Genomic DNA, 56,163 nt, shown 5'->3' on the forward strand with positions numbered 1-56,163 from the left:
GCCGCGTCGTGCCACTCGCCTAGAGGCGACCTGCACACCGACACCAGCGCCGCCCCCGGCCCACCGGCCGGGGGCGGCGCTGTCTGTGCTCATCCGTCAGAGCGTCGCGGCACAATGACCGGGTGACTGACGCACAGCCGTGGTCCGAGCAGTCGGGCGTACTCGTACTCCCCAGTGGGGCGACGGTGCGCGGACGCCGCGTCGCTGCCGCGACCTCGCCCGCCGACTTCGCCGTGCTGCTGGCACCTGGTCCGGAACCGGCCTGGCCGCACCGACGAATCCGGTGGCCCGATTTCTGGGTGCCGCTCGACCGCGCCGAAGCTCTCGACGTCCTACGGGAGGCGCTGCGACGAGCCCACGACGGTGAACGCGTCGAGGTGGCCTGTCGGGGCGGGGTGGGTCGCACCGGAACGGCCCTGGCCGCGCTGGCGATCCTCGACGGTCTGCCGGTCGAGCGGGCGGTGCCGTGGGTGCGGGCCGGCTACCACCCGAAGGCGGTGGAGACCCCCTGGCAGCGGCGCTGGCTGCGCCGCGTCACCTGACACCGCCGCCGGACCGTGGCCGCCAGCCGGAGCGCCGCCGGACCGGAGAATCGACGGCGTTCACCTGACACCGCTGCGGACCGCCGCCGCCAGCCCGAGCGCCGCCGGACCGGACCATCGACGGCGTCACCTGCCACCGCCGCGGACCGCGGCCGCCAGCCGGAGCGCCACCGGACCACCGACGGCGTCACCTGACACCGCCGCCCGGAGCGCGGCCGCCGGACCGCCGCCCCGGAGCGGCGTCGGCCGGGCCGCCGTCGCTCGTGCCAGGCGCCCGTGACGCCGCGTCAGCGGCCGCCGCCGCTGGCACCGCCGGACCCCAGCCGCTCGTGCCGAGCACCCGCCGCCGTTGTCCTCCGGCCGGTGGCGGGGCAGCGGGGGTCAGCCGTGGTCGATCACCGCCGGGTCGTTGACGTACTCGCGGAGGTGCTTGGCGGTGAGGGTGTCGCCGGTGGCGACCAGTTCGGCCGGTGTGCCGGTGAAGACGACGTGGCCACCGTCGTGACCGGCGCCGGGGCCGAGGTCGATGAGCCAGTCGGCGTGTGCCATGACCGCCTGGTGGTGCTCGATGACGATCACCGTGTTTCCGGCGTCGACCATCCGGTCGAGCAGGGCCAACAGTTGGTCCACGTCGGCCAGGTGCAGGCCTGTGGTCGGCTCGTCCAGGACGTACGTGGTGGTCTTCTCGGCCAGGTGGATGGCGAGCTTGAGTCGTTGCCGTTCCCCGCCGGACAGGGTGGTCAGTGGCTGGCCGAGGCTGAGGTAGCCCAGCCCGACGTCGACCAACCGGCCGAGGATGAGGTGCGCCGCCCCGCTGGGGAAGAACGCGTACGCCTCGGTGACCGACATGGTCAGCACCTCGTGAATGTTCTTGCCGCGCAGCGTGTACGTGAGCACCTCGTCGGTGAAGCGCCGCCCCTCGCACCGTTCGCAGACGCTCGCGACGCCGGCCATCATGGCCAGGTCGGTGTAGATGAGGCCGATTCCCTTGCAGGTCGGGCAGGCGCCCTCGGAGTTGGCGCTGAACAGCGCGGCCTTGACCCCGTTGGCCTTGGCGAAGGCGGTGCGGATCGGGTCGAGCAGCCCGCTGTAGGTGGCCGGGTTGCTGCGTCGTGAGCCACGGATCGGGGACTGGTCGACAATGACGACCCCGGACCGGCCGCGCAGCGACCCGTGGATCAGTGAACTCTTGCCGGAGCCGGCCACGCCGGTGACCACGGTGAGGACCCCGAGCGGGATGTCCACGTCCACGTCGCGCAGGTTGTGCAGGTCGGCCTGGCGGATGGCGAGCTGCCCGGTGGGTTGGCGTACCGCCTCGCGCACTCTCACCCGGTGGTCCAGGTGCCGCCCGGTGAGCGTGTCGGAGCGGCGCAGGCCGGGGATGTCGCCGGTGAAGCAGATCCGACCACCGTCGGCGCCGGCGCCCGGTCCGAGGTCGACCACGTGGTCGGCGATGGCGATGGTCTCCGGTTTGTGTTCCACCACCAGCACGGTGTTGCCCTTGTCGCGCAGCCGCAGCAGCAGGTCGTTCATCCGGGCGATGTCGTGCGGGTGCAGGCCGACGGTGGGTTCGTCGAAGACGTACGTGACGTCGGAGAGGCTGGAGCCGAGGTGCCGGACCATCTTCACCCGTTGCGCCTCGCCGCCGGAGAGGGTTGCCGACTCACGGTCCAGGCTGAGGTAGCCCAGACCGATCTCGACCAGGGAGTCCAGCAGGTCGCGAAGGTTGGCGACGAGCGGCGCGGCCCCCGGGTCGTCGACGGTACGGACGAACGCGGCCAGGTCGCTGATCTGCATGGTCGAGCAGTCGGCGATGTTGAGCCCGGCGATCCGTGACGACAGGGCCGCCGCGTTGAGTCGGGTGCCGCCGCAGTCGCCGCAGCTGGTGAAGGTGACCGCCCGGTCGACGAAGGCGCGGATGTGCGGTTGCATCGACTCGCGGTCCTTGCTCAGGAGGAGCCGCTTGACCTTGACGGCCAGACCCTCGTACGTCCAGGTGTTGCTGCCGACCTTGATCTTGGTGGCCGGCTTGTGCAGGAAGTCCTCCCACTGTTGCGGGGTGAAGTCCTGGAGTTTGACGTCCGGGTCGAACAGGCCGGAGCCGACGATGGTCTGCCAGTACCAGGAGTCGACAGCGAAGTTGGGCACGGTGATCGCGCCGTCGTTGAGGGAGCGTTCGACGTCGACCAACTCGTTGATGTCGAGGTCGGAGACCCGGCCCAGCCCTTCGCAGGTGGGGCACATGCCCTCGGGCAGGTTGAAGCTGAAGGCCCCGGCGCCGCCGATGGACGGCTGGCCGAGCCGGCTGAAGAGGATCCGCAGCATGGCGTACGCGTCGGTGGCGGTGCCGACGGTGGAGCGGGAGTTGACTCCCATGCGTTCCTGGTCGACGACGATGGCCGCGCTGAGGTTGCGCAGCGAGTCGACGTCCGGACGGTTGAGGTTCGGCATGAACGACTGGAGGAACGCGCTGTAGGTCTCGTTGATCATGCGCTGGGACTCGGCGGCGATGGTGCCGAAGACCAGCGACGACTTGCCCGACCCGGAGACACCGGTGAAGACGGTCAACCGGCGTTTGGGGATGTCGACCGAGACGTTGGCGAGGTTGTTCTCCCGCGCCCCGCGTACCTCGATCATGTCGTGGCTGTCGGCGGCGGACCATGCTGGCTGCGACATACGAACCCTTCACGGAATCGTGGCGGGACTTTGCCCCGCCGAGCACTGGCGGGTTCCATTGTCTCATTCATCCCCATGTAGAGACTTTCGCCGAGATCCCGGCGCAGGGTTCACCAGCACGTCCCGGAAAGTCTCAAATCACGTCGTAAGCGGTACGGTGGCTCGCGTGGACGTCGCCTCGAAGGATCGGCTGCGCGCCGTGGACCTGGCGGCCACCGTCGGGATCTCGGTGCAGCAGGTGCGCAACTACGTCGAGTTGGGGGTGCTGCCGCCGGTGCGCCGCACCGCCAGCGGCTACCGGATCTTCACCAGCGAGCACGCCCGCGCGCTGACCGTGGCGCGGCGGTTGGCCGAGGGGCACGGCTGGAGCCGTACCCGGGAGATCATGGCGGCGGTGCACCAGGGTGACCTGCCGGCGGCCCTGGCGGCGCTCGACGGCGGCCATGCCGAGCTGGACCGGGAACGCGCCGAGATCCGCCGGGTGCTCGGCGCCTTCGAGACCGTGCTGGCCAGCCCGCCGGCGGCCCGGCCCGCGCCGCGCCACGGCGCCCGCATCGGCGAGGTCGCCGCCCTGGTCGGGGTGCGGACCTCGCAGCTGCGGCTGTGGGAGGAGCGCGAGCTGCTGCGGCCGCGCCGCACCCCGGGCACCAACTACCGGGTGTACGACGAGGCGGAGCTACGCGCGGCGCAGGTCATCGCGTTGCTGCGCCGGGGCGCGTACCCCTTCGAGATCATCGCCGCGGTGCTGGGCGAACTGCGGACCACCGGTAGCGCCCAGCGGGTCCGCGCCGAGCTGGCCCGCCGCGAGCAGGAGTTGCACACCCGCAGCCTGCGCCGGCTGCGGGGCAGCGCCGCGCTGCACGACTACCTGCGCGGTCGCGGCGACGCGGGTTGACCGGCATCCCGTCCCGCAGGGCGACCTTCCTGGCTAGGGTCGGGCACATGAGAGCTGCGCTGCTGGCGGCCACGACGTCCGCCGTCCTGCTCGCTCCCGTGCCGGTCGGTGCGACGGGAGCGTCCGCCGCGCCGACGGTGCGCTGTCCCCGGGTCCCGGTGCCGGCGGCGTCCCGCCCACCCCGGCCGTCGCCCCCACCCGCCGTTCCCGAGCAACGGATGATCGGCGGCGCGGCCCTGGACACGGCCGGCCTGGTCGTGCCGGCCGGCGTCGCCGCGCCGCCGAGGGTCACCGCCACGTCGTGGCTGGTCGCCGACCTGGACAGCGGCCAGGTGCTCGGCGGCTGCGGTCCGCACGAGTACGGCACACCGGCGAGCGTGCAGAAGCTCCTGCTGGCGGCCACGATGCTGCCCAGACTCGACCCGAAGCAGACGGTCACCGTCACCGACGCGGACATGAACATCGAACCCGGCTCCTCGGCCGTGGGCCTGGTCGCGGGCGGCCGGTACACCATCGAGACCATCTGGCTCGGGTTGCTGCTCAACTCCGGCAACGAGGCCGCCAACGCGCTGGCCCGACTCGGCAGCGGGACGGACAGCGCCGCCGGCGTGCGCGCCATGAACGAGCAGGCGCACCACCTCGGCGCGCTCCAGACGCACGCGGTCACCGCGTCCGGGCTGGACGGCAAGGGGCAGTTCACCAGCGCGTACGACCTGGCGTTGATCGCCCGGGCCTGCTTCGCCGAGCCGACCTTCCGCCGGTACGCGCTGACCGAGCAGACGTCGATTCCGGCCCAGCCGGCGCAACGCACCAAGGGCTTCGAGATCCAGAACGAGAACCAGCTCATCTACCGGTACCCGGGGGCGCTCGGCGGCAAGACCGGCTTCACCGACCTGGCCCGGCACACCTACGTGGGGGCGGCGGAACGCGGCGGACGGCGGCTGGTGGTGACCCTGCTGGGTGCCGAATCGGCGCCGGTGCGCGGCTGGGAGCAGGGCGCCGCCCTCCTGGACTGGGGCTTCACGTTGCCCCGGGACGCCGCCGTGGGTCGACTGGTCGAGCCCGGCGAGCTGACCGCCACCCCGTCGGCGGCGCCGTCCGCGTTGGCGGCACCCGGGGCGCCCCGACCGGCGGCGGCCAGCGGGCCCGCGCGTACCGGCTCGGAGTGGCTCTGGTCGGTGACCGCGGTGAGCGGCGCGACAGTGGTGGCGTTGTGGGGCGGCCTGCTGTGGCGGCGTCGCCGCCGGATGCCCTGACGGATCGACATCGGGCGCCGCCATCCATAGACTCCGGTCTTTCTGGCACCACCAGTCCAGGAGGATCCCTGTGTCGAGTGAACTCGAACCGCGCCCCGCAGTGGCGGCACCCCGCCGGCCGGTGCGCGCCCTGACCCGCCTCGCGGGGGTGACAGTGCTCGCCGGGGCGCTGGTCGTCGGCTCGTCCGCCACCGCGCTCGCCGCCCCGGGCCCGTCGGCCGACACGGTGCGCGTCTCCGCCGCGCCGCCCGCCGCTGCCGACGCCGCCACCCGACCACCGCGCACCACCCACGGCCCGTGCGCGTACACCGAGACCCCGGACGAACCAGCGGCCCGGCCGGTGCCGCTGCCCCCCGACCCGCGGCGCACCCCGGCCCGGGGCAGCGTCCGGGTGACCCTGGCGACCAACCACGGGCCGATCGGGCTGACAGTGGACCGGGCCGCCGCGCCGTGCACGGTGCAGAGCTTCCTGCACCTGGTGAGCAAGCGGTTCTACGACCGCACCCCGTGCCACCGGCTCACCGCGTACCCGACGCTGAGCGTGCTGCAGTGCGGTGACCCGTCCGGCACCGGTGAGGGCGGTCCCGGCTACCGGTACCGCGACGAGTTGCCGACCGACCTGCCGCCCGCGCCCACCGACCCGACCGGGGAGCGCCGGGTGTACGCCCGGGGTGTGCTGGCCATGGCCAACGCCGGGCCGGACACCAACGGCAGCCAGTTCTTCCTGGTCTACGCCAACTCCGCGCTGCGACCCAACTACACGATCTTCGGCGAGGTCGACGGGGCCGGCCTGGCCACGCTGGACCGGATCGCCGCCGGGGGAGTGGCACCGACCGCCGAGGACCCGGCACCGGTCGACGGCGCGCCCGCACTGCCGGTGACCATCCGCAAGGCCGTCCGCTGGCACCACCACCATTGACAGAGCGGCGCGGTGGGTGACCGTCGGTCGCTCACCGCGCCCGCCCGGGGCGGCGTACGCCCCCGGCCGTAATTTTCGGGAACGGACCGGAACCGGTCCAACCGGTTTCCGACGCAGTTCCAGCCGTCACGCCGAGGCGGGCGACCCGGTCAGCGGGGCGGCGGTGCTGTCCCGGACGACCAACTCGGTGGCGAGTTCCACCCGGGGCGAGTCGATGCCCTCGCCCTGGGCCAGGCGCAGCACGGTCCGGGCGGCCAACCGTCCCATCTCGACCAACGGTTGGCGCACTGTGGTCAGTGGCGGTGAGGCCCAGCGGGCTTCCGGCAGGTCGTCGAACCCCACCACGCTCACGTCGTCCGGCACGCGGAGCCCCCGGCGCCGGATGGCCTCGTAGACGCCGAAGGCCATCTGGTCGCTGGAAGCGAAGATGCCGGTCGGCGGGTCGGCGAGGTCGAGCAGCGCGGTCCCGCCGGCGAAACCGGAGGCGTGGTAGAAGTCGCCCGGGTAGATCAGCGCGTCGTCCACCGGCACCCCGGCGGCCTCCAGCCCGGCCCGGTAACCGTCGAGCCGGGCCCGGCTGCACAGCAGGTGCGTCGGCCCGGCCACGAAACCGATCCGCCGGTGCCCGATCGCGAGCAGGTGTTCGGTCGCGGCGAGCCCGCCGGCCCAGTTGGTGGCGCCGATCGTGGGCACGTCCATGGCCGGCACCCCGGCCGGGTCCACGACCACCACCGGCACGTTGAGGCGACGCAGTTGCGCGTGCAGCGGCGGGCTCAGGTGCGAGGTCACGAAGATGACGCCGTCGGTGGCCCGGGTACGCAGGTTCTGCAACCACTGCCGGGCCGCCGTGGGCTGCCGGTGGATCGCGGAGACCACGGTGCCGACGCCCGCGCCGTGCCCGACATCCTCCACACCCCGGATGATCTCCACGGCCCAGGGGCTGTCCAGGTCGTTGAAGACCAGGTCGACGAGACCGGCACGACGAACGCTGCGGCTGGTGCGACGCCGGTAGCCGTGGTGGCGCAACAACTCCTCGACCCGCTCGCGGGTGTCCGGGGCCACATCGGAGCGCCCGTTGAGCACCCGTGACACGGTCGGCACCGACACCCCGGCCTCCCGTGCGATCGCGGTGATGGTCACCCTGCGTCCGTCGTCCGCGCCCACCCGCGTCTCCTTCACCGAGCCGGAGGAGCGACCCACATGACGTCGCCCACCGTGTGTCCCGAAACGGCGTGCCCGTTCCACGCGTCATCTTGCCTCACCGACGGGGGTTGACGACATGCCAGGTCGATCGAAGCTTCGCTTGAGTTGCGGAAAAGTTCCGGAGTTTTTCCGGTTACTTTCGGTCGGTCGACCACATGGATCCTGGGATGGTGCCCCCAGCCGGGCTGATAGACAGGAGTCGTGCGCTACCGCCTGGCCGTCGTGCTCGCGCTCGCCACGCTGCTCGGCGGCTGCTCACGGCCGGAGCGCCGCCCCGCGCCGGCCACGTCGCAGCCGACGTCGGCGAGTCCCACACCCGCGCCGGCCCCGTCCACCTCCGGGGCCGCCCCGCTGCCGGGGTTCGTGGTGCTGACCGACCTCGACCCGCGCATCCACGCCGACATCCGGTACGCCACCCCGCACAACTTCGTCGGCCGACCGATCACCGGCTACCGCGAGCCGCTGTGCCTGCTCACCCGGCAGGCGGCCGAGGCGTTGCGCCGCGTACAGGACGCCGCGCTGGCCGGCGGGCACAGCCTCAAGGTGTACGACTGCTACCGCCCGCAGCCGGCGGTGGACGACTTCGTCGCCTGGTCGAAGCGCCCCGGTGAGCAGCAGACCAAGGCCGAGTTCTACCCGGACCTGGCCAAGAACCGGCTCTTCGCCGACGGTTACATCGGCGCGCCCACCGCGCACAGCCGCGGCAGCACCCTGGACCTGACCCTGGTCGACGAGCCCGCCGCCAGCCAACCTCCGTACCGGGTCGGGCAACCGCTGGTCGCCTGCACCGCGCCGCGCGGGCAGCGCTTCGCGGACAACAGCATCGACATGGGTACGGGCTTCGACTGTTTCGACTCGCGGGCGCACACCGCCGACCCCCGCATCACCGGGACGGCGCGGGACAACCGTCGCTTGTTGCAGCGGCTGATGACCGACGCCGGCTTCGTCAACTACGACCGCGAGTGGTGGCACTACAGCCTGCGCGACGAGCCGTACCCGGACACGTTCTTCGCCGCCCCGGTCGCCCGCGCCTCGGTCGGCTGACCCGCCCTGGGCGCGAGGTCAGGTCCAGTAGAGGATTCGGCAGGCTGGCACGCGGGCGGTCAGTTCGGCGGTGAACCAGTCGCGCAGCTCGGCCATCTGCTCGCGGGGGTAGACGTACTTCACCGCGCCGAACCTGCCGTGCCTGCGGGTACGGGACTCCTCGTCCATCTCCAGCCGGGTGCGCGGGTACCAGCCGAGCAGCACCTCCTTGCTGCCCGGCGTGAACCGGTGGGTGATCAGCTCGGCGGTCAGGTCCAGGTCCGGTACCCCGTCGACCGCCGCGCGGACCTGGTCGAGCAGTTCGCCGTAGCGCTCCCGCCAGTCCGGCATCGCGATGATCGGCGCGATGGTCAGCCCGACCGGGTAGCCGTCGAGGGCGAGCCGACGCAGCGCGGCCAGCCGGTCCGCCACCCGGGCGGTGCCGCCTTCGAACCGTTCGCTCACCGGGGCGCAGTTGACGCTGAAGCGGACCCGGGTCCGACCGGCGTGCGGCAGCCCCACGAAGGTGTCCACATCGGCGAACTTGGTGGTCCAGCGCAGTTGCACCGGGGCGTCCCAGTCGGCGAAGTGCTGCACCGCGCGCCGCCAACTGCCGGTCAGGTGCTCCAGGGCGAGCGGGTCGGTGTAGCAGGACGCCTCGAAGGTGGTGCCCTCGTCGGCGCGCCGCGCGCTGCGGCTGGTCACCGTTCCGCGCCCGGCGTACGCCGCCAGCCCGGCCAGGATGTCGTCGAGGTCCGCGTACACCCGGGTCACCGGTGGGCCGGACAGGGAACCGGCGAGGTAGCAGTACTGGCAGTGCGCCGGGCAGCCCTCGGCCAGGTCGACCCGCCAGTCCGCGCTGGGCGCGATGGGTTGCAGGACACGCCGCGAGGGCGGGCTCACCACGATCGCCATCGTCGACTTGGCCCGGGCGTAGGTCTCCCGGTCGGTCTGCCCGCGTACCCCGGTGAGCCGGTTGGCGCGCAGGTGTTCCACCTCGATGCCGAGTGCCCGCACCCGCTCGACGATTCGTCGGCCGTGTGGGTGGTCGAGCGCGGCGGGGGTGGCCACCACCCGGCTCGGGGTCCAGCGGCGTGCCGACCGGGCCGGCGGCGCGAGGCCGGCCAGGTCGCGGGTCGGCACCCGTTCGCCACTGGCGTCGTGCGGCGCGGCGGGTACGTCCACGGCGAGCGGCTGGTCGACGTCGACGGCGTCCGGGCTGGTCATCCGGCCGGGGTACCCGTTGCCGCAGGAATCCCACCCGATCGGCCGCCCCGTGATTGACGCCGCCCAACCGGAGCGCATAACCTCTCATCTATCTGTAAACCTTGTGAACAGATGCACATCGACGCGGCGGCGCGCGTCCCGACCGAAGGGACGATCAGGTGATCGCAGAACTCTCCTCCCGTACCAGACGGATCCTCTCGTTGTTCGTCGCCCTGGTCGTCGCGTCGACCGCCGGTCTCGCGATCAACGCCTCGCGCAGTGCGCAGGCCGCGCCGACGTTCAAGGTCCTGGCCTTCTACAACGGGACCTGGGACGCCGCGCACATCGACTTCGTCAGGGACGCCCGGGCCTGGTTCCCGCAGGCCGCCGCCCAGCACGGTTTCTCCTGGGAGGCCACCAACAACTGGGGTCTGCTGAACACCGCCAACCTGGCCCAGTACAAGGTCGTCATGTTCCTGGACGACGCGCCGCCCACCGCGCAGCGAGCCGCGTTCCAGCAGTACATGCAGAACGGCGGGGCGTGGCTGGGCTTCCACGTCAGCGCGTGGACCGACAACCCGTCGAGCTGGAGCTGGTACTACAACACCTTCCTCGGCACCGGCTCGTTCCAGACGAACACCTGGGGACCCACCCGGGTCACAATGCGCGCCGACAACCGCACCCACGCCGCCACCCGGAACCTCCCAGCGACGTTCCCGTCGTCGATCAGCGAGTGGTACTCCTGGAGCAACGACCTGCGGCAGAACCCCAACATCGACATCCTCGCCTCGGTCGACCCGTCCAGCTTCCCGGTCGGCACGGACCCCAACCAGTCCTGGTACGGCGGCTACTACCCGCTCGTCTGGAGCAACCGGCAGTACAAGATGCTCTACGCCAACTTCGGTCACAACGCGATGAACTACAGCACCGACACCGGGCTGTCCTCCACCTTCGACAGCCCGCAACAGAACCAACTGCTGATCGACGGGCTGCACTGGCTGGCCGGCGTCGGCACCGTCCCACCGACCACGCCCCCGCAGTCCGACGGCATCTCGCCGACCGCCTGGCACACAGTGGTCAACCGGGGCAACGGCAAGTGCGTGGACGCCCGGGCCGCGGCCAGCGCGAACGGCACGGCCATCCAGCAGTACGCGTGCAACAGCAGCACCGCGCAGCAGTACCAGTTCGTGCCGACCAGCGGCGGGTACCTGCGGGTCAACAACCGCAACAACAGCGCCCAGGTGCTCGACGTGACGAACCGGTCGACCGCCGACTCTGCGCCGATCCAGCTCTGGTCCTACAGCGGCGGAAACAACCAGCAGTGGCGGGCCGAGCCCGAGGGCGGCGGCTACTACCGCCTGGTCAACCGCTCCAGCGGAAAGTGCCTCGACGTGCCGGGAGCGTCCACGGCGGACAGCGTCCAGCTCGTCCAGTACACCTGCAACGGCACCGCGGCGCAGTCCTTCCGGCTGGTGCCGCAGTCATAGCTCCACCGCCACGTCCGCGCCGGGGTGAACCGCGACCAGCCCCGGCGCGGGCCCGGCGGCGCGAGCGAACCGGGCGGCGACGTCCCGGATGACGGCGCGCAGCTCCGGTGGGTCGAGGACGTCGAAGTCGACAGCCAGGGTGCCGAGGAAGGCAGCCAGATTGCCCAGCGACTCCCCGCCGGTGTGCAGCAGGCAGGCCCGCTCGTCGATCGCCTCCAGCAGGCCCGCCGTGGTGGGGATCCGCTGCGCCATGGTCTCGGCCGAGGCGTGCAGGCGTACCCGGGCGGGGTGTGGCCAGGCCGCGGAGCCGACGCCGCGCAGCACGTGCGCGACCGCGTCGCCGCCTGGCGGCTCCCGCGGCGCGAAGCGGGGACCGGTCGGCACCCGGGGCTGGATCCGGTCGGCGCGGAACGTCCGCCAGTCGGCCCGGTCGATGTCCCACCCCAGCAGGTACCACCGCCGCCCGGTGTAGACCAGACGGTACGGCTCGACATCGCGCACGCTGACCGTGCCGTCATGGCCGGCGTAGTCGAACCGCAGCCGCTCCCGGCGGTGCGCAGCCGTGGAGACGGCGGTGAGCGTGTCGGCGTCCACTGTCGGGCCACCGCCGGCGGCGGAGACCGTCGCCGAGCGAAGGGCGTCCACCCGGTGCCGCAGCCGTGACGGCAGCGACTGCTCCAGCTTGGCCAGCGCCCGCAGCGAGGTCTCCTCGATGCCGGTCACCGAGCCGCCAGCCGCCGCCCGCAGCCCGACGGCCACCGCCACGGCCTCGTCGTCGTCGAGCAGCAGCGGTGGCAGCGCCGACCCGGCACCGAGCCGGTAGCCGCCGGCGACTCCCGGGTGTGACTCGATCTGGTAGCCCAGCACCCGCAGCCGCTCCACATCGGTTCGTACCGTGCGGGTGGTGACCGCGAGCCGTTCGGCCAGCTCCGCGCCGGACCACTCCCGGCGGACCTGCAAGAGAGTCAGCAGCCGCAGCAGCCGCACCGAGGTCTCCACCATCCCGGCAAGTCTGCCAGCGACCACCGACGGGGTGTGGGAGCGCCGGTTATTCGGTTGCCCGACCCGACGACGGCCTGCTGAACTACCCGAAACCGCCACCAACCTCCAGGGAGCAACAATGCGCGTTGCGTCGATGTCCGACCAGTTGGGATCTGTCGCCTACCTGAAGGACCTGACGCTGCGTGAAAACCCTGAACCTCGGCATCCTGGCTCACGTCGATGCCGGTAAGACCAGCCTGACCGAGCGGCTGTTGCACGACGTTGGTGTGACCGACCAGCTCGGCCGGGTCGACGCGGGCAGCACCCGGACCGACACCCTGGCACTGGAACGGCAACGCGGGATCACCATCCGCTCGGCTGTCGTCTCCTTCGTGCTGGAGGACGTGACCGTCAACCTGATCGACACGCCCGGTCACCCGGACTTCATCGCCGAGGTCGAGCGGGTGCTCGGTGTGCTCGACGGCGCGGTGCTGGTGATCTCCGCGGTGGAGGGGGTGCAGCCGCAGACCCGGGTGCTGATGCGGACTCTGCGCCGGCTGCGCATCCCGACGCTGATCTTCGTCAACAAGGTCGACCGGGCCGGGGCGGACCCCGAGAGGGTCTTCCGGGCGGTCGCGGAGAAGCTCACGCCGACCGTCGTGGCGATGGGCGCGGTGGCGATGCCGGGGACCCGTGGCGCCCACTGCACGACGTACGGCCCCACCGACCTCGCCTTCACCGACCGGCTGCTCGACCTGCTCACCGGCCAGGACGACGTGCTGCTCGCCGACTGGGTGGCGGACACGTCCTCGCTGCCGTACTCACGGCTACGCGCTGCGTTGGCGACGCGGACCGCCCGCGCGCTGGTGCAGCCCGTGTACGCCGGCTCGGCGATCACAGGTGCCGGAGTGGAGGCGCTGATCGCCGGGATCACCGAGCTGCTGCCCACCGTCCAGGGTGACGCCGACGCCCCGGTCTCGGGCACCGTGTTCGCCGTCGAACGGGGTCCAGCCGGAGAGAAGATCGCCCTGGTCCGGCTCTTCGCCGGCACGATCCGGATTCGCGACCGGGTCCGCGTCGGCGCGGTCGACGCTGAACTGGTCACTGCCGTACGGGTCGTCGCCCATGGGGCCGACGTGGTGGCGTCAGCGGTCGAAGCCGGCCACATCGCCCGGTTGTGGGGCCTCAAGCACGCTCGGATCGGCGACCCGGTGGGCGTACCACCCGAACGTGCCGGCACCGACCGCCACTTCGCGCCACCCACCCTGGAGACCGTGGTGGTGCCGACGCGCCCCGCCGACCGGGTCGCGCTGCACGCCGCGCTGACCCAGCTCGCTGAGCAGGACCCGCTCATCAACCTGCGGCAGGACGACCGGCAGCACGAGATCACCGTGTCGCTCTACGGCGAGGTGCAGAAGGAGGTCATCCAGGCCACCCTTGCCGACGACTTCGGCGTGGGGGTGACGTTCCGGGAGACCAGCACGGTGCACGTGGAGCGGGTGTGCGGCGTCGGTGAGGCGGTCGAGGTGATCGCGGTGGCGCCCAACCCGTTCCTGGCCACCGTCGGGCTGCGGATCGCGCCTGCGCCGACCGGTGCCGGCGTGACCTTTCGACTCGGCGTCGAGCTGGGTTCGATGCCACCGGCCTTCTTCACCGCCGTGGAGGAGACCGTGCGCCGAACCCTGCGCCAGGGCCTTCACGGGTGGGAGGTCCCCGACTGCGAGGTGACGATGACCCACGCCGGTTACTGGGCGCGGCAGAGCCATTCCCACGGCACCTTCGACAAGAGCATGTCCAGCACGGCGGGGGACTTCCGCAATCTCACCCCGTTGGTGCTGATGGCCGCACTCGCCCGTGCCGGCACCCGGGTCCACGAGCCGGTACACCGCTTCCGGCTGGAGGTGCCGGGTGACGTCCTCGGCACGCTGCTGCCCGCGCTCACCCGGCTGGACGCGGTGCCGACCGACACCACCGGGCAGGGCGCGTCCTACCTGGTGCAGGGTGAGATCCCGGCCGGTCTGGTGCACGCGCTGGAGCGTCGCCTGCCTGCGCTGACCCGGGGGGAGGGCGTGCTGGAGACCGAGTTCGACTGCTACCGGCCGGTGCGTGGCCCCGTCCCCACGCGGACCCGCTGGGACAACAATCCGCTGGATCGCAAGGAGTATCTGCTGACTGTCGCGCGCCGGGTCGGCGGCCGGTAGCGGCGATATCCATTGCGGACGCGCCCCAGCCCTCCTACTGTCGTCGGTGCACCGTCAACCGAGCAACCCGGAGGGAGTACGCATGTCGCGACGCGTCCGCACCGACGCCCGCTGGCGCCTGCTCCCCGACGGCGCCCCTTTGCAGCTCACCGCCAATACCCGTGCCTACTGCCCATCGCGGCGCAACGAGCCGGGGTGGCGCGACTGACGCCGACGCTGACGCGTCCGTCGGCCGCCCATCCCACCGGGATCGGGCGGCCCTTTCGTATCCGCGCACCGCCGCTGGCGACCACAATCTGATCATTAACGGTCACGGCACGACTGAAGGAGTCCACCATGGGATTCACCCCTCTCGCCGGTACCCGGGCACCGGTCCGGGTCTGGACCGACCCGTACGCCATCGAGCCGCAGGCCGCCAAGCAGCTGCGCAACATCGGCGCGCTGCCCTGGGTGCAGGGTGTCGCCGTGATGCCCGACGTGCACTTCGGCAAGGGCGCCACGGTCGGCTCGGTGATCGCGATGCGGCAGGCCGTCTCTCCGGCCGCGGTCGGCGTCGACATCGGCTGCGGAATGTCGGCGGTCCGTACCTCGCTGACCGCCGCCGACCTGCCGGACGACCTGGCCGGCCTGCGCTCCGCGATCGAGGCCACCATCCCGGTCGGCTTCGCCCAGCGCAAGGACTCGGTCGACACGCGTCGGATCCGGGGCCTGGAGCAGGCCGGCTGGGACGACTTCTGGGGCCGGTTCGCCAGCCTGGACCGGCGGGTGGCGCAGCTGGAGACGCGGGCGCAGCGGCAGATCGGCACTCTCGGCGGGGGCAACCACTTCATCGAGGTCTGCCTGGAGCAGGGCGGCACCGACGAGGGACGGGTCTGGCTGATGCTGCACTCCGGGTCCCGCAACATCGGCAAGGAGCTGGCCGAGCGGCACATCGGAGTGGCCCGGGGGCTGCCGCACAACGCGGACCTTCCGGACCGGGATCTGGCCGTGTTCCTCGCCGGGACGCCGGAGATGGACGCGTACCGGCGGGATCTCTGGTGGGCGCAGGAGTACGCGCGGCGCAACCGGGCGGTCATGCTGGCCCTGCTCTGCGGTGTGGTACGTGAGCACTTCCCGCAGGTCGGCTACGACGACCCGATCAGCTGCCACCACAACTACGTCTCGGAGGAGAGCTACGACGGGGTGGACGTGCTGGTGACCCGCAAGGGCGCCATCCGGGCCGGCCGGGGTGACCTGGGCATCATCCCCGGGTCGATGGGCACCGGGTCGTACATCGTGCGGGGGCGGGGAAACACCGACGCGTACTGCTCGGCGTCGCACGGGGCGGGGCGTCGGATGTCTCGGGCGCAGGCCAAGCGGACGTTCAGCACGGAGGACCTGGCCGCGCAGACCGCCGGGGTGGAGTGCCGTAAGGACGCCGGGGTGGTCGACGAGATCCCCGGCGCGTACAAGGACATCACCGAGGTGATGGCCCAGCAGGAGGACCTGGTCGAGGTGGTCGCGCACCTCAAGCAGGTGGTCTGCGTGAAGGGCTGACGTGCCGTGCGGGCCGGGGAGACCGGCCCGCACGGCCGCTGGTCAGAAGCCGACGAAGACTCGGCGCAGGTCGTCGAGGGTCACCGAGCCGGTCACCTGCACCCCGTCGGGGGTGTGCTGGGGGCCCAACCGCCCGGTGGCCAGCCGCAGCCACGCCTCGGCCGGGGCCACCAGCTCCCCGTCGGGGCGCTCCGGCACGTCGACGATCTCGACCTTCTCGCCCAGCCGCAGCCCGAACGTCCGCTCGGGCGCGTGCAGCCGGACCAGCACCGTGGCCTCCCGGCCGGCCAGTTCCTGCGGTCGGCTGGTCCAGGCCAGCATGCCGCCGATCTGGTCGAGCAGCAGCGCCACCGCACCCGGCGTCACCGCCGCGAACCTGTTGAACGCCACCTCGGCGTCCCACTGGTGCAGGGCGAACTCGCTGAGCCGGAACCGGGCCGCGGTGGCCACGTCGACCGGCTCCGGCAGGAAGCCGAGGTCGATCCGCATCGAGGCCCGGGTGTCGGCGTCCAGCGCCTCGTACGCCTCGACCAGCCGTTCGTTGGTGGCGAGGAACCCGGCGGCGTGCTCGGCCGGGGACATCGCGTCCCAGCGTGCCCAGACGCCACGGTTGAAGTCCCCGTCCGGGCCGGGCGCGCCGGAACGGGCGGCGTCCAGCGTCGCCAGGTTGATCTCGGCGCCGCTGCCCAGGTGGCTCAGCACCTGGGAGACCTGCCACTCGCTGGCCCCCGACGGCCGGAGCAGGTCGTCCTCCTTGAGGTCCCGTACGAGCGCGGCGAGCTCCTCGTGGCCCGCGCGCAGAGCTGTGATGATCTGGTCAGCAGGGGTCGACATGGATCTCCTCAAACGGATTTTCGACGATGGTCGGGACGCTACCGGACGCGGCCGCCGGCCGGCCCACCCCAGGGTCGGGGCGCTCCGGCCGGCGGCCAGGTCGGTCAGCTCAGCCCATGTGCACTGTGTTGCCGGTCGGGATGTCCTCCTTGCGGACCTTCACCAGGACCAGGGTGGCCAGGCCGGCGAGCACGATCAGCGCCGCACCCCAGGCGAAGGCCACCCGGTAGCCGTGCACCAGCGCCTCGACCTGGTTGACCGGGTTCGGCGTCCGGCCGACCAGATAGGCGGCGACAGCGCTGGTGTAGAAGGTGTTCAGCAGCGCGGTGCCGAGCGAGCCGCCGATCTGCTGGGTGGCGTTGAGCGTGGCGCTGGCCGCGCCGGCGTCGTGCTCCGGCACCCCGACCAGGGCGAGGCTGGACAGCGGGACGAAGGTGAAGCCCAGCCCCAGGCCCAGGACGACCTGCGCGGGCAGCAGGTGGGTGAGGAACGAGGTGTCCACGTCGATCTGGGTCAGCACCAGCATGCCCAGGGCGGCGAGCGCCGAACCGGCGACCATCAGCGGCTTGGCACCCAGCCGGGGCATCAGCTGGCTGGCGCCACCCGCGGCGATCAGCACACCGGCGGTGACCGGCAGGGACGCGAGACCGGCTTCGAGGGGCTTGTACTGCAGCACCACCTGGAAGTAGAAGGTCAGGAACAGGAACGCCCCGAAGAGGCCGGCGCCGATCAGCGTCGAGGTGAGGAACGCCCCGCCCCGGTTGCGGTCCAGCAGGATCCGCAGCGGCAGCAGCGGGTGGCTGGAGCGCAGCTCGATCACCACGAAGATGGCGAGCAGCACCAGGCCCGCGGCGATGAAACCGAGCGTCGCGGTGGCGTCCCAGCCGTCCTCGGCGGCCTTGGTGAAGCCGTAGACCAGGGAGACCAGGCCGGCGGTCACCACGATCGCACCGGGCACGTCGTAGCGGGTGTTGCCGTGGGCCCGGCTCTCCGGCACCAGCGGCAGCGCGAAGGCGATGGCGATGGCGGCGACCGGGATGTTGACCAGCAGGCACCAGCGCCAGTCGGCGTACTCGGTGAGCACCCCGCCGAGCAGCAGGCCGACCGCCGACCCACCGCCGGCGATCGCGCCGTACACCGCGAAGGCCTTGGCCCGCTCGGTGGCCTCGGTGAACAGGACGGTGAGCAGCGCCAGCGCGGCCGGGGCGAGCAGCGCGCCGAAGGCGCCCTGCAACGCGCGGGCGGCGAAGAGCATCTCCCCGGTGGTGGCCAGACCGCCCAGGGCGGAGGCGAGCGCGAAACCGGTCATGCCGACCAGGAAGGTGCGCTTGCGCCCCCAGTAGTCGGCGATGCGACCGCCGAGCAGCAGCAGACCACCGAAGGCCAGCGTGTAGGCGGTGATCACCCACTGCCGGTTCGCGTCGGTGATCCCCAGGTCGGCCTGGGCCTGCGGCAGTGCGATGTTCACGATCGTGGCGTCCAGGACGACCATCAGCTGTGAGACCGCGATGACCGCCAGCGCGATCCAGCGCCGCGGGTGCGGTGCGCCTGTCGACGCCCCGGCGTTGGGTGCGCCGGGCGCGGTCGAGGTGGTTCCGGGCATGGTGAAGCCTTCCGTGTTGCGAATATCGGTGAATCAGGCCGGCGACGGACGGTCGTGCTGATAGCGGAGTACCGGGATCAGCACCTCGTCGACGACCTGGGTGAGGAACGCGTCATCGGCGGGTAGGCCGTGCGCGACGATGCGGGACATGGTGAGCGCGGGCGCCAGATCGTGGAACATCTCCCGCTCGCCGGCCTCCGGCGGGATCTCCCCGCGGGCGGCGGCCCGGACCAGGATGGCGGTGCTGGCCACCCGCCCGGCCGGCAGCACCTGGTGACGCACCAGCCGTTCCAGCTCGGGGTTGGTCCGCATGGCGAAGGTCAACGCCTGCATGAGGTCGCAGTCGGCCGTGCAGATCGCGGCCGTGGCCCGCAGCAGCTCGATCAGGTCGCCACGGAGGGAGCCGGTGTCGGGCGGGTTGTGGACACCCACCTGCCGGTCGCGCAGGGCGGCGACGACCAGCTCGGCCTTGCCGTCCCAGCGCCGGTAGATGGTGGCCTTGCTGACGTGGGCGCGGGCGGCGACGGCGTCGATGGTCATCCGGTCGAAGCCGACCTCGCGCAGGGTGTCGATGACGACGGTGAACAGGTCGCTGTCGGTGCAGCGCGGAGCCCGGGCTGCCGGCACCCCGGCACCCGCGCCCACCTGCTGACCACCCAGCATCCCGACCCCCCGCGAAACGATGTCGTACTGACCCTAGTTTGCGGTTGGCTGATCGTGCAGGCTTTCGTGAGTTGCCTCGCACTCAGCCGGCGAAACGATTACGTTTCCACCCGGGGTCCGGCGGGTGAACGGGTGGTCATCCGCCGGGGGCGAGGACCACCGGCACGGCCATGGTGTTGATCCGCGCGCCGTTCTCGGCGGACACCTCGTACACCTCGACCGTGCCCTTCTGTTCGCGGACCGTGCGCCAGCCGACCAGGACCCGGTAGCCACCCCGGCAGCCGCCGCCGCAACTGGCGGTGCCGAAACCGGTGGCCACCTCCCGACCGGCGGCGTCCAGCACCCTGACGCTCACCGTGGCCTCGAACACGGTGGCGGTGCCGGTGACGACGAGCGGGGCGGAGACGCGCTCGCCGGGGATCGGGCCGGTGACCACGATCGGTGGCAGCAGGTCCGCGTAGTCCGCCCGGTCGACCGGGGCCGCGCCGTCGAGGCGGACCTGACGCACGCTGGGGAACTGGGTGAGCGTCCACACCACCTGCGCCTCGCGCAGCCGCCGGGCGGCCGGGTCGCCGGCGGGCGGTACCCGCAGCGTCGCCACGCCGTCGACGATGCGGGTGACCTCGACACCGGCCGGAAGCAGGGTGATCATCCCGGTGGCGGCCTCGGCCGGGCTCGGCCCGGCGGCCAGTTCGGTCAGCGCCAGCCGGGACGTCGCGACAGTGGCCGGCCGGATGCGCCGGGTCGGCACGAGCAGCCCGGCGCGGACGTACCACAGCTCGATCGTCACCGGGTCCGGCCGGCGCGTGCCGGTGGAGGCCGGTGTCGACGGACCCGGCGGCCGGTTCGTGGGTAGTGGCACCGGTGCCGCGGCCCGGGTCGGGGTGGGTTCCGGGCGGTCGGTGGGTGCGACGCTCGGCGGCGGCGGCGCGGTGGGCGCCGGGCCGAGGTCACCGGAGCGGGGAGTGCCGCAGCCGCCGAGCAGGAGCGCCGCGACCAGCGCCGCTGCGCCCAGCCCGACCGGGCCGCGGCCGGTCATCCCGCACCGCCCGGCGTGCCGGCGGTACGCCCAACCGCACCCGGCTGGGCCCGGTCGTCCGGGTGCGGCACGTCACCGTGCGGGCCGGCGGGACCGTCAGCGGGCAACTCCAGCCGGAACCGGGTGCCCTCGCCCGGTTCGCTGCGCACGCTCAGCGCGCCACCGAGCAGCTCGGCGTGCTCCCGCGCGATGGCCAGCCCGAGCCCACTGCCCGGCACGGAGCGGGACGGATCGACCTGGTGGAACCTGTCGAACACGCGGGGCAGATGCTCGGCCGGGATGCCCGGCCCCTCGTCGGTGACCTCGAAGACGACCAGGGGGCCGGCGCCCGCCACGCTGGCCGTGATCTCGCCACCGCCGTGCTCGACCGCGTTGGCGACCAGGTTGGCCAGGACGCGCTCCAGCCGACGCGGGTCGGTGCGCGCCGCGACCGGATCACCGGTGACCCGCACCCGCGGCGACCAGCCGCGCGACGTGACGATGCCGTGCAGCAGCGCCAACGCGTCGACCGGCCCGACGGCCAACTGCTCCCGCCCGGCGTCCAGCCGGGAGATCTCCATCAGATCCTCGACCAACCGCCGCAGCCGGACCACGTCGCCGACCACGAGCCGGGCCGCCGGGCGGGCGTCGTCGGGCAGCTGGTCGAGGTGCTCGCGCAGCAGCGACGCCGCGGCCACCAACGCGGTCACCGGGGTACGCAGCTCGTGCGCGACGTCGGCGGTGAACCGCCGCTCGCGGGCCTGCGCGGCCGACAGCGCGGCGATCTTCGACTCCAGGGCCTCGGCCATCTCGTTGAAGGTCGCCGCCCAGACGCTGAACTCGTCGCGCCCGCGTACCGGCAGGCGGGTGGCGAGCAGGCCCTCGGTGAGTGCCCGGGCGGCCCGGCTGGCCCGGCCCACCGGCTCCAACGTGCGGCGGGCCAACGCATGACCCACCGCGGCGGCGAGCAACACCACGAGCACCCAGCCGGCCACCAGCGCGGTGCGTAGCTGACCCAGGTCGGTGGCGACGTCGTCCTCCACGGTGAGGACGTACAGCTCGGCGGTCGAGCCGGGAATGCGCCCACCGATCACCAGCAGCCGAGGCCGCTCCCTCGGGGCGGAACGCTGATAACCGAGCCGCCCGTCCGCGACGGCGGCCCGCAACGCGGTGCCCAGCACCGGGGCGTACGCGGGGTGCGAGGCACGGGTCGGGCCGTCGACGAGCAGCACGTGCCGACCGCTGGCCTCGAAGCTGGTGAGCAGTTCGGTGCTGCGCTGCTCGGTCAGCGGCAGGAACTGCCCAGCGAGAACGAGTTGGTAGCGGGCGTCGGCGGCGGCCTCGTGCAGCGACGCGTCCAACCAGGACTGCCGCAGCAGCAGCCCGGTCCCGCCGGCGAGCAGCCCGGCCGACACGCCGGCGACCAGCACGAACGCGATCGTCAGCCGGCGCCGCAGGCGGCCGGGGAACACCGCGCGTCCGGCCATCGCCGACCCCCCCCGTCAGCCCGTCGACAGTTTGTAGCCGGCGCCGCGTACGGTCCGGATCAGCCGTGGCTGCGCCGGGTCGTCCTCGACCTTCGCGCGTAGCCGTTGCACCGCCACGTCGACCAGTCGGGAGTCGCCGAGGAAGTCGTGGTTCCAGACCAGGTCCAGCAGCAGTTCCCGGGTGAAGACCTGACCGGGCCGGCGGGCCAGCTCCAGCAACAGGCGGAACTCGGTGGCGGTGAGCGCCACCTCTTGGCCGTGCCGGCGGACCGCGAAGCCGCCCGGGTCGATCTCCAGGCCGCCGACCTCGATGACGGTCGAGGGGGTTGGCACGCTCACCCGGCGCAGCACCGAGCGAACCCGGGCCACCAGCTCGGGCAGGTCGAAGGGCTTGCGCAGATAGTCGTCCGCGCCGCACTCCAGCCCGACCACCACGTCGATGGTGTCGGTGCGCGCGGTCAGCATCAGGATCGGCACCTGGCTGGTCCGCCGGATCTCCCGGCAGACCTCCAGACCGTCCAGACCCGGCAGCATGATGTCGAGCACGATGAGGTCGACCGGATGGGCGCGGAACGCGGCCAGGGCCTGCCGCCCGTCGACTGCGGTGTCGACCCGGAAACCGGCGCGGCGCAGACCGAGGGCGGTGACCTCCCGGATCGAGAAGTCGTCCTCGACCACCAACACGCGGCCCTCCATCATCCGAGGGTAGACCCGGCGCCACAGTGCGTAGTCCTGGCGAAACGGCCGACATCGGCGGCCGGCTGGCCCCCTCCGGGCCCGGTCCAACCGCTACCTTCAGGTGCCTTGGGCGCACCCCTGAACCAGCTCACACGAAAGGGCACGACGTGAAACGTCATGGCTGCGTGATCCGACTCCGCCCCGAGCAGCGGGAGACCTACCTGCGGTTGCACGCCGCCGTCTGGCCGAGCGTGGAGCAGACGCTGCGCGAGGCGAACTTCCGCAACTACACCATCTTCCTCCACGACGATCTGCTCTTCGGCTACTACGAGTACGTGGGTGACGACTACGAGGCCGACCTGCGGCTGATCGCGGCGGACCCACAGACGCAGGAGTGGTGGAAGCTGACCGACCCGTGTCAGGAGTCGATCGCCGAGCCCGGATCGGGGGACTGGTGGGCCCCGATGCGTGAGGTCTGGCACCTGGCCGACGAGGCTGTCGAGCAGGCACCCGACCCGACCCGCTCTGGCAACTAGCCGGCACGGAGCGGGAACGGCGGCCCCACCGACCTGCGACGGATGTCGGTCGGACGGGCCGGCCACTGGACGGTTGATGCCGGCCGGTCCCGACCGCCCAGGTCGGCCGGCGGAAGGCGATCCGGTGGACCTTCGTACGCCCAGCGGGGTGACAACTCAGCTCTCACATTGAAGACTAGCTTCATTCGGATTCATGGATTGGTCAATATCCTACGGAGGAAGCGTGCTCACGAGAAGGAAGCTGCTCGTCGCCGCCGGCGCGGCCGTGGTCGGCGCCGTACCGCTGGCCGGCTCGGCCGTGGCCGCGTTGCCGCAGCTGGACATGGAGGCGCTGATCAAGGCGGCGCAGATCGACCCGCGTCGGCCGGACACCGCGCTGACCGAGGGGGCCAGGGACAGCGTCCTGCTGGTCGAGCGCGCACTCCAGGCGAGGGGGCTGCTCTCGTCGGCGTACGTCGACGGTCATTTCGGCACCAGCACGATCGCCGCGTACGCCGCGTACCAGCGGTCGCTGGGCTACACCGGTCTCGACGCCACGGGTCTTCCGGGCCCGTCGTCGCTGCGGTCCCTCGGTGAGGGCCGGTACACGGTGGTCAGGGCGATCTCGCCCGGCAGTGTGGTGACACTGCGCGGTGTGCAGGTCAACACGCGCACCAGGTCGATGCTGTTCGAGGCCGAACGCCTGCTCGGCCGCCAGCTCGGCATCACGCAGGGCTCGTACAGCAGCGGTGTGGGCGCCTCCGCGGGCACGCACGACGGCGGCGGCGCGCTCGACCTCTCGGTCAGCGGTCTCTCCTCGGCGGTCCGAACGGACGTGCTGCGTCGACTGCGCACTGTGGGCTTCGCCGCATGGCTGCGGACGCCGGCCCAGGGGGACTGGGGTTACCACATCCACGCCATCGCCCTCTCCGACACCGACCAGTCGACAGGTGCGCAGAACCAGGCCGGCGACTATTACCTCGGTCGTAACGGCCTGGCCAACCGGGGCGTCGACGATGGGCCGGCGGTCAGCCCGAAGCGGACCTGGGAGGAGTACCAGCGCACGCTCTGAGGCCTACCGCCTACGTGCACTACTGACGGCCTGGCCTGCGGCACCGCACGCCGAGCGGCGTGCGGTGCCGTGGCCGGTCGAGCTGCGAGAATCGGTGACGGCTCGTCCGCTATGTCCCGAGACTCCGTCGTCTCACGCCGCAGTCGAAACTCGTCGACAAAATTCTGGGCGTGCTGTCGATTGGGAGCGGTTCAGTTCGTAGCCCTGGTGAGAGCCCGGCATCACGACGGGCCGTACACCTACTGGAGGGCACGATGACCGCCACTGCCAACACGACCCATGCCACCGCTTCGACAGTCGGTGCGGTGGTTCGGACCGGTGTCGCCGCCACGGCCGCCGCGAGCGCCGCCACCATGGCCGTCGCCGCCGGCGGCCACGTGGCCGGAATCAGCCTCGAACTGGGCGGCGCCCCGATCCCCGTGACGGGGTTCGGCGTGCTGACCGCCGTCTTCTCGATGATTGGCGTGATCATCGCCGCGTCGCTGGCGCGTTTCGCCCGGCGCCCCCGGCTCACGTTCGTCCGCACGACAGTGGTCCTGACGGTCCTGTCCCTGGTGCCGGACGTGATCGCCGACGCTGGGGCGGCCACCAAGGCGCTGCTGATGCTCACCCACCTGGTCGCGGCCGCGATCGTGATCCCCGCCGTCGCGCGCCGCCTGGCCGCCTGACCTGTTCCCGTCCCACCGAGCTACCGGAGGATCGTCATGAAGCAGTACCTGCTGTCAGTGCACTTCGTCGAGGGCGCGCCGACGCCGTCCGACGAGGAGACGCAGACCATGTTCAGGGAGACCGGCCGGATCAACGACGACATGCAGGCCGCGGGCGCCTGGGTCTTCGGCGGGGGACTCACCTCGCCGGACAGCGCCACCGTCGTCCGGGTCGAGAACGGCACCACCGCCATGAGTGACGGGCCGTTCGCCGAGACGAAGGAGCACATCGCCGGGTTCTGGGTCATCAAGTGCGAGGACCTGGATGCGGCGCTGGCCTGGGCCGAGAGGTGCGCGGCGGCCTGCGGCCCGGTCGAGGTGCGCCCCTTCGACGACCTGTCCCAGGCCTGACCGGCAGCCGGTCTCCCGACATGGACCTGGCGAGCATCTACCGCGCGGAGTACGGCCGCTGCGTCGCCACCCTGGCCCGCCTCCTCGGTGACATCAACCTCGCCGAGGAGGCCGTCCAGGACGCCTTCACCACGGCGCTGCAGAAGTGGCAGGCCCTGCCGCCGAACCCGGGGGCCTGGATCGTGACCACCGCACGCAACCGTGCCGTCGACCGTCTTCGCCGGGAGTCGACCCGCGAGGCCCGGCACGCCCAGGCCCTGCTGCTGTATCACCAGGATGAGCCCTCGGAGGTGGGACCGGTGCGGGACGACCAGCTGCGACTCATCTTCACCTGCTGTCACCCGGCACTGGCTCCGGAGGCGCGGACGGCTCTCACCCTGCGCCTGCTGGGCGGCCTCGAAGTACCGGAGATCGCCCGTGCCTACCTGGTCCAGGAGGCGACCGTCGCCCAGCGGATCGTGCGCGCCAAGAAGAAGATCCGCGACGCCGCCATCCCGTACCGGGTGCCGGCCGAACATGAGCTGCCGGACCGGCTGCCGCCCGTCCTCGCGGTGCTCTACCTGATGTTCAACGAGGGCTACGCGTCCACCGCCGGCCCGTTGATCAGAACCGACCTGTGCGCCGAGGCGATCCGGCTGGCCCGCGAACTCGCCACGTTGATGCCCGACGAGCCAGAGGTCCTGGGCCTGCTCGCCCTGCTGCTGCTGACCGAGGCGCGCCGCCCGGCCCGGCTCGGCCCGACCGGCGACCTGGTGCTGCTGGCCGACCAGGACCGGTCACTGTGGAACCGGCCGCTCATCGCCGAGGGCCATGACCTGGTCCGCCGATGCCTGCGCCGTAACCGGCCCGGCCCGTACCAGATCCAGGCCGCGATCAGCGCTGTGCACACCGACGGCGCCGCCACCGACTGGCCGCAGGTCCTGGCACTGTACGACCAGCTCCTCGCTCTCGCGCCAACCCCGGTCGTGGCGCTCAACCGTGCGGTCGCCGTCGCCGAGGTGCACGGACCGGCGGTGGCCCTCGCCGCGTTGGAGGGCGTCGACCTCCCGAGCTATCACCGGCTGCCGGCCACCCGGGCCGAACTGCTCGCCCGGCTCGGACGCAACGACGAGGCCCGAGCCGCCTACGACCAGGCCGCGGCGCTGGCCACCAACGAGACCGAGCGGGCCTACCTGCAGACCCGTCGTACCGAACTCACCCGTGAACGGAGAACATCATGACCGCTACCTACACCGTCGACGTCTTTTCCAGCCTCGACGGCTTCGGCACCACCAGCGGCAACTGGGGCGGCTACTGGGGAAAGCAGGGCCCCGAACTGCTCGCGCACCGCCTGTCCGTGTACAGCGCGGAGCAGCGCATGGTCTTCGGGGCCAACACGTACCGGGTGTTCGCGCAGATGCTGGCCGCGAGCACCGAGGAGTCCGATGTCCGTGACGCCTGGGTGACCCAGATGAGGAACCTGCCGGCGACCGTGGTGTCGAACACGCTGGAAGGCCCTCTCGACTGGCCGGACGCGACCGTCGTGCGCGGTGACGCGGTCGACGTCGTCGCCCGGCTCAAGGAGGAGTCCGCCGTGCCCCTGCGATCGCACGGCAGCCTGTCGTTGAACCGGGCGCTGATGGCCGCCGGCCTGGTCGACCTCGTCCAGGTGACGCTCTTCCCGGTGATCACCGGACAGACCGGCACCGAGCCGATCTTCCAGGGAGCGGCCGACTTCGACCTGGAGTTGATCGAGAGCCGGACCCTCGACGGTCGCACCCAGGAGCTCGTCTACCGGCCCACCCCGCACGTCTGACTCACTGTTCGTCGGCGACCTGGATGATCGTCTTGCCCGGTGCGCGCTGGTGACGGGCGAACGCCGAGGCCGTTTCGTGCAGCGGCCGGACGCCGCCGATGATGGGTTTGAGCCGTCCGCTCCGCAGACGCTGGGCGAGGTCCATCAGCCGGACGCGATCAGGCTCGACGACGAAGAAGACGGCTCGCCCGTCCTTCGGCGCAACGGTGGGCGGCGCGGCGATGGTGACGACGGTGCCGCCCGGGCGTACCAGGTTGGTCGACCGCTGAAGGATGTCGCCGCCGATGACGTCGAGCACCACGTCCACCTCGCCGACCTGGTGCAGCTCGTCGGCGTCCAGGTCGACGAAGGTCTGCGCGCCGAGGGCGAGCGCGAGGTCACGGTCGTCGGCTCGGCCGGTGCCGATCACGTGGGCGCCCACCTCCCGGGCGAGTTGAACGGCGATCGAGCCGACGCCGCCCGCGGCACCGTGAATCAGGACGGTCTGGCCCGGCGCGAGGTGAGCGTGGTCGAACAGTGCCTGCCATGCGGTCAGTCCGGAGATGGGCAGCGCCGCGGCCACGGCGTGATCGATGTCGGCGGCGAGCGGAGCGAGGTTGCGAGCCTCCACCGCGGTGTACTCGGCCAGGGATCCGTTGCGCGCCCAGTCGGTCAGCCCGAACACCCGCTGGCCCACGGTGAGCCCGGTTGTTCCGTAACCGAGTTCGACAACGACTCCGGACAGCTCGTGCCCGGGGATGCTGGGTGTCCGGTCGTGGCCGGCGCGATCGGTCCACGTCGCCGGCCAGTCGAGTTCGCCGGGGGTGAAACCGGCGGCGTGGACGCGCACGATGACGTCGTTCTCCGCGGCATGGGGGTACGGCATGTCGGTCAGGGTGAGCCCGCCGACACCCGCGTCACGGTCGCGTACGGTGATCGCTTCCATGGGCGTCCAATCAACTCGGCCAGGGCGAACCGACGATGCGTTCGACCGTCGTCACGCGCTGGAAGCCGGGAATGAAGTGTTCGAGGATGTCGGAGTTCACGGTGCCGTTCGTGGTCTCCGGGCGGTTCTTCAGCCCGTCGACATGGGCGCGCAGGAACTCGTTCTTGAAGTCCCCTCGTGGGTGGGCGGCGAGGATGTCGCCCAGTTGATCGTGTTCCAGCCCGTCCAGGCCGAGGCCGAGCACGTCGGTCAGGACGCCGAGGTAGGTGGTCGCGATCTCCGGGCCCATCCGGTCGGGAATGCCCGGCGAGGTGTGCAGCGCGATCGCCGTCCACACGGTCTCGGCGGCGGCGGTCGAGAAACCCTGGCCCAGAAGGAACGCGCGCGCGTGGTCGGCGCCGTCGATCTCGAAGCGCTGCTCGACGTCGGAAAACGGGGTCAGGAGGCCGGTGTCGTGGAACATGGCCGCCAGGTAGAGCAGCTCCGGGTCCGGTTTCACGCCGAGCCTGCGAGCGTGAATCAGGCCGAAGAGGAAGACGCGCCGGGAGTGGTGGTAGATGACCGGTCTGGTGGTTTCCCGGATGTGCCTGGTCGCTGCGGCTACCGCCGCCGTCTCAGGAATCTCCAGCCCCCCGATGACCTCTGACATGTCCTCCGACCTTTCCGGCAGTGGGCGACGTGCTGACGTCCTCCATGCTGCCCACCGATCGTTCTACGCCGCCGCCCTCGTCCGGCCAGGAATCCCTCATATCCGGACACGGTTCGCGGTCGGTAACGGCGTGCTACCAATGAGCGGTGCTGAACACCGGTCCGCATCGCGTCGCGATCTTCGTCTACGACGGGGTGACGTTGTTGGATGTCGCCGGTCCGGCGGAGGTGTTCAAGGAGGCGAACCGCTTCGGCGCCGACTACCGGATCGTCCTGTTGTCGCCGACCGGGGCGGATGTCACGTCAAGTCTCGGGGTTCGGATAGCGGTTGACGGTGCCGTTTCTGCCGAGCCCGCCTTCGACACGCTCCTGGTGGCCGGGTCCGACCACTATCCGCGCGCCCAGGTGCCCGCGGACCTGGCCGACGCCGTACGCCTACCGGTGGCGGTGGCGGGAAGGGTCGCCTCGATCTGCACCGGGGCGTTCGTGCTCGCCGCCGCCGGTGTCCTCGACGGCAAGCGTGCGACCACGCACTGGCAGGTCGCGCACGAGCTCGCCGCGCGCTACCCAGCGTGCCGCGTCGAGCCGGACGCGATCTACGTTCGCGACGGCACCACGTACACCTCGGCAGGGGTGACGGCCGGTATCGACCTGGCGCTCGCGCTGGTCGAGGAGGACCACGGGCCCGACCTGGCGCGCGACGTCGCACGCGCCCTGGTGGTGTACATGCAGCGTGCGGGCGGCCGGTCCCAGTTCTCGGCGCCTCTGCAGGGACCGCCGCCCCGCTCGGCGGCGCTTCGGACGATCACCGACGTGGTGACGGCGAACCCCCGTGGGGAGCACTCGCTCACCGAACTCGCCAAACACCTCAACGTGAGCACCCGGCAGCTCACCCGGCTCTTCCACGACGAGTTGTCCACCACGCCGGCCCGCTACGTGGAGAACATCCGCTTCGACATGGCGAGGGCGTTGCTCGACCAGGGCCACACCGCGACGCGGGCCGCGACCCTCGCCGGTTTCCCCAGCTACGAGAGCATGCGACGGGTCTTCGCCCGGAAGCTGTCGATCAGCCCCGCCGCCTACCAACGCCGGTTCGCTACTGCTCGCCGCGCCCAGCCGGGCTAGTGCCTCGCTTGGCCGTCCGCCTCCACCTCGGCGGACGGCCAAGCGGACCGGCCGGTTCCGATCACCACTGGTGGGCGACGTCGAGCACCACCCGGCTGTGGGTGCCGGGACCGGCGAGCACGAGCACCCGGAACGGCAACCGCGCCCGTACGCCGACGGCGAAGGTGCTGTAGCCCTCGAAGCTGCCGCCGAACACCACGTCGCGCAGCGTCGGGTAGCGCAGCAGGTTCCCCACGTGCTCGCCGACCGCGAAGGGCACGGTGCCCAGGTGGTCGTCGTCGTACGCCGGGGCCCGCAGTGAGACCCGCAGCAGCGCCCCGCCGGCGGTGTACGGCGACAGCGCCAGCCCTTCGCCCTCGGTCCACGTCTCGCCGTAGCCGATCGCGTAACCGTCGACCGGACCATTGAACTCGAACACCACCCGGTCGTAGCAGTCGTGCCGGCCGGTCCGTACGTCGACCAGCGGGGCGCCGCTCAGCGCGCCGGCGGTCTTCTCCCCGCTGCCCCAGGTGATGCCGCAGTACGCCGCTCCGGTCGTGGTGCCCGCGGCGGTGCTGCTGCCGGCGCTGGCGACCAGCCCGGCGAGGACGACCGCCAACGCGGTCAGTGCGCTCCTGATCCTCATGGTGGTTTCTCCGTTCGGTACCGGGGTCACGTCGCGGCGGCGCTGCCGGTGACCCTCTGCCGCCACCGTCGTCCTGCCCCGACACGGGCGCTTCGCCGCGGCGTAACCACCAGGTAACAGCCTCCACGTCGCCGGTATGACGCTTCCGCTATGCCGAACATCGATCGCCGTCACATTAACATCTACGTGCATCGATGACCCGGGGCCGACGGCCGCCGGACGACCGCAGGGGAGTACCCGATGTTCCGAGGACAACTGAGACGCGCGGCGCTGGCCATGCTGGTGGCGATCCTGGCGGCGGCCGGGATGCAGCTCGCCACCGGTACGCCGGCCGCCGCCGTTCGAACCGTCTACTACGACGCGAGCCGGACCGGCGAGTTCCGCACCAACTTCGACCAGGCGGCGCAGATCTGGAACAGCCGGGTCAGCAACGTCCGACTCCTGGCCGGCACCCCGGCCAGCATCACCATCTACGTCGACGACGGCTGGCCCCGCGCGCAGCCGACCGGTCTCGGCTCGGGCCGGATCTGGATGGGCCGCACGGCCGTCAACCAGGGCTACGACCGCACCCGCATCGCCACCCACGAAGTCGGCCACATCCTGGGCCTGCCGGACCGGCGCACCGGCCTCTGCTCCGACCTGATGTCCGGCAGCAGCGCACCGGTCTCCTGCCGCAACGCGAACCCCAGCGCGGCCGAGGCGAGCCGGGTGAACTCGCTGTTCGCCGGCACCCTGGCCGCACCGGCCAGCACGACGTACACCTGGAACGGCGCATCGGACATCAGCCCGCTGGTGGTCGGCGGCCGACCGGCCACGGAGAACTACCCCTTCATGGTGTACGTCTCCGGCTGCACCGGCACGCTGATCAAGGGCAACTGGGCGGTCACCGCCAAGCACTGTTCGACGCCGTCCTCGGTGCGGGTGGGCAGCATCAATCGTTCCAGCGGCGGGACGGTGGTGCGGGTGACCCGGGCGGTGAACCACCCGAGCGTCGACGTCAAGCTGCTGCAACTGGCCAGCTCGGTCACGTACGCGCCGGCCCCGATCCCGAGCACCTCCGGCGCGGTCGGCACCGCCACCCGGATCATCGGCTGGGGCCAGACCTGCGCCCCGCGGGGCTGCGGTTCGGCCCCGGCCGTGGCCAACGAACTCGACACGTCCATCGTGGCCGACAGTCGGTGCTCCGGCATCAACGGCCCGTACGAGATCTGCACCAACAACACCAACGGCAACTCCGGCGCCTGCTACGGCGACTCGGGTGGTCCGCAGGTGCGCCGGGTCAACGGAGTGTGGAACCTGATCGGCGCGACGAGTCGGGCCGGCAACAACAACTCCACCTGCGCCACCGGCCCGTCCATCTACGTCGACCTGCCGTCGATCCGATCGTGGATCTCCACTCAGGTGGGTGGCCTGCCGGTCTGACCATCAGCGACGTCGCGGGCGGGGACGAGAGCCAGACACGTCCCCGCCCCGGTGTGCCGGTGTCACCCACGCGATCCCACAATGCAGTACGGTGCGTGGCATATCGGCACATCGGAGGTGGCGTCATGCCTACCGTCGTCGTTCTCGCGCTGACCCTCGCCCTCGCACCCGCGCCGTCTCCGTCGGCAACCTCCAACCCGCTCGGTGACATCGTCGGCGGCGTCGGTCGGATCGTCGACGACCTGCTCGGTGGCGACACGCCGACTGCCGCTCCCACGCCGAGCGACGCCCCCACCGGGCCGGCCACGCCGAGTCGGCCACCGGTCGTCGGTCGGCCCAGTCCGGCGGAACCCACCGCGATTCCCAAGCCCGCCGGGTCGGCGGGCGGTGGTGTCCCCGCACCCGCAGCACCCGATCGCCGCACCGCTGGCGAGGGCACCGGTACCCGCGAGTCCGTCGTGCCGCCGCGCGACGGCGACACCCCCGCCCCGATCGCCCCGCCGGCGCTCGCCAACCCCACCCGCAATGCCTGGCCACCCGCGTCGTACCTGCTGGTCGTGGCGGTCCTCGCGGTGCTGGCGCTGCTGCTCCTGCGCCGCCGGGCCCCGGCTCCCGCCGCCGCCGTGCCCGGGCCGGACCCCGGACCCGTACCGGATTCGGGCCCGGAGCGGGATTCCGGCCCGGTCCCGGACAACATCAGCCGATTGCCGACCAGCCTCAACGCCATCTACGAGATGGGCCGGCAGGACGAGCGCCTCGAACAGGAGCGCCGCCGGCGAACCTGAGGGCACGCCGTCCTCACGACGCCGGGTAGGCGCCCTCACGCCGGGGGATCGCGTCGTCGTACGCACCGACCGGCCCGCTGTGGCGGGTCTTGCCCTTCGGGTACGGCCAGGCGTTCGCGGTGCAGCCGTGCAGGCCCAGCGTCTGCTGCTGCATCACCGGCGCCGGCCGGCCCCGCCCGGGGCACCGCTCGTGGCCGTACCCGAGTTTGTGCCCCACCTCGTGGTTGACCATGTACTGCCGGTAGGTCTCGAGGGTCGCGCCGTAACCCGGCACCCCCTTGACCCAGCGCGCCACGTTGAGCACCACCCGGCCACCGTTGCGGCAGGAGGTGTAGGCGTCCGGTACGTCCTGGCAGAGGGTGTCGCGGGTGCCGGGAGTAGCCAGGTAGATGGTGAAGTCGGTCGGTTCGCCGGCACCGACCCGGCGCAACCGCCACGCCCCGCCCGCCGTCCACCCGCGTGGGTCGTTCAACGTCGTGGTGATCGCCGTGGCGATGTCCTTCGCCCGCAGGCCCCGGATGTCGCGCTCCACGGCGACCCGGTAGCGCAGCAACCGGCCGGCCGTCGCTCGCCCGGGGGTCGTCTCGCCGGGCGCCACCGACCAGCGGTTACCGCCGGTGGCCGGGTAGCTGACCGGGATGACCGGCGCGGAACTGGGTCGGACCTCGACGGCCCCGGTCGGCCGACCGCCAGGTGTCGCCGGCCCGTTGGGCAGCCCTCCGGCGGCCACCGGGTCGGTGGCGGGTTGCCCGGCGGCGGGCAGGCCGCATCCGGTGAGCAGCGCCACCACCAGCAGTGACGCCATCGATGCGGTGCCCCAGCGGCGGGTAGCCTTCGTCGACATGTCTCTCCCCTCGCGCGTCGCTCGGCGGCGGCGCGGAGGAGAAGACGGGTGACCGTGGCGAAAAGTTGATGTGACCCAGGGCTCAACCTTCTGCCGGCCTCACCCGTCTCTAGCTCTGTGGCACGGGGAGGGTTCGCGGTGGCGCGGGGTGACGCGGATTTCGTCGAGTTCGCGCGGGCGGCGTCCGCGCGACTGGTGCACGCCGCGTTCCTGATGACCGGTGACCACCACCAGGCCGAGGACGCCGCGCAGACCGCACTGGTGCGCACCTACGCGTCGTGGTCGCGAATCCACGACGACGACGCCTACGGGTACGCCCGCCGCACGCTGGTCAACCATCTGGTCGACGGGTGGCGACGGCCGATGCGGGAGTACCCGACCGACGAGGTGCCGGAGCAGCGGCGTGGCGACGTGGCCGACGACGTGGCCACCCGGCGCTGGTTGATCACCATCCTCGGTGCCCTCAGCCCTCGGGAGCGCGCCATCGTCGTCCTGCGTTACTACTTCGACCTGCCGGAGGCGCAGGTGGCCCGGGAACTCTCCGTATCCGTCGGCACGGTCAAGAGCACCAGTTCACGGGCGCTGGAGAAGCTGCGCAGCGCCACGCCCCGCACGGCCGATGAGGAGGCGCGCCGATGAGCGAGCTGGACCGGCTCCGCCAGGCCATGCGGGCGACCGAGCGCCCCGACGCCGTGCTCGACCTGGACACCGTGATGCGCGAGGGACGCCGGTTGCGTACCCGTCGGCGGGTCGCCGGAGCCGGGGCGGCGACGCTCGCGACCGGCCTGGCCGCCGTGGTCGTGGTGGTGGCGGTCGGCGCGTCCGGGCCCGGCGATCCGGCGCCGACCGAGCACCCACCGCCGGTCGCCGTCGCTCCACCGTCGGTCGGTGTCTCGCCGTGGGCGGACAAGTCGCTGGGCCCCACGCCACCGCCGACGGTGGGCCGCGACGAGCCGCCACCGAAGCCGCTGGGCCAGATCGTGGACAGCGGGGTGCGGCACGGCGCCGAACGTCGGGTCTACTACTTCGTCCCGGTGTCCGTGCCCGGCGAACCCAAGGTGTCCATCGGACTGGCCGCCGGTCGCCAGGCTCCGGACGGCTCGTTGAGCACCGACATCCTGGTCAACGACGTGGAGGGCAGCGACCGCAGCGCCGGATTCCACCAGATCGGCTACGACGAGCGCTTCGCCGCGCCGGTGCCCACCTTCGGTTACTTCGTCGGCCCCGCCAAGCGGATCACCGGCACCGTCGACGGTCGGCAGGTCGACGCCCGGGTGGCGCCATGGAGTGGCGACAAGCAGGTGCTGATCTTCTGGTTCGACCCGGCGTTGCTCACTCCGGGGGAGCAGCTGGACGGCATCATCGCCCGCGACGCCAGCGGCCGCCGACTCTGACGCGCCGCCGGCGCTCAGGCCAGTCGCCGCTCGATGGTCACCGTCGTCCCCTCGGCGGTGGAGACCAGCCGCACGTCGCCGTAGGCGTTCATCAGCAGCGCGCCGCGTCCCCGGTCCATCGCCGGCCGGCGGTCCCGCCAGGTGCCGAAGTCCCGTACCGCGATCCGGATCAGGCCGCCACCCACCTGGACCCGCACCCGCACCTCCGGGCGGCTGGGCCGCTGCGCGTGCTCGACGGCGTTGTTCACGGCCTCCGAGGCGGCGAGCAGGAGATCTTCCAGCACGTCCGGGTCGACGTCCAGCTCGCCCAGTGCGCCCCGGACGTCCCGACGCATCGCCGCGGCGGAGGTGGGTGCGGACGGGTACGTCCAGCCGACGTCCAGGAGGTCGCCCAGCCCGACCGGCTCGGCCGGCGCCTGCACGACCACTGACGCGTCGCGGACGGGTTCGACCGCCGGGGTCGGCGGAACGGGGCCGACCGGGGCGGTTCGTGCCGGGGGAGCCGCGGCAGCTACCGTCGCCGGGTCGCCGCCGATCACCGCGGCGGGGGTACGGTCGCGGGCTCGGCGGATGCTGGCCCGGATCCGGGCGATCAACTCGGCCGCGGCGAACGGTTTCACCAGGTAGTCGTCGGCGCCCAGGCTCAGGCCCTCCACGCTGGCCTCCCCACCGGCGCGGGCGGAGAGCACCAGCACCGGCAGCGTCCGGGTCGTCGGGTCGGCGCGTAGTCGACGCACCAGGTCGAAGCCGTCCAGCACCGGCATCATCACGTCGGTCAGGACCAGGTCGGGCAGATCACGGTGGATCTCGTCGAGGGCCTGCCGGCCGTCGGTGACGGCCCGCACCCGCCAGCCCTGCCCGGTGAGCAGCCGGGTGAGGTACGCCCGCATGTCGGCGTTGTCGTCGGCGAGCAGGATCCGGACCCCGGCCAGATCGTCCGTGGCCGGCCCGGCCGCGGGGTCGGGCTCGGTCAGCGCGTCGTCCGGTTCGGTGAGCCAGCCCATCGCCTCCTCGACGGCGGCGCGGGCCGCGTCACCCCGCCCGTCCACCGCCGGCCCGGTGACCGCGGTGCGATGCGCCGCCGACCAGGGCAGCGCCACGGTGAACCTGCTGCCGACGCCCACCTGGCTGGTCACGCGCACGTCGCCGCCCTCCAGCCGGGCCAACTCGTGCACCAGGGCCAGGCCGATGCCCGTGCCCTCGTGACTGCGCGAGCGCGCTCCCCGCACCCGGTGGAAGCGTTCGAAGAGCTTCGGCAGGTCCCGTTCCGCGATGCCGATGCCGGTGTCCGCGACGGTGAGGCGCACCTCCTCGTCGTCGGCGTCGAGGGTGACCCGGATGCGGCCGATGAACGTGTACTTCAGCGCGTTGGAGAGCAGGTTCGTGACGATGCGTTCCCAGTTGACCGGGTCGACCGCGACCGGCCGGGGCAGCGGTGGGCAGCTCACCTCGAGAGTCAGCCCGGCCCGCTCGACGGCGGCCCGGAACACCCCGGCGAGCTCGGCGGTCAGCGCGGCCAGATCCACCAACCGGGCGTCGCTGCGCGCCCGCCCGGCCTCCAGGCTGGAGAAGGTGAGCAGACTGTTGACCAGCGTCAACAGTCGGGTGGCGTTACGCCAGCCGGTCTCCACCCGCTCCCGCTGCACCGCCGCCAACGGCGCGGTGGTATCGGTGAGGGCATCGGTCAGCGGGCCGAGGATCAGGGTCAACGGGGTACGGAACTCGTGGCTGACGTTGGCGAAGAAGTCGGTCTTGACCCGGTCCAGTTCCGCCATCGCCTCGATCCGGCGCCGCTCCTCCTCGTACTCCTGGGCGTTGCGCAACGCCACGGAGATCTGCTGGGCGAGCAGTTGGTGGAAGGAGCGGTACGCCTCGTCGAGCCCTCGGCTGGGGCTGACCCCGGCGAGCAGGACGCCGAGCGGCTGATCCTCGTCGGCGGAGGGCAGCGGCAGCGCCAGGGCGGTGCGGACCGGGTCGTTCCACGGGCCCGCGGGCAGCGGCAGCCGGTCGGCGACGTCGGTCACCTGGGTCGCCCGGCCCTCGGCGGCGTCCGCCAGCCCCCAGGCGTACGCGGGCGGGCCCGGGTCGGCCAGCTCGACGGCGTCCGGCAGGGCCCGAGCGTGCCCCTGGTCGCCGCCGGTGCAGGCGACCCGGCGCAGCGCCGTGCCGTCGCGCAAATAGATGGCGGCGAACGGCACGTCCAGGGGGTGGCCGTCGATCACGTCGATCAGCCGAGCGCCGGTGGCGTCCACGTCGACGGTTCGCCCGTCGCCGAGCACGGACAGGTCGCGCAGAAGACGGAGCCGGCGTTCGCCGACCACCTGCTGGGTGACCTCGCTGCACACGGTCAGTACGCCGACGGTGCGGCCGTCGTCGTCGCGGGCCGGGGCGTGCGAGACGCTGAAGTACGCCTCCTCGCGGTAGCCGGCCCGCTCCAGCAGCAGTTGCAGCGCGGGGACCCAGCTGGCCACCCCGGTCGCCATGGCCTCCTCGATCAGCGGGGCGAGCACGTGCCAGCCCTCGGCCAGCGTCACCCGGACGTCGTCGCCGAGCGCGGCGGGGTGCTTGTCGCCGATCAGCGCCGAGTACGCGTCGTTGTAGAGCTGGGAGTAGCTCTCGCCCCAGAGCAGCAGCATGGGATACCGGGAGGAGAGCACCATCCGGACGGCGGCGCGCAGGCTCTGCGGCCATCCGCCGACCGGGCCCAGCGGGGTGTCGGCCCAGTCCAGCTGTGCCATCAACCGCCCGGTGTCGCCGCCGCCGACGAACAGGTCAATGCTGGGTCGTGTCACGCTCGATCCGACCCCATCGCAAGCCCCCGTTCCGGGCCCGACGACCCCTGCCGCGTTACCTACCCATCCTGACACCTCTACTCACCTGTGCCGACGCCGGTACCCACCGTCGAACCGGCGGCGGTTCGGGACGAACGACCGATGCTCAGTAAATAGATATCTGTCAGTGTCTCGGGTATCTCTCTCCGACCCCGAGGAGCCCCCATGAGAGGCAGAACGCTGAGCGCGGGAATCGCGCTCGCCGTGTTCGCCGGGATGACGGTGCCGCTGGCCGCCCAACCGGCGGCCGCGTCATCTCCGACCGCCACGACGGTGACCCGGCCGATCGCCGCGTCCGCCGCCGCGTTGGCCGCGCCGGACATCTCCATCACCAACGTCCAGGCGCACCTGACCCAGTTCAACGCCATCGCCACCAGCAACGGTGGCAACCGACGGGCCGGCTCGGCCGGCTACACCGCCTCGCTCAACTACGTCAAGACCAGGCTCCAGTCAGCCGGCTACACCGTCAGCGAGCAGTACTGCTCCAGTTGCCGGTATCCCTCGAACAACCTCATCGCCGAGTGGCCCGGCGGCCCTGCCGACCAGGTGGTCATGTTCGGCGCGCACCTGGACGGCGTCTCGGCCGGTCCAGGCATCAACGACAACGCCACCGGCTCGTCCACCCTGCTGGAGAACGCCCTCGTCCTGGCGGCGCAGAACCCGACCATGACCAAACGGGTGCGGTTCGCCTGGTGGACCGACGAGGAGCAGGGGCTCAACGGCTCCCGGTTCTACGTCAACTCGCTCAGCGCCACCCAGCGCGGCTACATCAAGGGTTACTACAACTTCGACATGGTCGGCTCGACCAACGGCGGCTACTTCATCAACCGGGTCACCTCGACCACGGCGGCGCCGCTGAAGGCGTACTGGGACTCGTTGGGCCTGCAACCGGAGGAGAACGTCGAGGGCCAGGGCCGTTCCGACGACTACTACTTCCAGCAGGCCGGCATCCCCACCTCGGGTTACGCCGCCGGCGCCAGCGCCCGCAAGACAAGCGCCCAGGCCGCCAAGTGGGGCGGCACCGCCAACTCCGCGTACGACCCGTGCTACCACCGGTCCTGCGACACCACCGCCAACGTCAGCGCCACAGTGCTGAACCGGGCGGCCGACGGTGTCGCGTACGCGCTGTGGCAGCTCGCCGTGGGCGGCGGCACCCCGACCTGCACCGGCGGCCAGGTGGTCGGAAACGGTGGCTTCGAGAGCGGCAGCACGCCGTGGACCGCGTCCTCCGGCGTGATCACCAACGCCAGCGGCCAGCCGGCCCGGACCGGGTCGTACAAGGCGTGGCTCAACGGGTTCGGCACCACCCGCACCGAGAGTCTGTCGCAGTCGGTGACCCTGCCGGCCGGCTGCGCCACGTACACGCTGTCGTTCTGGCTGCACATCGACACCGCCGAGACCACCAGCTCCACGGCGTACGACCGACTCACCGTGCAGGCGGGTTCGACCACGCTGGCGACGTACTCGAACCTCAACGCCGCCACCGGTTACGTGCAGCGCAGCCTCAACATGGCCGCGTTCGCCGGGCAGACGGTGACGCTGCGGTTCACCGGCACCGAGGACTCGTCGTTGCAGACCACCTTCGTGATCGACGACGTGACGTTGCAGGCGAGCTGACCGCGTACCCGAGAAAGGGCCGCCACCGGTCTCGCCGGTGGCGGCCCGTCGCGTCGTGGGTCAGGGGAGCTGTGGGTAGAGAGCCGCGACGCCACCGGCCAACCCCGCCTGCACCTGGCGGCTGAGGTCGTCGGCGACGATCTCGTACGAGTCGGCCTCGATGCCGTCCACGCCGATGCGGGCGATCGACGCCGGGTCGGACTTCGGGCCGGTGACGTCGGCGGCCATGTCGGTGTCCAGGTAGCCGACGTGCAGGCCGGCGACCCGGACGCCCCGGTCGGCGAGTTGGACGCGCAGCACGTTGGTCATCGCCCACTCGGCGGACTTGGCGACGCTGTAGGCCGGGTGGATCGGGGAGCCGAACCAGGAGAGCACGGAGAGCACGTTGAGGACCGTTCCGCCCCCGTTGCCGGCGATGACCGGCGCGAACGCCCGGATCGTCGACAGGGTGCCGATGTAGTGGGTCTCCAGCTCCAGCCGGATGAGGTCCAGGTCGCCGTCGAGCAGGTTGGTCCGGGTGTCGATGCCCGCGTTGTTGATCAGCAGGTTCACGCCGCCGGCCAGCTCGGCGGCGGCGGACACCGAGGCGGGGTCGGTGATGTCGAGGCGGACCGGCGTCACGCCGGGTAGGTCGACGCTGTCGGGGTTGCGGGCGCCGGCGTAGACGGTGGCGCCCCGGGCGAGGAGTTCGGCGGCCAGGTGCCGGCCGAGGCCACGGTTGGCGCCGGTGACGAGGGCGGTGCTTCCAGCGATCTTCATGGCGGTGACGCTATCCGACCTGACTTCTGTGCGCCAAAGTCAGCTATGTCACGGCGGCGATTGGCCGAATCGGGAATAGGACCCGGACGCGCCCACACCCCGACCCGTGACGACTCGTATCCTTTCCGCGAACCTCCGCACGAGCCGAGATGGGAGACGGTGTGAGCAACCAGGCCGAAACGTTGGAATTCCAGGCCGAGGCGCGTCAGCTCCTCCAGTTGGTGGTCCACTCGATCTATTCGAACAAGGACGTCTTCCTGCGGGAACTCATCTCGAACGCGTCCGACGCACTGGACAAGCTCCGGCTGGCCACCCTCGTCGACAAGGACCTCGTCGCCGACACCGACGACCTGCACGTCGCCCTGGAGATCGACCGCGACGCCCGCACCCTCACCGTGCGCGACAACGGCATCGGGATGACCCGCGACGAGGTCGTCCAGCTGATCGGCACGATCGCCAAGTCGGGCACCGCCGAGCTGCTGCGCCAACTGCGCGAGTCCGCCGACGCCCACGCCAAGCAGGACCTCATCGGCCAGTTCGGCGTCGGCTTCTACGCCGCGTTCATGGTCGCCGACCGGGTCACCCTGCTGACCCGCAAGGCCGGCGAGACCGGCGGCACCCGCTGGGAGTCCACCGGCGAGGGCACCTACTCCATCGAGGCGGTCAACGAGGCGCCGCAGGGCACCACGGTGACGCTGCACCTCAAGCCGGCCGACACCGAGGACAACCTGCACGACTACACCGCCGAGTGGACGGTCCGCGAGATCGTCAAGCGCTACTCCGACTTCATCGCCTGGCCGATCCGGATGAGCGTCGAACGCCCCGGCGCCGACGGTGAGGCCGCCACCCGTGAGGTGCAGACCCTCAACTCGATGAAGGCGCTCTGGGCGCGGCCCCGCGACGAGGTCGACGCCGCCGAGTACAACGAGTTCTACAAGCACGTCAGCCACGACTGGGCCGACCCGCTCGAGGTCGTGCACATGAAGGGCGAGGGCACCTTCGAGTACGAGGCGCTGCTCTTTCTGCCCAGCCACGCCCCACTGGACCTGTTCTCCCCACAGGGCCGCCGTGGCGTCCAGCTCTACGTCAAGCGCGTCTTCATCATGGACGACTGCGAGGCGCTGGTCCCGACCTACCTGCGCTTCGTCAAGGGCGTCGTCGACGCGCACGACCTGTCGCTGAACATCTCCCGGGAGATCCTCCAGCAGGACCGGCAGATCCAGATCGTCCGCCGCCGCCTGGTCAAGAAGGTCCTCGCCACGGTCAAGGACCTCAAGGCCAACCACGCCGAGCGCTACCGCACCTTCTGGACGGAGTTCGGCGCGGTGGTCAAGGAAGGGCTGATCGACGACACCGACAACCGGGACACCCTGCTGGACATCCTGTCGGTGGCCTCCACCAACGACCCGGCCGAGCCCACCGACCTGGCCGGCTACGTGTCGCGGATGAAGGACGGCCAGAGCGACATCTGGTACGCCACCGGCGAGTCCCGGGCCGCCATCGAGAACTCTCCGCACCTGGAGGCGTTCCGGGCCAAGGGGCACGAGGTGCTGCTCCTCACCGACCAGGTCGACGAGGTGTGGGTCGAGCGGGTCGGCACGTACGACGGTCGGCCACTGCGCTCGATCGCCAAGGGCGAGATCGACCTGGACACCGACGAGGAGAAGCAGCAGGCCGAGGCCGAGCGCGAGCAGCAGCGACAGGAGTTCGCCGGGCTGCTCGACTGGCTGGGGACCACCCTCACCGACAGCGTCCGCGAGGTTCGCCTGTCGTCGCGGCTGACCACCTCACCGGCCTGCGTCGTCGGGGACGCCCACGACCTCACTCCGACCCTGGAGAAGATGTACCGGGCGATGGGGCACGAGATTCCCACGACCAAGCGGATCCTGGAGATCAACCCCGGTCACCCGCTGGTGTCCGGGCTGCGCAAGGCCCACGAGCAGGGCAGCGACCCCGCCGCCCTGACCGAGACCGCCGAGCTGCTGTACGGCCTGGCGGTGCTCGCCGAGGGCGGTGAGCTGACCGACCCGGCCCGCTTCACCCGGACGCTCGCCGACCGGCTGGCGCGCACCCTGTAACAGCTGGTTCAGTTCCGTCGGCGGCGCGGCCGCTGACCGTCGACACGCGAACGCTCGGCCGGATCAACCGGCCGAGCGTTCGCGCGTGTGACGACTCGTGCGCGACGGTCAGGCCGCGGAGGCGGCCTTCGCGCCCCGGTGCGACGCCACCGGGCCGGCGTTCCAGCCCCAGCGGGGGGCCGGCACCGCCGCGTCGCTGCGCCCGTCCGTGTCGACGTCGTCGCTGTCGGCTCCGTCGATGGTCACCTCGACGGAGCGGGGAGTGCTGCGGGCCAGTCGCAGTGAGTGCTCCGCGCCGGTGCGGGCCGCGCACGGCCAGGACTGCCCGGCGCACTGGAGGTTGCGGCACCGGCCCTCGTCGTCCGGCTCGTGTGCGCTCAGCACGTCGATCGCCAACTGCCACAGCAGCGGGTCGGTCACGTCGTGCGGACGCTCGGCGGTACGACTCGGTCGGTTGCTGGTGTCGTCGGACATGGTGGGCCCCCCTCGTCAGGCTGTACCCCCCAAGGGTCACCCGTCAGCCGCCGGCTAAACCGCCGACCTGCTGTGATGTGTCGCTGATCGCAGCTCGCCCGTGGACGCCGCACGCTTATCGGTCAGTCCGGCAGAAGCGGCATCTCCACGCCCGGCTCCCGGCCGAGCAACACCGCCCGCGTGAGCGCCGCTGATCCGAACCGGTCGCGGACCGCGTCGACCGCAGCGTCCAGATGGGACCCTGGGTCCGGCTCGAACGGCAGCTCAGGCTGGACCGGATTGTCATCGAGGTTGCCCACTGAGACACCGATCAGAGTGATGCCCCGGCGATCGATCTCGGACAACGCCGCGCGTAGCAGCGCACGCGCGGCGGCGAGCAGTGGCGTCGTGTCCGCCGTCGCCTTACCCACCGTGTGCGAGCGGGTCGCCCGGGTGTAGTCGCCGAAGCGCAGCCGCAACACCACGGTGCGGCCGGACCGCCCGGCCGTCCGCATCCGCCGGCTGACCCGGTCGACCAGGCCGGCGAGGATGGCGTCCAGTTCCGTCGAGGCGTGCGGGCTGCGACTCAGCGCGTGCTGCGCGCCCATCGAACCGCGCCGCCGCCCCACCTGCACCGCCCGGGGGTCGCGATTGTGCGCCAGCGCGTGCAGGTGCCGGCCGGCGCCCGCACCGAGCAACGACACCAGCGCCGCCTCACCGAGGCGGGCCACCTCCCCGACGGTACGGATCCGACGTTCGCGCAGCTTCGCGGCCGTGACCGGGCCGACGCCCCAGAGTCGTTCCACCGGCAGCGGGTGCAGGAACGCCAGCTCGGCGTCCGGTGCGACCACCAGCAGGCCGTCCGGTTTCGCCACGCCGCTGGCCACCTTGGCCAGGAACTTCGTGCGGGCCACCCCCACCGTGATCGGCAGGCGGACCCGGTCGCGGACCTCCCGGCGCAGTCGTTCGGCGATCTCGGCCGGTGGCCCGATCAGCCGCCGCAGACCCCCCACGTCGAGGAACGCCTCGTCGATGGAGAGCCCCTCGACCAGCGGCGTGGTCTGCCGGAAGATCTCGAAGACCGCGCGGCTCGCCGCCGTGTACGCCGACATCCGCGGCGGCACGACGATCGCGTCCGGACAGAGCCTTCGCGCCTGCTGGCCGCCCATCGCGCTGCGGACGCCCCGCGCCTTCGCCTCGTAGCTGGCCGCGAGCACCACCCCGCCGCCGACGATGACCGGCCGCCCACGCAGGCGCGGATCGTCACGCTGCTCGACCGACGCGTAGAACGCGTCCAGGTCGGCGTGCAGGATGCTGGCGCCGGACGACACGTACACATGTTCGCATGGCGTCCGGCTGGTGCGGCAGTGAGCTGGGCGAACGCCGATCAGTCGAGGCAGAACTCGTTGCCCTCGGGATCGGCCATGATGAGATGGCCGGCGCCCAACGGGGGAGCGGGTTCGTGCCGACTGAGCCGCTTGGCACCATGCGAGACGAGCCGTTCGGCTTCGGCCTCCAGGGCCGCCATCCGCTCGTCACCCTCCAGCCCGGGGGCTGCGCGTACGTCGAGGTGGACGCGGTTCTTCACCTGCTTGTGCTCCGGCACCCGCTGGAAGAACAGCCGCGGTCGCGAGCCGTCGGGGTCGACCACCGCCGACGCGTCGTTGCGGTTCTCCGGCGGCACACCCATCGCCTCCAGCGCCTGGTCCCACGACTCGAAGTCTCCGGGTGGTGCCTGCACCTGGTAACCGAGCGCCTCGGCCCAGAACGTGGCCAACGCGGCCGGGTCGGCGCAGTCGAACGTGATCTGGACGTCGCGGGTCACGGCGGATCCCTGCTTCCTGTTCTGGTCGGTCATGATCCCAGCCTCTCGCGGATAGCGGACAGGTCTGTTCCGCTATCCGTGCAACGATCGACGGGTGACAGTCGAGGCGACGACCGAGCGGGTGCTGCGCCTGCTGGCGTTGCTGCAACGACGACCGTCCTGGACGGCCGCCGAACTCGCCGCCGAGCTGGGAGTCACCGGCCGGTGCGTGCGCCGCGACGTGCAGCGTCTGCGGACGCTCGGCTACCCGGTGCGCGCGGTGTCGGGCGTCGGCGGTGGCTACCAACTCGGTGCGGGCACCCGACTGCCGCCGTTGCTCCTCGACGACGAGGAGGCGATCGCCACGGCGGTGTCTCTGCGGCTCGCCTCCGGGGGCACGATCGCCGGAGCGAGCGAGGCGGCGCTGCGGGCACTCGCGAAGCTCGACCAGGTGATGCCGTCGCGGCTCCGCGCCGAGGTACGGGCGGTGCACGGCTCCACCGACACCCTCATCGGCCCGGTCGCCGAGATCGACGCGGAGCTGCTGGTGACACTCGCCCGGGCCTGTCGGGACGGGGTACGCGTGCGGTTCCACTATCCCGGCCGGGACGCTGGTGAGCGGGAACGGACGGTCGAGCCGATCCGGATGGTCACGACCGGCCGCCGCTGGTATCTGATGGCCTGGGACGTCGACCGCGCCGACTGGCGGACGTTCCGGCTGGATCGGATGCGGGCTGCGGTGGCAATGACCTGGCGTTTCCCGGCGCGCGAACACCCGGATCCGGTCGTCTTCGTGCAGCGGGCCGTGACCGGGGCGCCGTACCGCTACCTCGCCCGGGTGCGGGTGAACGCCCCACCGGAGCGGTTGCGGGAGGTGATCCCACCGCAGGTGGGGCGGGTCGAGGACGACCGCGACGGATGGTCCGTGCTGGTCGTCGGCGGCGACAACCTGGACGGGCTCGCCGCGCACCTCGCCCGCCTGGATCACGAGATGGAGGTGTTGGAGCCTCCCGAGCTGCGCGAGGCCGCAGGCCGGCTCGCCCGTCGCCTGGCGGTGCTGGCCGGTGCGACGTCGGAGCCCGGCGCGCGGTGACGCAGCGTGTAGTGGCGCAGCGACACCGGGCTGCCGTCGGGAGCGGTCCATGGTGCCGTGCTGGTGCCGACGCACCGCCATCCTGCTCGCTCGTACAGCGCGGCGGCCGCGGTGCCACCGGCGGCCAACTCCAGCACCAGGTCCGTTGTGCGTTTGTCCGCCCACTGGCGGGCCCGGTCCAGCAGCGCGCTGCCCAGCGCCAACCCACGGGCTTTCGGCACCACGAAGAGACGAGCCACCTCTGCCGTCGGCCGGCCGGGCGGCCCGTCCACCTGATCCGGGATCCGATGCACCGCGACGTGTCCGACAACGGCCGCGTCAGCGTCGACGGCGACCCAGGCTCGCGCCGGGTGCGGCTCGCGCAGCCAGCGGTGCGGGTCGGCGGGCCAGTTCAGCGGGTACCCGTCGATCCGGTGAACCTCGGCGAGCGCCGCGACGCAGCCGTCCAGGTCGGTGGCGCGCCGCCGACGGACAACGGGTCGGTTCACAGGTCGTCGAACGGGCCGGCGTAGCGGAACTCGCCCCGGATCGACTCGCGCCACGCGTGCAACGGTCGAGCCATGAAGTACTGCGGTCCCCACGGCTGCGGCGGGGTGACGCCCAGATCGATGGCCGGCCGGAACCCGAAGCGCGGGTAGTAGTCGGGATGCCCGAGCAGGACCACCAGCGGTTCGTCCCGCGCGTCGGCCGCGCCGAGCACCGCGTGCATCAACGCACTGCCGACCCCGCGTCGTTGCCAGTCGGGCAGCACGCCCAGCGGCCCCAGGCCCAACGCCACCGGCGCACCACCCACCCGGCCGCGGGTGGCCACCACGTGCCCCACCACCTGGCCGTCCGAGTCGGTCGCCACCAGGGAGTACGGGGGCAGCCAGTCCTCGTCGGCGCGCAGCGCGTCGACGAGGGTCGCCTCGACCGGTACGCCGTCACCGCCGTCGGCCTTGGCGAAGGCTGCGGAGTGCACCGCCCGAATGGCGTCGACGTCAGCGGGTGTCTCGCGTCTGATCAGCACCGCGCCACCATACGGGTGCCCTCGGCAGCTGTTCCACGCGTTATCCCGTCGAGTGCCGACGACGCGGCCCGCCCACCGAGGCGCCTCACGGCAACGATCGTCTGGAGGTCTCCGGCTTCGCGGCCGTACGGCGAAGCGCCGGAGCGGCGCGGGCCGTTCGGTCGCCGATCCGGGGGCTGTCGCCGCACCGACGGCAGTGGGCATGTCGCCAAATCCCTCATCAGCGAATATGCCTCCCGGTCGGAGGCCAGCTCGCTCGGAGCCCAAGTCGGTCCGAGGCCGGGCGCGGCTTGGTGGGCAAGCCCGGTCCGAGGTCAGGCCCCGGCTCCGGCCGAGGCCAAGGTGGGTTGGCGGTCAGGGCTGGTCCGTTGCCGGCGGGTCAGAGCCTGGGTCCGGTCGGAGGCCGGGGTGGCTTTGCGGCCAGGTCTGGTCCGAGGTCAGGTTCGAGCCCAGGTCGGGCGCGATCTCAGCCGACGGCGGTGGCGGAGGGCGGGGCGCTGCCGCCCTGTGGTGCCTGCGGGACCATCAGCCGGATGATCTCGGCCTGGTCGGCGGCCGAGGGCAGCCCCCATTCCGGTCGGTAGCCGTACACCTCGTGCAGTGGGGTGGAGCCGGTGCGGCCGTCCAGGATCTCCACGGCGTCGGTGCCGATCAGGCCGGGGTGTTCGACGCCGCACGCCTCGGCGACCTTGGTCAGGTCGCGGCGCAGCGTCCGCAGGTAGTTGGCCGCCCGGACCGACTTCAACGTCGGGTCCAGGCCCCGGGCGAGCCACGTGTTCTGGGTGGCGACGCCGGTGGGGCAGGTGTCGGTGTGGCACTTCTGCGCCTGGATGCAGCCGATCGCCAACATCGCTTCCCGACCGACGTTGACCAGGTCGCAGCCGAGCGCGAACGCCACGATGGCGTTGTCCGGCAGGCCGAGCTTGCCGCCGCCGACGAAGACCACCTGTTCGTGCAGATCGTGCTCGGCGAAGATCTTGTACACCCGGGAGAAGCCCTGCTGGAACGGGAGCGACACCGAGTCGGTGAAGATCAGTGGTGCGGCCCCGGTGCCGCCCTCGCCGCCGTCGACCGTCACGAAGTCCACACCCCGGCCGGTGTCCCGCATCAGGGTGGCCAGCTCCTGCCAGAAGCCCAGGTCACCGACCGCCGACTTGATGCCGACCGGCAGACCCGTCTCGGCGGCCAGCAATTCCACCCAGTCGAGCAGGCTGTCGCAGTCGGAGAACTCGGCGTGCCGGGACGGGCTGACGCAGTCCTGACCGGCCGGGATGCCCCGGGTGGCGGCGATCTCTGCGGACACCTTCGCCCCGGGCAGCAGCCCACCGAGGCTCGGCTTGGCGCCCTGGCTCAGCTTGATCTCCAGCGCCCGCACCGGTGCGCCGGCAACCAGGTCCTTCAGCCGGTCGAGGCTGAACCGGCCGTGCTCGTCGCGGCAGCCGAAGTACGCGGTGCCGAGTTGGAAGACCAGCTCACCACCGTTGCGGTGGTACGGCGACAGGCCGCCCTCGCCGGTGTTCTGAAGGCAGCCGGCGAGCGCCGCCCCCTTGTTGAGCGCGGTGACGGCGTTGCCGGAGAGCGAGCCGAAGCTCATCCCGGAGATGTTGACGACCGACTCCGGTCGGAACGCCCGAGCCCGTCCCCGTGCCGCGCCGAGCACCTTCGCGCAGGGCAACCGCACGTCGTGCCCGGCGGTCGGTGACGACGGCGGCACGGCACGGCCGAACGTGCGGTGCTTGATGATCGGGTACCCGGCGGTGTACTCGATGTCGTTGTCCGTGCCGAAACCGAAGTAGTTGTTCTCCTGCTTGGCCGACGCGTACACCCAACGGCGCTGGTCGCGGGTGAACGGCCGCTCCTCGTTGTTGCCGGCCACGATGTACTGCCGTAGCTCCGGCCCGATCGTCTCCAACAGGTAGCGGGCCCGGCCGAGGACCGGAAAGTTGCGCAGCAGCGCGTGGTCGCGCTGGATCAGATCCCGCGCGGCGAGGGCCGCGACGGCGGCGGCGACAGCGGGTACGGCTCGACGGGCCCAGGTCATGACCGGGACTCTTTCCGCCCGGGCGGTGGATCAAACCGGTGAGCTGGCTGGTGGCGGTGCGGGTGTGCCCCGCACCGCCACCACGCGCTCAGCGGTGCCGGAACGACTCGCGGACCGATCCGCCGACGACCGTGCACCACGTGCTCGTGCTGAGCTTGCCGTTGCGGGGCAGCCCGTGCAGCGCCTGAAGGTCCTGCACCGCCCTGCGGGTGGCGTGGTCGTACGCCCCGGTGACGGCGACCGCGTACCCCTTGGTGGCGAGGATTTCCTGCACGGCCGTGACCGGCGCTCCGGCCTCGTGCTGGTCCAGCTCCGGCGCCAGCGTCTCCCAGGTCGGGGTGGTGAGCGTGGCGTCCACGTCCACCGCGATGCCGTTGCGGGCCTGCCAGTCCTGCACTGCCGCGACGGTCGCGGCGTCGAACGTGCCGCTGACGGTCACCGGGTAGCCCTGGTAGGCGAGCAGGTGCTGCACCACCCGGACCGAGGGGGAGTTGACGAAACGCCACAGGTCCGGCCAACGGCGCGCCGGCACGTCACCGAGCTTGGTGCCCAGGGCGGCGTGCACCCGCCGCCGCAGCTCGGGGAACTGCCGATAGAAGGCCGCGCCCGGGCACTCGGTGGTGCGGAAGTCCCAGTGGCCGAAGATGTCGTGCGCGTGCAGCCCGTACTGCCGGCAGATCGCGACGCAGAGCTTGACCAGCGAGTCGGTCAACGCCTCGGGTGGCGTCTCGGTGACGTAGGTGCCCTCGTTCTCGATGCCGATGGCCCGGCCGTTCTCACCCGGGCAGTGCGCCGAGATCATCTGCCGGTCGCCGGCTTCGAGGCGCTCCAGGCTGCCCCGGCGGCCCTCCAGCACGTACCCGCCACGGCTCACCGTGAAGTGCTGGCCGGTGTCCGACCAGCCGTTGCCGTCCATGTGCAGGTCCTGGCAGTCGTGGGCCAGTTTGACCGCCTGCTCGCGGGAGTAGTCGGTGACGTTGGGGAACGCCATGTGGTGCACGATGATCTTGTTGGTGGCGATGGCGCTCACCGACAGCGGGTCCTTCGGCGGGCGGGCGGCCCACTCGTCACAGCTGATGATCCAGTCCAGGTCGGTGCCCGGCGCCGCCTGCGCCGCGCCCGGGAAGGCGAGTTCGCTCCCGACGACGGCGACCGTGGCGGCGCCGAGACCGGCTCGCAACAGCGTCCGGCGATCCACTTCGGAATGGTCGACGTGCATTGCATCTCCTCCTGCGGCCGACGGCGGGGGGATGAAAAGTAGCTCCAGTGGCCGCACGTACTCCGGAGAATATTGCCAACACTCGTCCGCGCGCTAGAGGGCGCCCACCTGCAACGGGCAGCCGGAAAACCGGTCGGCCAGAAGATCAACCTTCCGCTAACCTGGCCGCTGACTCGGGGGTGGAAGATGAAACTTGGTGAGGCGCTGACCGAACGCGCCGAGGCGGCACGACGGGTCGAGCAGCTGCGGGCCCGGATCAACGGCAGCGCCCGGTACCAGGAGGGCGAGCAGCCTCCGGAGGACGCCGCGGTGCTCCTGACCGAGTTGGACCAGGTCCTCGACAACCTGGAGACGCTGATCCGGCGAATCAACCGGACCAACGCCACGGTGCCGGTCGACGACATCGGCACGCTCACCGACGCGTTGGCCCGGCGGGACGTCCTGCGACTGCGGCACGCCGCCGTCACGGCGGCCGCCGACGCCGCCGCCGGAAGCGGGCGTGGTCACCTGACCCGGCAGCTCCGCTCCGAGCTGAAGATGCTCGCCGCGTTGCCGGTCGCCGAGCTTCGGGAGCGTGCCGACCGACTCGCCGGGGAGCTCCGGCAACTCGAGGTGCGGATTCAGCGCACCAACTGGGAGGCTGACCTGCTGGACTGAGCGACTCCAGCAGCGATGTGGAGCAGGTAGCCGTCGTGGAGGCGTGTACACACAGGGCCGGGCTGTAACCCCGGCACCCTTCTTGGCGCGCGGTGGGCAGCGCGGGGTTCGACTCCCCACGCACGACGCAGCCCAGCACCGAGGACAGGTGACACCGCAACACGCACACCTCATCACCACGTACAGATCCTCGACGGCGAGGGCGGGTTCGGGGCACTCCACATCGGCGCGGCCGGGTGCTGTCCGCTCACCAGCACCCGGTCATCAGGGCGGCCCTGCCTGGTCGGCGTTTCCGCGCGTCGGCTCGGGGGTAGGTCCGGGGCTGACCGTTCCGGCTGCCCCATTTAAGGAATGACCAGATGAGTGACAAGGTCAGCGACGCGGTGGGCGACGCTCTCCGCTCGGTGATGCTCTTCCTGCCCAAGGCCGTCGCCTTCCTGGCGATCCTGGTGGCCGGATGGCTGATCGCCAAGGCCGTACTGAAGATCGTGGAGAAGGTCCTCGAACGGGTCGGCTTCGACCGCGCCGTCGAACGCGGCGGCATCCGCCGTGCGTTGAGCCGCTCCCGGTACGACGCCAGTGACATCGTCGCGAAGCTCGTCTACTACGCGGTGCTGCTGTTCACCCTTCAGCTCGCCTTCGGCATCTGGGGCCCGAACCCGATCTCCGACCTGCTCGGCGCGGTGATCTCGTGGCTGCCCCGCGCCTTCGTCGCGATCGTCATCGTCGTGGTCGCCGCCGCCATCGCCAACGCGGTCAAGGACATCATCAGTGGCGCGCTCGGCGGCCTGTCGTACGGCCGGGTGCTGGCCACCATCGCCTCGGTGTTCATCCTCGGCCTCGGCGTCATCGCGGCGCTGAACCAGATCGGTGTGGCCACCGCGGTCACCACTCCCGTGCTGATCGCCGTGCTGGCCACGATCGGCGGCATCCTCGTCGTCGGTGTCGGCGGCGGTCTGATCCGTCCGATGCAGAGTCGTTGGGAGTCGTGGCTGACCCGCGCCGAGCAGGAGTCGCAGCTGATCGCCGAGCACGCCCAGGCGTACCGGGCCGGTCGCCGCGACGCTGAGGCCGAGCTGGCCCGCCGCTCGGCCACCACCAGCGGCGCGGAGGCCACCCAGGTGGTGCCCCGGCCGGCCGACGCCGACGCCACCCAGGTGGTGACCCGGCCCACCGACCCGGAGGCCACCCAGGTCGTCCACTTCCCGGTCAGCTCCGACGCCACCCAGGTGGTCGACCGCGGCGCCGTCGACGACGTTACGCCGACGCCGACGCCGACGCCGACGCCGACGCCGACGCCGACGCCGACGCCGGCCCGGCCCTCCGCGACCGACGACACGACCCAGGTGGTCAGCGGCTCCGCCGATTCGGACGTCACGCAGGCGGTGGGCACCGGCGTCGACCCCGACGCCACCCAGGTGGTCACGGGCGGCACCGATCGCGCGGTGCCCGGGCAGCGCACCAGCGACGACAGTGAGACCACCACTGTCATTCCGCCGATCGACCGGCGCTGACACCAGCGGTACGGCGGCGGGGCGGGATCGATCTGATCCCGCCCCGCCTCTCGTTGTCCGCCCCGCCCCGCGCCGCCCTGCCTCACCCACCCCGCCTCACCCACCCGGCACGGTTCGCGCTGCCCGGCACGCCGAAAGCGCTGGCCGCGGCCGCGCCGGTTGTCTAGCATCGCGGGCATGACCTGGCGACATTGATCCAGCAGCGTCGGCCGATCCCGTGGGCCACCACGGGCACCGCACGTCCGGTGTCCGTCTCCACTCCCACGGGAAGGCCCCATGACCCCCATCGCTTCGCGCGTGCCCGAGCCGGCGGCCCGTCGGCTGACGGCGACCCTCTACGGGTACGCGTTCCTCAGTGACCTCGTCCTGCTCTACCCGCTGTACGTGGTGTTCTTCGCCGACACCGGGCTGTCGGTGGGGCAGATCGCGTCGCTCTTCGTCATCTGGTCCGCCGCCGGGATCCTGTTCGAGGTGCCCTCCGGTGCCTGGGCCGACGTGCTGTCCCGCCGGCTGCTGCTGTGCCTCGCCCCACTGGTGGCCGCCGCCGGCTTCGCGCTCTGGGTGCTGCTGCCGTCGTACCCGGCCTTCGCCGTCGGCTTCCTGCTCTGGGGCGCCGGTGGCGCACTGGTCTCCGGCGCGCTGGAGGCGTTGGTCTGGACCGAACTGGACCGGCTCGGCGCTGTCGACCGGTACGCCCGGGTGCTCGGGCGGGCACGGACGGCGGGGGTGCTGGGCGTGGTGGTCTCCGGAGTGCTCGCCGGCCCGGCGCTCGCCGTCGGCGGGTACCCGGTGGTCGGCGCGGCCAGCGTGCTCGCCTGCGTGCTCGCCGCGATCGTCGCCACCCGGTTCCCGGAACACCGCGAGCCCGCCGCCGCACGCGTTCCGGTCGCCGAGCCGGTGCTGGCCGCCCGGCCGATGGGCGCGGCACCAACCCGGCAGGACGAGCCGGACACCGCCCCGCCCGCGAGCCCGGACGACGATGGTGACCTGGGGTGGTGGGACACGCTGCGGGCCGGAGTGTCGCAGGTCCGCACGCGCCCGCCGGTGCGGGCCGCCGTGCTGCTGGTGGCCGTGGTCGCCGCCGACTGGGGTGCTCTGGACGAGTACACCCCGCTGCTCGCCCTGGACACCGGCGTCGGCGCGCAGGCCGTACCCCTGCTGCTCCTGCTGCTCTGGGCGGGAGTGACCGTCGGCGGGCTGCTCGCCCCGGCGGGGGAGCGGCTGGGCGGCCGAGGCTACGCCGCGCTGCTGGGTCTGGTCGGCGTCGCGCTGGCCGCAGGTGCCCTGCTCCGGCATCCGGCGGGGTTCGTGCTGCTCGCGGTGGCCTTCGGCGCCGCGCAGTTGGCCACCGTGCTGGCCGACGCGCGACTCCAGGCCCGGATCACCGGCACCAGCCGCGCCACCGTCACCTCCCTGGCCGGGATGGCCACCGACGTGCTGATCATCGTGACGTACGCCGGCTACGGTCTGCTCGCCACGGCGGCCGGCAACGCGGTGGCGTTCGCGCTCACCGCCGGGGCGTACCTCGTGGTGGCGCTGGTGCTGCTGACCCGCCAGCGCCGGACGGTCGTGCCCGTCGGCGTGGCCGCGGCTGTGCCGGCCGGCCCGGACTGACCGGGGCCCGGCGGCGGCCTCCTCGGGCCGCCGCCGGGCCGCACGTCATCCGGCCATGTGCAGAAACGACCACTGGTGGCCGTCGAGGTCGCGGAAGCCGCGCATGTACATCGGCCCGTCTGTCGTTCCCGGCCCGAGCGACTCCCCGCCGGCGGTCGCCGCCTGGTCGACCAGTTCGTCGACCTGCCCTCGGCTCGACGCCGACAGCCCGACGATGACCTCCCGGCTGGTCGCCGTGTCCGTCGTGGCGACCCCGGTGTACGCCTCGAAGCCCGAGCGGAGGTGCAGCACCAGCCGGGTGGTGTCGGAGATGGTGAGCACCATGCTGTCGCCGTCCGGCTCGGCCTGGTCGCTGGTGAAGCCGATCGCCCGGTAGAACTCGGCCGCGGTGGTCAGGTCGCGCACCGGCAGGTTGATGAATGTCATGGTCATCGGTGGTCTCCGTCCGTTTCGAGCAACACCTTCAGCGCGGCAAGCCGGTCCCGCCAGTACGCCTTCAGTTCCGCGGCCTGCTCGGCTCCGGTCAGCTTCTCGTGCAGGACGTTGACCCGGGCCTTTGACTCGCCGACAGCGTCGATGCCGACGACGATCCGGGTGGGGCCTCCGGCCCAGTCGGCCCGGAAGCTGCGCGGCTCGGTGGCGGTGCGGACGCGCACCTCGACGTCGGGCAGCCAGCGGGTGCGTGCCGTCTCGTCGGCGAACGCCGCGAACAACCGCAGCGCCGGCACAGCCACCGTCCGGCTCGCGCTGGCCTCGAAGCCACCGCCGCGTCGTTGACCCGGCGCGCGCAGGCCGCGTGCCTGCTCGTACCCGACGGTGATGGTCTGCGCCCACCAGCCCGGCACCTCGTGTTCGGTGACCAGGTGGCGGGCGATCCGGGTGTGCGTCCACCCGGTGGCGGACGCGGCGTCGAGCAGGGCGAACCACTCGTCCCAGCCGCGGCCGGTCCGGGCGCGGATCAGGTCGTCGGTGATCCGCTCGGTCTGCGCCGCGGCAGCCGCTGCGGTCGGGTTCGTCCGCGCTGGCGGGGACGAGGCGGTGGACGCCGGCTCGGCGGCCCGATCGATCAGGTGCCGGCGGGCGGTGGTGTAACTCTCGCCGGTCTTCTCCATCCGGGCTCGGACCCGGGCCTTGAACGATCTCTGGGTGGTCATCACATGCTCCCGGTCAACGGCACGGTCACCGGGACTCACGCTCCCGCCGACCCCGCCGGAGTGGGGCATGTGGCACCACGTCCCGAGGGCTCCAGGCCCCCTTTGCCTCCGCGTTGCCGGCGGCGTGAGCGCCGGGAGGGAGGTGCGGCGCAGGACTACGCCGACGTCATCCTACGCCCAAACACCCGTCAGGGTTGGTCACCGTCGAGGTAGACCCACCGGCCGTCCTCGCGGACGAACCGGCTGTGTTCGGTCAACGTGCCGGGCCGGCCCGCGTCCCGGTAGTGGGCGTGGAAGGTCACCGTGCCAACGGTGTCGAGCAGGCCGCCCCGCTCGGTCTCCACGATCTCCAGCCGGGTCCACCGCTGCCCTGGGTCGAGCTCCAGGGAGGCGGGCCGGGTCGAGGAGTGCCAGCTGCGCAGCAGGTAACCGGAGTCCCCGAGGGCGAAGGCGCTGAACCTTGAGCGCATCAACGCCTCGGCCGTCGCCGGGGCGTCGCCGCCGTGCGCCGGCGCGCAGCAGTCGGCGTACGCCCGACCGGAGCCGCACGGGCACACCCGTCCCGTCGTGGTGTTCGCCCGCCGACGTCCCGCACCCTTACCCACGTCGCCATCCTGCCGCACCTGCTCTAGTCCAGCGGCACCGGCAGCGGCACCGGCCGCTTGGCCACCCGGTCGTCGCCCGACGAGCGGCCGCGGAGGTGCCGGGCCATCCAGGGCAGCAGGTGCCGGCGGGTCCAGGCCAGCTCGGCGCCGAACACCTCGCCGCGGCGCCGCCGGGGTGCCGGCGGCAACGGCAGCGTCCAGGAGTCGTCGAACCCGGGCAGACCCGCCGTGTACGCCAGTGCGGCGGCGATGCGCTCGTGCCCGGCGCTGTTGGCGTGCAGCCGGTCGTCGCTCCACAGCCGGGGATCGGAGGAGACCGGGTGGGCGCCCAGGTCGAGGAGGGTGGCGCCGGTCCGCGCGGTGGCAGCCCGCAGCGCCTCGTTGAGCGCCAGCATGCGACCACGCAGCGGCCGGGCCAACGGCATCACGGGTGCCGGATCCGGCATCGTGAAGGTCAGCACTGTGGCCCCCTGCTCGACCAGTGCCTGCTGCATCGCCGCGACATCCCCGGCGACCTGGTCCGCGTCGAAGGAGGGGCGCAGCACGTCGTTCATGCCGGCGACCACGGTGGCCAGGTCGGGGGCCAGGTCGAGGGCGGGCTGGAGCTGCTCGGCCCGGATCAGCGCGGTGGTCCGGCCCCGGATGGCCAGGTTCGCGTATTCCAGACCACCCTGGGCGCGGGCCACCGCCAGGGCGAACCGGTCGGCCCAGCCCCGGTAGCCGCCGACGCCGTCCGGGTCGTCGAGCCCTTCGGTGGTGCTGTCACCGATCGCCACGTACCGCTGCCACATCACCCGCGCGAGGTTAGCCCTCCGTCAACCCAGGCGGAGCGCCGGTCGGCCGAGAACGACAGTTGACGATCGCTCCTAGACTCGCGACATGACGCGAGCCCCTGCGGTGCCACTGGCCCCGAACGTCTGGCGTATCCCGACCGTGGGCCGCTCGGCCGTCAACTCGTACGCCCTCGTCGACGACGACGGCAGTGTCACGCTTGTCGACTGCGGGCTGGCCAAGGCGCCGGCCCGGATCGTGCGCGGGCTCGCGGCGATCGGCAAGGCGCCATCGGACGTCACCCGGATCGTGCTCACCCACGCGCACCCCGATCACGCCGGCGGAGCGGCGGAGTTGGCCCGCCGCACCGGCGCCCCGGTCGCGGCGCACGCCGCCGACCTGCCGTACGCGCAGGCGGGTCGCGCGCCGGTCAGCGACCCGGCTGTGACCGGCGGGCGGCTCTTCGCCCGGCTCAACAGCGGCCGGTTTCCGGCGGTCGAGGTGGCGCAGCCGCTGGCCGACGGGGAC

Annotated in this window: 53 protein-coding genes and 1 pseudogene (1 of these 54 only partly in view); 27 read left to right on the plus strand and 27 right to left on the minus strand. The window is 72.0% G+C overall.

Annotated features, from left to right (window positions below; translation table 11 throughout):
* Positions 1-122: 122 nt before the first annotated feature.
* Positions 123-542 (plus strand): protein-tyrosine phosphatase family protein, encoded by a 420-nt coding sequence (locus ABTW72_RS30430; protein WP_091406692.1) that lies wholly within the window; start codon positions 123-125, stop codon positions 540-542.
* A 381-nt stretch (positions 543-923) separates the two neighbouring features.
* Here the strand turns inward: ABTW72_RS30430 and ABTW72_RS30435 are convergent, their stop codons facing one another.
* Positions 924-3,218, minus strand: coding sequence for an ATP-binding cassette domain-containing protein (locus ABTW72_RS30435; protein WP_350864781.1), 2,295 nt, complete (start codon positions 3,216-3,218; stop codon positions 924-926).
* 166 nt (positions 3,219-3,384) lie between these two features.
* On the opposite strand from ABTW72_RS30435, the gene ABTW72_RS30440 reads away from it, so the two are divergent.
* The 3 genes from ABTW72_RS30440 (at position 3,385) to ABTW72_RS30450 (ending at position 6,288) form a co-directional block, all read left to right on the plus strand.
* A complete protein-coding gene (locus tag ABTW72_RS30440; protein WP_350864784.1) occupies positions 3,385-4,113 on the plus strand; it encodes a MerR family transcriptional regulator in 729 nt (242 codons plus the stop codon).
* Positions 4,114-4,160: 47 nt separating this feature from the next.
* Entirely contained in the window at positions 4,161-5,369 is a 1,209-nt protein-coding gene (locus tag ABTW72_RS30445) for a D-alanyl-D-alanine carboxypeptidase family protein (protein WP_350864787.1), read from the plus strand.
* A gap of 70 nt (positions 5,370-5,439) precedes the next feature.
* The gene (locus ABTW72_RS30450; RefSeq protein ID WP_350864790.1) at positions 5,440-6,288 is read left to right on the plus strand and encodes a peptidylprolyl isomerase; all 849 of its coding nucleotides are present in this window, start codon (positions 5,440-5,442) and stop codon (positions 6,286-6,288) included.
* Positions 6,289-6,414: 126 nt separating this feature from the next.
* On the opposite strand, the gene ABTW72_RS30455 is transcribed toward ABTW72_RS30450, so the two are convergent.
* Positions 6,415-7,452: a LacI family DNA-binding transcriptional regulator gene (locus ABTW72_RS30455; RefSeq protein WP_350864793.1), complete on the minus strand. Its 1,038-nt coding sequence runs from the start codon at positions 7,450-7,452 to the stop codon at positions 6,415-6,417.
* Between the two features lie 240 nt (positions 7,453-7,692).
* On the opposite strand from ABTW72_RS30455, the gene ABTW72_RS30460 reads away from it, so the two are divergent.
* Positions 7,693-8,535, plus strand: coding sequence for a M15 family metallopeptidase (locus ABTW72_RS30460; RefSeq protein WP_350864795.1), 843 nt, complete (start codon positions 7,693-7,695; stop codon positions 8,533-8,535).
* Positions 8,536-8,553: 18 nt separating this feature from the next.
* On the opposite strand, the gene ABTW72_RS30465 is transcribed toward ABTW72_RS30460, so the two are convergent.
* Positions 8,554-9,741 (minus strand): spore photoproduct lyase family protein, encoded by a 1,188-nt coding sequence (locus tag ABTW72_RS30465; RefSeq protein ID WP_350864798.1) that lies wholly within the window; start codon positions 9,739-9,741, stop codon positions 8,554-8,556.
* A gap of 158 nt (positions 9,742-9,899) precedes the next feature.
* Here ABTW72_RS30465 and ABTW72_RS30470 point away from each other — a divergent pair, with 158 nt between their 5' ends.
* The gene (locus tag ABTW72_RS30470; protein WP_350864801.1) at positions 9,900-11,207 is read left to right on the plus strand and encodes an RICIN domain-containing protein; all 1,308 of its coding nucleotides are present in this window, start codon (positions 9,900-9,902) and stop codon (positions 11,205-11,207) included.
* On the opposite strand, the gene ABTW72_RS30475 is transcribed toward ABTW72_RS30470, so the two are convergent.
* A complete protein-coding gene (locus ABTW72_RS30475; RefSeq protein ID WP_350864804.1) occupies positions 11,202-12,209 on the minus strand; it encodes a helix-turn-helix transcriptional regulator in 1,008 nt (335 codons plus the stop codon). The two genes, ABTW72_RS30470 and ABTW72_RS30475, sit on opposite strands and share 6 nt — an antisense overlap.
* Before the next feature lie 182 nt (positions 12,210-12,391).
* Here ABTW72_RS30475 and ABTW72_RS30480 point away from each other — a divergent pair, with 182 nt between their 5' ends.
* Entirely contained in the window at positions 12,392-14,389 is a 1,998-nt protein-coding gene (locus ABTW72_RS30480; protein ID WP_350864807.1) for a GTP-binding protein, read from the plus strand.
* A 336-nt stretch (positions 14,390-14,725) separates the two neighbouring features.
* Positions 14,726-15,925 carry an RtcB family protein gene (locus ABTW72_RS30485; RefSeq protein WP_350864810.1) on the plus strand — a complete coding sequence of 400 codons (1,200 nt, stop codon included), beginning with the start codon at positions 14,726-14,728 and terminating at the stop codon, positions 15,923-15,925.
* A gap of 42 nt (positions 15,926-15,967) precedes the next feature.
* On the opposite strand, the gene ABTW72_RS30490 is transcribed toward ABTW72_RS30485, so the two are convergent.
* The 6 genes from ABTW72_RS30490 to ABTW72_RS30515 all read right to left on the minus strand — a co-directional run bounded on the left by ABTW72_RS30490 (position 15,968) and on the right by ABTW72_RS30515 (position 22,226).
* Positions 15,968-16,759 (minus strand): maleylpyruvate isomerase family mycothiol-dependent enzyme, encoded by a 792-nt coding sequence (locus tag ABTW72_RS30490; RefSeq protein WP_350864813.1) that lies wholly within the window; start codon positions 16,757-16,759, stop codon positions 15,968-15,970.
* Positions 16,760-16,868: 109 nt separating this feature from the next.
* Positions 16,869-18,362, minus strand: a complete 1,494-nt coding sequence (locus ABTW72_RS30495) for an MFS transporter (RefSeq protein WP_350864816.1) — start codon at positions 18,360-18,362, stop codon at positions 16,869-16,871.
* 33 nt (positions 18,363-18,395) lie between these two features.
* The gene (locus tag ABTW72_RS30500; RefSeq protein WP_350864819.1) at positions 18,396-19,025 is read right to left on the minus strand and encodes a TetR/AcrR family transcriptional regulator; all 630 of its coding nucleotides are present in this window, start codon (positions 19,023-19,025) and stop codon (positions 18,396-18,398) included.
* A 136-nt stretch (positions 19,026-19,161) separates the two neighbouring features.
* A complete protein-coding gene (locus ABTW72_RS30505) occupies positions 19,162-20,064 on the minus strand; it encodes a Gmad2 immunoglobulin-like domain-containing protein (RefSeq protein ID WP_350864821.1) in 903 nt (300 codons plus the stop codon).
* The gene (locus ABTW72_RS30510) at positions 20,061-21,530 is read right to left on the minus strand and encodes a sensor histidine kinase (RefSeq protein ID WP_350864823.1); all 1,470 of its coding nucleotides are present in this window, start codon (positions 21,528-21,530) and stop codon (positions 20,061-20,063) included. Before ABTW72_RS30510 ends, ABTW72_RS30505 begins: the two co-directional genes overlap by 4 nt.
* Before the next feature lie 15 nt (positions 21,531-21,545).
* Complete coding sequence (locus ABTW72_RS30515) at positions 21,546-22,226, minus strand: response regulator (protein WP_350864826.1); 681 nt, start codon at positions 22,224-22,226, stop codon at positions 21,546-21,548.
* 167 nt (positions 22,227-22,393) lie between these two features.
* Here ABTW72_RS30515 and ABTW72_RS30520 point away from each other — a divergent pair, with 167 nt between their 5' ends.
* The 6 genes from ABTW72_RS30520 (at position 22,394) to ABTW72_RS30545 (ending at position 26,648) form a co-directional block, all read left to right on the plus strand.
* Positions 22,394-22,744, plus strand: coding sequence for an L-rhamnose mutarotase (locus ABTW72_RS30520; protein WP_350864829.1), 351 nt, complete (start codon positions 22,394-22,396; stop codon positions 22,742-22,744).
* 223 nt (positions 22,745-22,967) lie between these two features.
* Complete coding sequence (locus ABTW72_RS30525) at positions 22,968-23,795, plus strand: peptidoglycan-binding domain-containing protein (RefSeq protein ID WP_350864832.1); 828 nt, start codon at positions 22,968-22,970, stop codon at positions 23,793-23,795.
* A 254-nt stretch (positions 23,796-24,049) separates the two neighbouring features.
* Positions 24,050-24,463, plus strand: coding sequence for a DUF6069 family protein (locus ABTW72_RS30530; RefSeq protein ID WP_350864835.1), 414 nt, complete (start codon positions 24,050-24,052; stop codon positions 24,461-24,463).
* 36 nt (positions 24,464-24,499) lie between these two features.
* Positions 24,500-24,853, plus strand: a complete 354-nt coding sequence (locus tag ABTW72_RS30535) for a YciI family protein (protein ID WP_350864838.1) — start codon at positions 24,500-24,502, stop codon at positions 24,851-24,853.
* A 20-nt stretch (positions 24,854-24,873) separates the two neighbouring features.
* A complete protein-coding gene (locus ABTW72_RS30540; RefSeq protein WP_350864841.1) occupies positions 24,874-26,073 on the plus strand; it encodes an RNA polymerase sigma factor in 1,200 nt (399 codons plus the stop codon).
* Positions 26,070-26,648 carry a dihydrofolate reductase family protein gene (locus ABTW72_RS30545; RefSeq protein ID WP_350864844.1) on the plus strand — a complete coding sequence of 193 codons (579 nt, stop codon included), beginning with the start codon at positions 26,070-26,072 and terminating at the stop codon, positions 26,646-26,648. Before ABTW72_RS30540 ends, ABTW72_RS30545 begins: the two co-directional genes overlap by 4 nt.
* 1 nt (position 26,649) lies before the next feature.
* Here ABTW72_RS30545 and ABTW72_RS30550 read toward each other — a convergent pair whose 3' ends face one another.
* Both ABTW72_RS30550 and ABTW72_RS30555 read right to left on the minus strand, forming a co-directional pair.
* On the minus strand, positions 26,650-27,573 hold the full coding sequence (locus ABTW72_RS30550) for an NADP-dependent oxidoreductase (protein WP_350864847.1): 924 nt from the start codon (positions 27,571-27,573) through the stop codon (positions 26,650-26,652).
* Positions 27,574-27,583: 10 nt separating this feature from the next.
* A complete protein-coding gene (locus tag ABTW72_RS30555) occupies positions 27,584-28,222 on the minus strand; it encodes an HD domain-containing protein (RefSeq protein WP_350864849.1) in 639 nt (212 codons plus the stop codon).
* Between the two features lie 146 nt (positions 28,223-28,368).
* On the opposite strand from ABTW72_RS30555, the gene ABTW72_RS30560 reads away from it, so the two are divergent.
* Positions 28,369-29,346 (plus strand): GlxA family transcriptional regulator, encoded by a 978-nt coding sequence (locus ABTW72_RS30560; protein WP_350864852.1) that lies wholly within the window; start codon positions 28,369-28,371, stop codon positions 29,344-29,346.
* A gap of 61 nt (positions 29,347-29,407) precedes the next feature.
* Here the strand turns inward: ABTW72_RS30560 and ABTW72_RS30565 are convergent, their stop codons facing one another.
* Positions 29,408-29,971 carry an AMIN-like domain-containing (lipo)protein gene (locus tag ABTW72_RS30565; RefSeq protein ID WP_350864855.1) on the minus strand — a complete coding sequence of 188 codons (564 nt, stop codon included), beginning with the start codon at positions 29,969-29,971 and terminating at the stop codon, positions 29,408-29,410.
* Positions 29,972-30,277: 306 nt separating this feature from the next.
* Between ABTW72_RS30565 and ABTW72_RS32760 the strand changes: the two are divergent.
* The 3 genes and pseudogenes from ABTW72_RS32760 to ABTW72_RS30575 all read left to right on the plus strand — a co-directional run.
* A pseudogene (locus ABTW72_RS32760) lies at positions 30,278-30,685 on the plus strand (snapalysin family zinc-dependent metalloprotease); the annotation flags it as partial.
* 3 nt (positions 30,686-30,688) lie between these two features.
* The gene (locus ABTW72_RS32765; protein WP_425271323.1) at positions 30,689-31,393 is read left to right on the plus strand and encodes a S1 family peptidase; all 705 of its coding nucleotides are present in this window, start codon (positions 30,689-30,691) and stop codon (positions 31,391-31,393) included.
* Between the two features lie 125 nt (positions 31,394-31,518).
* Positions 31,519-32,178: a hypothetical protein gene (locus ABTW72_RS30575; protein WP_350864861.1), complete on the plus strand. Its 660-nt coding sequence runs from the start codon at positions 31,519-31,521 to the stop codon at positions 32,176-32,178.
* Between the two features lie 13 nt (positions 32,179-32,191).
* On the opposite strand, the gene ABTW72_RS30580 is transcribed toward ABTW72_RS30575, so the two are convergent.
* Positions 32,192-33,022: a DUF3152 domain-containing protein gene (locus ABTW72_RS30580; protein WP_350864864.1), complete on the minus strand. Its 831-nt coding sequence runs from the start codon at positions 33,020-33,022 to the stop codon at positions 32,192-32,194.
* Between the two features lie 138 nt (positions 33,023-33,160).
* On the opposite strand from ABTW72_RS30580, the gene ABTW72_RS30585 reads away from it, so the two are divergent.
* Entirely contained in the window at positions 33,161-33,661 is a 501-nt protein-coding gene (locus tag ABTW72_RS30585; protein WP_350864867.1) for a SigE family RNA polymerase sigma factor, read from the plus strand.
* Positions 33,658-34,416: a hypothetical protein gene (locus ABTW72_RS30590; protein ID WP_350864869.1), complete on the plus strand. Its 759-nt coding sequence runs from the start codon at positions 33,658-33,660 to the stop codon at positions 34,414-34,416. Before ABTW72_RS30585 ends, ABTW72_RS30590 begins: the two co-directional genes overlap by 4 nt.
* 14 nt (positions 34,417-34,430) lie before the next feature.
* Here ABTW72_RS30590 and ABTW72_RS30595 read toward each other — a convergent pair whose 3' ends face one another.
* Entirely contained in the window at positions 34,431-37,208 is a 2,778-nt protein-coding gene (locus tag ABTW72_RS30595; RefSeq protein WP_350864872.1) for an ATP-binding protein, read from the minus strand.
* 204 nt (positions 37,209-37,412) lie between these two features.
* Between ABTW72_RS30595 and ABTW72_RS30600 the strand changes: the two genes are divergently transcribed.
* On the plus strand, positions 37,413-38,864 hold the full coding sequence (locus ABTW72_RS30600; protein ID WP_350864875.1) for a M28 family peptidase: 1,452 nt from the start codon (positions 37,413-37,415) through the stop codon (positions 38,862-38,864).
* A gap of 60 nt (positions 38,865-38,924) precedes the next feature.
* On the opposite strand, the gene ABTW72_RS30605 is transcribed toward ABTW72_RS30600, so the two are convergent.
* Positions 38,925-39,623 (minus strand): SDR family oxidoreductase, encoded by a 699-nt coding sequence (locus tag ABTW72_RS30605; RefSeq protein ID WP_350864878.1) that lies wholly within the window; start codon positions 39,621-39,623, stop codon positions 38,925-38,927.
* A gap of 149 nt (positions 39,624-39,772) precedes the next feature.
* Between ABTW72_RS30605 and htpG the strand changes: the two genes are divergently transcribed.
* The gene (gene htpG, locus ABTW72_RS30610; protein ID WP_350864880.1) at positions 39,773-41,701 is read left to right on the plus strand and encodes a molecular chaperone HtpG; all 1,929 of its coding nucleotides are present in this window, start codon (positions 39,773-39,775) and stop codon (positions 41,699-41,701) included.
* A gap of 108 nt (positions 41,702-41,809) precedes the next feature.
* Here htpG and ABTW72_RS30615 read toward each other — a convergent pair whose 3' ends face one another.
* The 3 genes from ABTW72_RS30615 to ABTW72_RS30625 all read right to left on the minus strand — a co-directional run bounded on the left by ABTW72_RS30615 (position 41,810) and on the right by ABTW72_RS30625 (position 44,012).
* Positions 41,810-42,175 carry a hypothetical protein gene (locus tag ABTW72_RS30615; RefSeq protein WP_350864883.1) on the minus strand — a complete coding sequence of 122 codons (366 nt, stop codon included), beginning with the start codon at positions 42,173-42,175 and terminating at the stop codon, positions 41,810-41,812.
* Positions 42,176-42,297: 122 nt separating this feature from the next.
* Complete coding sequence (dinB, locus tag ABTW72_RS30620; protein WP_350864886.1) at positions 42,298-43,485, minus strand: DNA polymerase IV; 1,188 nt, start codon at positions 43,483-43,485, stop codon at positions 42,298-42,300.
* Between the two features lie 56 nt (positions 43,486-43,541).
* Positions 43,542-44,012, minus strand: coding sequence for a VOC family protein (locus tag ABTW72_RS30625; protein ID WP_350864889.1), 471 nt, complete (start codon positions 44,010-44,012; stop codon positions 43,542-43,544).
* A 61-nt stretch (positions 44,013-44,073) separates the two neighbouring features.
* On the opposite strand from ABTW72_RS30625, the gene ABTW72_RS30630 reads away from it, so the two are divergent.
* Complete coding sequence (locus tag ABTW72_RS30630; protein ID WP_350864892.1) at positions 44,074-45,051, plus strand: helix-turn-helix transcriptional regulator; 978 nt, start codon at positions 44,074-44,076, stop codon at positions 45,049-45,051.
* On the opposite strand, the gene ABTW72_RS30635 is transcribed toward ABTW72_RS30630, so the two are convergent.
* The 4 genes from ABTW72_RS30635 to ABTW72_RS30650 all read right to left on the minus strand — a co-directional run bounded on the left by ABTW72_RS30635 (position 44,943) and on the right by ABTW72_RS30650 (position 49,320).
* Entirely contained in the window at positions 44,943-45,539 is a 597-nt protein-coding gene (locus ABTW72_RS30635) for a GNAT family N-acetyltransferase (protein ID WP_350864895.1), read from the minus strand. The genes ABTW72_RS30630 and ABTW72_RS30635 overlap by 109 nt on opposite strands.
* Positions 45,536-46,060 carry a GNAT family N-acetyltransferase gene (locus ABTW72_RS30640; protein ID WP_350864898.1) on the minus strand — a complete coding sequence of 175 codons (525 nt, stop codon included), beginning with the start codon at positions 46,058-46,060 and terminating at the stop codon, positions 45,536-45,538. The genes ABTW72_RS30635 and ABTW72_RS30640 overlap by 4 nt, the downstream gene beginning before the upstream one ends.
* Positions 46,061-46,526: 466 nt before the next feature.
* Entirely contained in the window at positions 46,527-48,101 is a 1,575-nt protein-coding gene (locus ABTW72_RS30645) for a glutamate synthase-related protein (protein WP_350864900.1), read from the minus strand.
* A gap of 88 nt (positions 48,102-48,189) precedes the next feature.
* Positions 48,190-49,320 (minus strand): peptidoglycan recognition protein family protein, encoded by a 1,131-nt coding sequence (locus ABTW72_RS30650; RefSeq protein ID WP_350864903.1) that lies wholly within the window; start codon positions 49,318-49,320, stop codon positions 48,190-48,192.
* Between the two features lie 186 nt (positions 49,321-49,506).
* On the opposite strand from ABTW72_RS30650, the gene ABTW72_RS30655 reads away from it, so the two are divergent.
* The 3 genes from ABTW72_RS30655 (at position 49,507) to ABTW72_RS30665 (ending at position 53,105) form a co-directional block, all read left to right on the plus strand.
* A complete protein-coding gene (locus ABTW72_RS30655) occupies positions 49,507-49,977 on the plus strand; it encodes a DIP1984 family protein (RefSeq protein ID WP_350864906.1) in 471 nt (156 codons plus the stop codon).
* A 359-nt stretch (positions 49,978-50,336) separates the two neighbouring features.
* The gene (locus ABTW72_RS32770) at positions 50,337-51,491 is read left to right on the plus strand and encodes a mechanosensitive ion channel family protein (RefSeq protein WP_502892271.1); all 1,155 of its coding nucleotides are present in this window, start codon (positions 50,337-50,339) and stop codon (positions 51,489-51,491) included.
* Between the two features lie 276 nt (positions 51,492-51,767).
* Entirely contained in the window at positions 51,768-53,105 is a 1,338-nt protein-coding gene (locus ABTW72_RS30665) for an MFS transporter (protein ID WP_350864909.1), read from the plus strand.
* A gap of 45 nt (positions 53,106-53,150) precedes the next feature.
* On the opposite strand, the gene ABTW72_RS30670 is transcribed toward ABTW72_RS30665, so the two are convergent.
* The 4 genes from ABTW72_RS30670 to ABTW72_RS30685 all read right to left on the minus strand — a co-directional run bounded on the left by ABTW72_RS30670 (position 53,151) and on the right by ABTW72_RS30685 (position 55,655).
* Positions 53,151-53,537 (minus strand): VOC family protein, encoded by a 387-nt coding sequence (locus ABTW72_RS30670; protein ID WP_350864912.1) that lies wholly within the window; start codon positions 53,535-53,537, stop codon positions 53,151-53,153.
* The gene (locus ABTW72_RS30675) at positions 53,534-54,259 is read right to left on the minus strand and encodes a hypothetical protein (protein ID WP_350864914.1); all 726 of its coding nucleotides are present in this window, start codon (positions 54,257-54,259) and stop codon (positions 53,534-53,536) included. Before ABTW72_RS30675 ends, ABTW72_RS30670 begins: the two co-directional genes overlap by 4 nt.
* Positions 54,260-54,447: 188 nt before the next feature.
* Complete coding sequence (locus ABTW72_RS30680; protein ID WP_350864916.1) at positions 54,448-54,864, minus strand: YchJ family protein; 417 nt, start codon at positions 54,862-54,864, stop codon at positions 54,448-54,450.
* 23 nt (positions 54,865-54,887) lie between these two features.
* Positions 54,888-55,655: an SGNH/GDSL hydrolase family protein gene (locus ABTW72_RS30685; RefSeq protein ID WP_350865006.1), complete on the minus strand. Its 768-nt coding sequence runs from the start codon at positions 55,653-55,655 to the stop codon at positions 54,888-54,890.
* A gap of 88 nt (positions 55,656-55,743) precedes the next feature.
* Between ABTW72_RS30685 and ABTW72_RS30690 the strand changes: the two genes are divergently transcribed.
* Positions 55,744-56,163, plus strand: the 5' portion of a protein-coding gene (locus tag ABTW72_RS30690) for an MBL fold metallo-hydrolase (protein ID WP_350864918.1). 240 nt of this gene lie beyond the right edge of the window; only the first 420 of its 660 coding nucleotides appear in the window; it begins with the start codon at positions 55,744-55,746; its stop codon lies beyond the right edge, outside the window.

This window comes from Micromonospora sp. NPDC127501, from assembly GCF_040302185.1.
In the GTDB taxonomy this organism is placed as follows: domain Bacteria; phylum Actinomycetota; class Actinomycetes; order Mycobacteriales; family Micromonosporaceae; genus Micromonospora.

Coding starts and splice junctions, on each gene's coding strand:
- ABTW72_RS30605 (WP_350864878.1), bottom strand. CDS start 39,623: ATGAAGATCGCTGGAAGCACCGCCCTCGTCACCGGCGCCAACCGTGGC.
- ABTW72_RS30515 (WP_350864826.1), bottom strand. CDS start 22,226: ATGGAGGGCCGCGTGTTGGTGGTCGAGGACGACTTCTCGATCCGGGAG.
- htpG (WP_350864880.1), top strand. CDS start 39,773: ATGGGAGACGGTGTGAGCAACCAGGCCGAAACGTTGGAATTCCAGGCC.
- ABTW72_RS30530 (WP_350864835.1), top strand. CDS start 24,050: ATGACCGCCACTGCCAACACGACCCATGCCACCGCTTCGACAGTCGGT.
- ABTW72_RS30500 (WP_350864819.1), bottom strand. CDS start 19,025: ATGCTGGGTGGTCAGCAGGTGGGCGCGGGTGCCGGGGTGCCGGCAGCC.
- ABTW72_RS30600 (WP_350864875.1), top strand. CDS start 37,413: ATGAGAGGCAGAACGCTGAGCGCGGGAATCGCGCTCGCCGTGTTCGCC.
- ABTW72_RS30590 (WP_350864869.1), top strand. CDS start 33,658: ATGAGCGAGCTGGACCGGCTCCGCCAGGCCATGCGGGCGACCGAGCGC.
- ABTW72_RS30540 (WP_350864841.1), top strand. CDS start 24,874: ATGGACCTGGCGAGCATCTACCGCGCGGAGTACGGCCGCTGCGTCGCC.
- ABTW72_RS30615 (WP_350864883.1), bottom strand. CDS start 42,175: ATGTCCGACGACACCAGCAACCGACCGAGTCGTACCGCCGAGCGTCCG.
- ABTW72_RS30475 (WP_350864804.1), bottom strand. CDS start 12,209: ATGGTGGAGACCTCGGTGCGGCTGCTGCGGCTGCTGACTCTCTTGCAG.
- ABTW72_RS30490 (WP_350864813.1), bottom strand. CDS start 16,759: ATGTCGACCCCTGCTGACCAGATCATCACAGCTCTGCGCGCGGGCCAC.
- ABTW72_RS30435 (WP_350864781.1), bottom strand. CDS start 3,218: ATGTCGCAGCCAGCATGGTCCGCCGCCGACAGCCACGACATGATCGAG.
- ABTW72_RS30675 (WP_350864914.1), bottom strand. CDS start 54,259: ATGACCACCCAGAGATCGTTCAAGGCCCGGGTCCGAGCCCGGATGGAG.
- ABTW72_RS30645 (WP_350864900.1), bottom strand. CDS start 48,101: ATGACCTGGGCCCGTCGAGCCGTACCCGCTGTCGCCGCCGCCGTCGCG.
- ABTW72_RS30445 (WP_350864787.1), top strand. CDS start 4,161: ATGAGAGCTGCGCTGCTGGCGGCCACGACGTCCGCCGTCCTGCTCGCT.
- ABTW72_RS30495 (WP_350864816.1), bottom strand. CDS start 18,362: ATGCCCGGAACCACCTCGACCGCGCCCGGCGCACCCAACGCCGGGGCG.
- ABTW72_RS30465 (WP_350864798.1), bottom strand. CDS start 9,741: ATGACCAGCCCGGACGCCGTCGACGTCGACCAGCCGCTCGCCGTGGAC.
- ABTW72_RS30555 (WP_350864849.1), bottom strand. CDS start 28,222: ATGTCAGAGGTCATCGGGGGGCTGGAGATTCCTGAGACGGCGGCGGTA.
- ABTW72_RS30685 (WP_350865006.1), bottom strand. CDS start 55,655: ATGTGGCAGCGGTACGTGGCGATCGGTGACAGCACCACCGAAGGGCTC.
- ABTW72_RS30670 (WP_350864912.1), bottom strand. CDS start 53,537: ATGACCATGACATTCATCAACCTGCCGGTGCGCGACCTGACCACCGCG.
- ABTW72_RS30565 (WP_350864855.1), bottom strand. CDS start 29,971: ATGAGGATCAGGAGCGCACTGACCGCGTTGGCGGTCGTCCTCGCCGGG.
- ABTW72_RS30505 (WP_350864821.1), bottom strand. CDS start 20,064: ATGACCGGCCGCGGCCCGGTCGGGCTGGGCGCAGCGGCGCTGGTCGCG.
- ABTW72_RS30545 (WP_350864844.1), top strand. CDS start 26,070: ATGACCGCTACCTACACCGTCGACGTCTTTTCCAGCCTCGACGGCTTC.
- ABTW72_RS30665 (WP_350864909.1), top strand. CDS start 51,768: ATGACCCCCATCGCTTCGCGCGTGCCCGAGCCGGCGGCCCGTCGGCTG.
- ABTW72_RS30510 (WP_350864823.1), bottom strand. CDS start 21,530: ATGGCCGGACGCGCGGTGTTCCCCGGCCGCCTGCGGCGCCGGCTGACG.
- ABTW72_RS30580 (WP_350864864.1), bottom strand. CDS start 33,022: ATGTCGACGAAGGCTACCCGCCGCTGGGGCACCGCATCGATGGCGTCA.
- ABTW72_RS30650 (WP_350864903.1), bottom strand. CDS start 49,320: ATGCACGTCGACCATTCCGAAGTGGATCGCCGGACGCTGTTGCGAGCC.
- ABTW72_RS30550 (WP_350864847.1), bottom strand. CDS start 27,573: ATGGAAGCGATCACCGTACGCGACCGTGACGCGGGTGTCGGCGGGCTC.
- ABTW72_RS30535 (WP_350864838.1), top strand. CDS start 24,500: ATGAAGCAGTACCTGCTGTCAGTGCACTTCGTCGAGGGCGCGCCGACG.
- ABTW72_RS30575 (WP_350864861.1), top strand. CDS start 31,519: ATGCCTACCGTCGTCGTTCTCGCGCTGACCCTCGCCCTCGCACCCGCG.
- ABTW72_RS32770 (WP_502892271.1), top strand. CDS start 50,337: ATGAGTGACAAGGTCAGCGACGCGGTGGGCGACGCTCTCCGCTCGGTG.
- ABTW72_RS30655 (WP_350864906.1), top strand. CDS start 49,507: ATGAAACTTGGTGAGGCGCTGACCGAACGCGCCGAGGCGGCACGACGG.
- ABTW72_RS30625 (WP_350864889.1), bottom strand. CDS start 44,012: ATGACCGACCAGAACAGGAAGCAGGGATCCGCCGTGACCCGCGACGTC.
- ABTW72_RS30485 (WP_350864810.1), top strand. CDS start 14,726: ATGGGATTCACCCCTCTCGCCGGTACCCGGGCACCGGTCCGGGTCTGG.